73 protein-coding genes, 1 tRNA gene, 2 other RNA genes, 1 pseudogene and 1 riboswitch (1 of these 78 only partly in view) are annotated in these 50,715 nt (G+C 56.4%); of the genes and pseudogenes, 21 read left to right on the top strand and 56 right to left on the bottom strand.

Features of this window, described 5'->3' with window-relative positions; all coding sequences use genetic code 11:
• The 3 genes from GKG34_RS10835 to GKG34_RS10825 form a co-directional block, all read left to right on the top strand.
• Positions 1-132, top strand: the 3' end of a protein-coding gene (locus tag GKG34_RS10835; protein WP_044953663.1) for a tyrosine-type recombinase/integrase. 885 nt of this gene lie to the left of the window's left edge; only the last 132 of its 1,017 coding nucleotides appear in the window; its start codon lies beyond the left edge, outside the window; its stop codon occupies positions 130-132.
• 155 nt (positions 133-287) lie between these two features.
• Positions 288-776, top strand: coding sequence for a CYTH domain-containing protein (locus GKG34_RS10830; protein ID WP_044953662.1), 489 nt, complete (start codon positions 288-290; stop codon positions 774-776).
• A complete protein-coding gene (locus GKG34_RS10825; protein ID WP_005941761.1) occupies positions 773-1,405 on the top strand; it encodes a rhomboid family intramembrane serine protease in 633 nt (210 codons plus the stop codon). Before GKG34_RS10830 ends, GKG34_RS10825 begins: the two co-directional genes overlap by 4 nt.
• 591 nt (positions 1,406-1,996) lie before the next feature.
• On the opposite strand, the gene GKG34_RS10820 is transcribed toward GKG34_RS10825, so the two are convergent.
• Together GKG34_RS10820 and thiD are read right to left on the bottom strand one after the other, a co-directional pair.
• Entirely contained in the window at positions 1,997-2,674 is a 678-nt protein-coding gene (locus GKG34_RS10820; RefSeq protein ID WP_347563456.1) for a TENA/THI-4 family protein, read from the bottom strand.
• Entirely contained in the window at positions 2,667-3,467 is an 801-nt protein-coding gene (gene thiD, locus GKG34_RS10815; protein WP_154256204.1) for a bifunctional hydroxymethylpyrimidine kinase/phosphomethylpyrimidine kinase, read from the bottom strand. Before thiD ends, GKG34_RS10820 begins: the two co-directional genes overlap by 8 nt.
• A 56-nt stretch (positions 3,468-3,523) precedes the next feature.
• A riboswitch (TPP riboswitch) is annotated at positions 3,524-3,631 on the bottom strand.
• Between the two features lie 95 nt (positions 3,632-3,726).
• On the opposite strand from thiD, the gene GKG34_RS10810 reads away from it, so the two are divergent.
• Complete coding sequence (locus tag GKG34_RS10810) at positions 3,727-4,263, top strand: TIGR00730 family Rossman fold protein (protein ID WP_005941754.1); 537 nt, start codon at positions 3,727-3,729, stop codon at positions 4,261-4,263.
• Positions 4,264-4,304: 41 nt separating this feature from the next.
• On the opposite strand, the gene GKG34_RS10805 is transcribed toward GKG34_RS10810, so the two are convergent.
• Positions 4,305-5,201 (bottom strand): D-isomer specific 2-hydroxyacid dehydrogenase family protein, encoded by an 897-nt coding sequence (locus GKG34_RS10805; protein WP_154256203.1) that lies wholly within the window; start codon positions 5,199-5,201, stop codon positions 4,305-4,307.
• A 15-nt stretch (positions 5,202-5,216) separates the two neighbouring features.
• A complete protein-coding gene (locus GKG34_RS10800; RefSeq protein ID WP_154256202.1) occupies positions 5,217-6,017 on the bottom strand; it encodes an aspartate dehydrogenase domain-containing protein in 801 nt (266 codons plus the stop codon).
• Positions 6,018-6,151: 134 nt separating this feature from the next.
• On the opposite strand from GKG34_RS10800, the gene GKG34_RS10795 reads away from it, so the two are divergent.
• On the top strand, positions 6,152-6,724 hold the full coding sequence (locus GKG34_RS10795; protein ID WP_005941745.1) for a chromate transporter: 573 nt from the start codon (positions 6,152-6,154) through the stop codon (positions 6,722-6,724).
• Positions 6,721-7,293, top strand: coding sequence for a chromate transporter (locus GKG34_RS10790; RefSeq protein WP_294647462.1), 573 nt, complete (start codon positions 6,721-6,723; stop codon positions 7,291-7,293). The genes GKG34_RS10795 and GKG34_RS10790 overlap by 4 nt, the downstream gene beginning before the upstream one ends.
• A gap of 180 nt (positions 7,294-7,473) precedes the next feature.
• On the opposite strand, the gene GKG34_RS10785 is transcribed toward GKG34_RS10790, so the two are convergent.
• Positions 7,474-7,749 carry a hypothetical protein gene (locus GKG34_RS10785; RefSeq protein WP_044953661.1) on the bottom strand — a complete coding sequence of 92 codons (276 nt, stop codon included), beginning with the start codon at positions 7,747-7,749 and terminating at the stop codon, positions 7,474-7,476.
• A 558-nt stretch (positions 7,750-8,307) separates the two neighbouring features.
• On the opposite strand from GKG34_RS10785, the gene GKG34_RS10780 reads away from it, so the two are divergent.
• From GKG34_RS10780 to ssrA, 8 genes are all read left to right on the top strand, one after another.
• Entirely contained in the window at positions 8,308-8,682 is a 375-nt protein-coding gene (locus GKG34_RS10780; protein WP_154256201.1) for an HIRAN domain-containing protein, read from the top strand.
• 92 nt (positions 8,683-8,774) lie between these two features.
• Positions 8,775-9,527 (top strand): ZIP family metal transporter, encoded by a 753-nt coding sequence (locus GKG34_RS10775; protein ID WP_044953660.1) that lies wholly within the window; start codon positions 8,775-8,777, stop codon positions 9,525-9,527.
• Between the two features lie 273 nt (positions 9,528-9,800).
• Positions 9,801-9,899: signal recognition particle sRNA small type (ffs, locus tag GKG34_RS10770), an RNA gene on the top strand.
• 77 nt (positions 9,900-9,976) lie between these two features.
• Positions 9,977-11,839 (top strand): DNA polymerase III subunit gamma/tau, encoded by a 1,863-nt coding sequence (dnaX, locus tag GKG34_RS10765; RefSeq protein WP_005941732.1) that lies wholly within the window; start codon positions 9,977-9,979, stop codon positions 11,837-11,839.
• A gap of 31 nt (positions 11,840-11,870) precedes the next feature.
• Complete coding sequence (locus GKG34_RS10760) at positions 11,871-12,209, top strand: YbaB/EbfC family nucleoid-associated protein (RefSeq protein ID WP_005941731.1); 339 nt, start codon at positions 11,871-11,873, stop codon at positions 12,207-12,209.
• Between the two features lie 19 nt (positions 12,210-12,228).
• Positions 12,229-12,828 (top strand): recombination mediator RecR, encoded by a 600-nt coding sequence (gene recR / locus GKG34_RS10755; RefSeq protein ID WP_005941730.1) that lies wholly within the window; start codon positions 12,229-12,231, stop codon positions 12,826-12,828.
• Between the two features lie 102 nt (positions 12,829-12,930).
• The gene (gene smpB, locus GKG34_RS10750) at positions 12,931-13,413 is read left to right on the top strand and encodes an SsrA-binding protein SmpB (RefSeq protein WP_005941729.1); all 483 of its coding nucleotides are present in this window, start codon (positions 12,931-12,933) and stop codon (positions 13,411-13,413) included.
• A gap of 70 nt (positions 13,414-13,483) precedes the next feature.
• Positions 13,484-13,834: a transfer-messenger RNA gene (gene ssrA / locus GKG34_RS10745) on the top strand.
• A gap of 80 nt (positions 13,835-13,914) precedes the next feature.
• On the opposite strand, the gene GKG34_RS10740 is transcribed toward ssrA, so the two are convergent.
• The 46 genes from GKG34_RS10740 to GKG34_RS10515 all read right to left on the bottom strand — a co-directional run bounded on the left by GKG34_RS10740 (position 13,915) and on the right by GKG34_RS10515 (position 42,606).
• Positions 13,915-14,256: a sporulation initiation factor Spo0A C-terminal domain-containing protein gene (locus tag GKG34_RS10740; RefSeq protein ID WP_120120044.1), complete on the bottom strand. Its 342-nt coding sequence runs from the start codon at positions 14,254-14,256 to the stop codon at positions 13,915-13,917.
• Between the two features lie 170 nt (positions 14,257-14,426).
• Complete coding sequence (locus GKG34_RS10735) at positions 14,427-14,693, bottom strand: phage holin (protein WP_097781834.1); 267 nt, start codon at positions 14,691-14,693, stop codon at positions 14,427-14,429.
• Between the two features lie 2 nt (positions 14,694-14,695).
• Positions 14,696-14,929, bottom strand: coding sequence for a hypothetical protein (locus tag GKG34_RS10730; RefSeq protein WP_347563455.1), 234 nt, complete (start codon positions 14,927-14,929; stop codon positions 14,696-14,698).
• Between the two features lie 13 nt (positions 14,930-14,942).
• Complete coding sequence (locus tag GKG34_RS10725; RefSeq protein ID WP_154256200.1) at positions 14,943-15,356, bottom strand: D-Ala-D-Ala carboxypeptidase family metallohydrolase; 414 nt, start codon at positions 15,354-15,356, stop codon at positions 14,943-14,945.
• Between the two features lie 80 nt (positions 15,357-15,436).
• Positions 15,437-15,583: a hypothetical protein gene (locus tag GKG34_RS10720; RefSeq protein ID WP_243139245.1), complete on the bottom strand. Its 147-nt coding sequence runs from the start codon at positions 15,581-15,583 to the stop codon at positions 15,437-15,439.
• Between the two features lie 31 nt (positions 15,584-15,614).
• A complete protein-coding gene (locus tag GKG34_RS10715) occupies positions 15,615-16,007 on the bottom strand; it encodes a hypothetical protein (RefSeq protein WP_154256198.1) in 393 nt (130 codons plus the stop codon).
• A gap of 18 nt (positions 16,008-16,025) precedes the next feature.
• Positions 16,026-17,015 carry a hypothetical protein gene (locus GKG34_RS10710; RefSeq protein WP_154256197.1) on the bottom strand — a complete coding sequence of 330 codons (990 nt, stop codon included), beginning with the start codon at positions 17,013-17,015 and terminating at the stop codon, positions 16,026-16,028.
• A 9-nt stretch (positions 17,016-17,024) separates the two neighbouring features.
• Positions 17,025-18,017, bottom strand: coding sequence for a siphovirus ReqiPepy6 Gp37-like family protein (locus GKG34_RS10705; RefSeq protein ID WP_243139244.1), 993 nt, complete (start codon positions 18,015-18,017; stop codon positions 17,025-17,027).
• Between the two features lie 11 nt (positions 18,018-18,028).
• Positions 18,029-18,892, bottom strand: a complete 864-nt coding sequence (locus tag GKG34_RS10700) for a hypothetical protein (RefSeq protein WP_154256195.1) — start codon at positions 18,890-18,892, stop codon at positions 18,029-18,031.
• 12 nt (positions 18,893-18,904) lie between these two features.
• Positions 18,905-21,949 carry a tape measure protein gene (locus GKG34_RS10695; RefSeq protein WP_154256194.1) on the bottom strand — a complete coding sequence of 1,015 codons (3,045 nt, stop codon included), beginning with the start codon at positions 21,947-21,949 and terminating at the stop codon, positions 18,905-18,907.
• Positions 21,950-22,134: 185 nt separating this feature from the next.
• On the bottom strand, positions 22,135-22,746 hold the full coding sequence (locus tag GKG34_RS10690) for a Gp15 family bacteriophage protein (RefSeq protein ID WP_173015249.1): 612 nt from the start codon (positions 22,744-22,746) through the stop codon (positions 22,135-22,137).
• Complete coding sequence (locus GKG34_RS10685) at positions 22,739-23,341, bottom strand: hypothetical protein (protein ID WP_154256192.1); 603 nt, start codon at positions 23,339-23,341, stop codon at positions 22,739-22,741. The genes GKG34_RS10690 and GKG34_RS10685 overlap by 8 nt, the downstream gene beginning before the upstream one ends.
• Positions 23,342-23,458: 117 nt before the next feature.
• Entirely contained in the window at positions 23,459-23,995 is a 537-nt protein-coding gene (locus GKG34_RS10680; RefSeq protein WP_154256191.1) for a hypothetical protein, read from the bottom strand.
• Between the two features lie 13 nt (positions 23,996-24,008).
• On the bottom strand, positions 24,009-24,467 hold the full coding sequence (locus tag GKG34_RS10675) for a hypothetical protein (protein ID WP_154256190.1): 459 nt from the start codon (positions 24,465-24,467) through the stop codon (positions 24,009-24,011).
• Positions 24,464-24,850, bottom strand: coding sequence for a minor capsid protein (locus GKG34_RS10670; RefSeq protein ID WP_173015248.1), 387 nt, complete (start codon positions 24,848-24,850; stop codon positions 24,464-24,466). Before GKG34_RS10670 ends, GKG34_RS10675 begins: the two co-directional genes overlap by 4 nt.
• Before the next feature lie 4 nt (positions 24,851-24,854).
• On the bottom strand, positions 24,855-25,256 hold the full coding sequence (locus GKG34_RS10665; protein ID WP_154256188.1) for a hypothetical protein: 402 nt from the start codon (positions 25,254-25,256) through the stop codon (positions 24,855-24,857).
• The gene (locus tag GKG34_RS10660; RefSeq protein ID WP_154256187.1) at positions 25,256-25,630 is read right to left on the bottom strand and encodes a hypothetical protein; all 375 of its coding nucleotides are present in this window, start codon (positions 25,628-25,630) and stop codon (positions 25,256-25,258) included. The genes GKG34_RS10665 and GKG34_RS10660 overlap by 1 nt, the downstream gene beginning before the upstream one ends.
• 4 nt (positions 25,631-25,634) lie before the next feature.
• The gene (locus tag GKG34_RS10655) at positions 25,635-26,495 is read right to left on the bottom strand and encodes a hypothetical protein (protein ID WP_154256186.1); all 861 of its coding nucleotides are present in this window, start codon (positions 26,493-26,495) and stop codon (positions 25,635-25,637) included.
• Between the two features lie 18 nt (positions 26,496-26,513).
• Positions 26,514-27,062 (bottom strand): phage scaffolding protein, encoded by a 549-nt coding sequence (locus tag GKG34_RS10650; RefSeq protein ID WP_154256185.1) that lies wholly within the window; start codon positions 27,060-27,062, stop codon positions 26,514-26,516.
• Between the two features lie 92 nt (positions 27,063-27,154).
• Positions 27,155-27,231 (bottom strand) — tRNA-Trp (locus GKG34_RS10645).
• 95 nt (positions 27,232-27,326) lie between these two features.
• A complete protein-coding gene (locus GKG34_RS10640; RefSeq protein ID WP_154256184.1) occupies positions 27,327-27,536 on the bottom strand; it encodes a hypothetical protein in 210 nt (69 codons plus the stop codon).
• Positions 27,533-29,206 (bottom strand): phage minor capsid protein, encoded by a 1,674-nt coding sequence (locus tag GKG34_RS10635; RefSeq protein ID WP_154256183.1) that lies wholly within the window; start codon positions 29,204-29,206, stop codon positions 27,533-27,535. Before GKG34_RS10635 ends, GKG34_RS10640 begins: the two co-directional genes overlap by 4 nt.
• A complete protein-coding gene (locus GKG34_RS10630) occupies positions 29,206-30,711 on the bottom strand; it encodes a hypothetical protein (protein WP_154256182.1) in 1,506 nt (501 codons plus the stop codon). The genes GKG34_RS10635 and GKG34_RS10630 overlap by 1 nt, the downstream gene beginning before the upstream one ends.
• Positions 30,708-31,964 carry a phage terminase large subunit gene (locus GKG34_RS10625; RefSeq protein ID WP_347563454.1) on the bottom strand — a complete coding sequence of 419 codons (1,257 nt, stop codon included), beginning with the start codon at positions 31,962-31,964 and terminating at the stop codon, positions 30,708-30,710. The genes GKG34_RS10630 and GKG34_RS10625 overlap by 4 nt, the downstream gene beginning before the upstream one ends.
• On the bottom strand, positions 31,951-32,337 hold the full coding sequence (locus GKG34_RS10620; RefSeq protein WP_154256180.1) for a hypothetical protein: 387 nt from the start codon (positions 32,335-32,337) through the stop codon (positions 31,951-31,953). Before GKG34_RS10620 ends, GKG34_RS10625 begins: the two co-directional genes overlap by 14 nt.
• Positions 32,338-33,109: 772 nt before the next feature.
• Complete coding sequence (locus GKG34_RS10615; protein WP_154256179.1) at positions 33,110-33,625, bottom strand: hypothetical protein; 516 nt, start codon at positions 33,623-33,625, stop codon at positions 33,110-33,112.
• On the bottom strand, positions 33,622-34,164 hold the full coding sequence (locus GKG34_RS10610) for a Holliday junction resolvase RecU (protein WP_154256178.1): 543 nt from the start codon (positions 34,162-34,164) through the stop codon (positions 33,622-33,624). Before GKG34_RS10610 ends, GKG34_RS10615 begins: the two co-directional genes overlap by 4 nt.
• Positions 34,157-34,435 (bottom strand): hypothetical protein, encoded by a 279-nt coding sequence (locus tag GKG34_RS10605; RefSeq protein WP_154256177.1) that lies wholly within the window; start codon positions 34,433-34,435, stop codon positions 34,157-34,159. The genes GKG34_RS10610 and GKG34_RS10605 overlap by 8 nt, the downstream gene beginning before the upstream one ends.
• A 149-nt stretch (positions 34,436-34,584) precedes the next feature.
• Positions 34,585-35,058: a hypothetical protein gene (locus tag GKG34_RS10600; RefSeq protein ID WP_154256176.1), complete on the bottom strand. Its 474-nt coding sequence runs from the start codon at positions 35,056-35,058 to the stop codon at positions 34,585-34,587.
• Position 35,059: 1 nt separating this feature from the next.
• Complete coding sequence (locus tag GKG34_RS10595) at positions 35,060-35,284, bottom strand: hypothetical protein (RefSeq protein WP_154256175.1); 225 nt, start codon at positions 35,282-35,284, stop codon at positions 35,060-35,062.
• Positions 35,281-35,574, bottom strand: coding sequence for a hypothetical protein (locus GKG34_RS10590; RefSeq protein WP_154256174.1), 294 nt, complete (start codon positions 35,572-35,574; stop codon positions 35,281-35,283). The genes GKG34_RS10595 and GKG34_RS10590 overlap by 4 nt, the downstream gene beginning before the upstream one ends.
• Positions 35,571-35,756 (bottom strand): hypothetical protein, encoded by a 186-nt coding sequence (locus tag GKG34_RS10585; protein ID WP_154256173.1) that lies wholly within the window; start codon positions 35,754-35,756, stop codon positions 35,571-35,573. Before GKG34_RS10585 ends, GKG34_RS10590 begins: the two co-directional genes overlap by 4 nt.
• Entirely contained in the window at positions 35,753-36,100 is a 348-nt protein-coding gene (locus tag GKG34_RS10580) for a hypothetical protein (protein WP_154256172.1), read from the bottom strand. Before GKG34_RS10580 ends, GKG34_RS10585 begins: the two co-directional genes overlap by 4 nt.
• A complete protein-coding gene (locus tag GKG34_RS10575) occupies positions 36,097-36,567 on the bottom strand; it encodes a hypothetical protein (RefSeq protein ID WP_154256171.1) in 471 nt (156 codons plus the stop codon). The genes GKG34_RS10580 and GKG34_RS10575 overlap by 4 nt, the downstream gene beginning before the upstream one ends.
• Positions 36,568-36,581: 14 nt before the next feature.
• The gene (locus GKG34_RS10570) at positions 36,582-37,046 is read right to left on the bottom strand and encodes a siphovirus Gp157 family protein (RefSeq protein ID WP_173015247.1); all 465 of its coding nucleotides are present in this window, start codon (positions 37,044-37,046) and stop codon (positions 36,582-36,584) included.
• A gap of 139 nt (positions 37,047-37,185) precedes the next feature.
• Positions 37,186-37,506, bottom strand: coding sequence for a hypothetical protein (locus tag GKG34_RS10565; protein ID WP_154256169.1), 321 nt, complete (start codon positions 37,504-37,506; stop codon positions 37,186-37,188).
• Positions 37,507-38,205: a DUF6291 domain-containing protein gene (locus GKG34_RS10560; protein ID WP_154256168.1), complete on the bottom strand. Its 699-nt coding sequence runs from the start codon at positions 38,203-38,205 to the stop codon at positions 37,507-37,509.
• Between the two features lie 66 nt (positions 38,206-38,271).
• A complete protein-coding gene (locus GKG34_RS10555) occupies positions 38,272-38,925 on the bottom strand; it encodes a hypothetical protein (protein WP_154256167.1) in 654 nt (217 codons plus the stop codon).
• Positions 38,926-38,949: 24 nt separating this feature from the next.
• The gene (locus GKG34_RS10550) at positions 38,950-39,414 is read right to left on the bottom strand and encodes a single-stranded DNA-binding protein (RefSeq protein WP_154256166.1); all 465 of its coding nucleotides are present in this window, start codon (positions 39,412-39,414) and stop codon (positions 38,950-38,952) included.
• A gap of 3 nt (positions 39,415-39,417) precedes the next feature.
• Positions 39,418-40,092, bottom strand: a complete 675-nt coding sequence (locus tag GKG34_RS10545; RefSeq protein ID WP_154256165.1) for an ERF family protein — start codon at positions 40,090-40,092, stop codon at positions 39,418-39,420.
• Between the two features lie 115 nt (positions 40,093-40,207).
• A complete protein-coding gene (locus GKG34_RS10540) occupies positions 40,208-40,519 on the bottom strand; it encodes a hypothetical protein (protein ID WP_154256164.1) in 312 nt (103 codons plus the stop codon).
• A gap of 56 nt (positions 40,520-40,575) precedes the next feature.
• Entirely contained in the window at positions 40,576-40,998 is a 423-nt protein-coding gene (locus tag GKG34_RS10535; protein ID WP_154256163.1) for a hypothetical protein, read from the bottom strand.
• 8 nt (positions 40,999-41,006) lie between these two features.
• Positions 41,007-41,267, bottom strand: coding sequence for a hypothetical protein (locus GKG34_RS10530; RefSeq protein WP_154256162.1), 261 nt, complete (start codon positions 41,265-41,267; stop codon positions 41,007-41,009).
• Positions 41,264-41,521 carry a hypothetical protein gene (locus GKG34_RS10525; protein ID WP_097775530.1) on the bottom strand — a complete coding sequence of 86 codons (258 nt, stop codon included), beginning with the start codon at positions 41,519-41,521 and terminating at the stop codon, positions 41,264-41,266. Before GKG34_RS10525 ends, GKG34_RS10530 begins: the two co-directional genes overlap by 4 nt.
• Positions 41,522-41,614: 93 nt before the next feature.
• The gene (locus GKG34_RS10520; RefSeq protein WP_143405602.1) at positions 41,615-41,833 is read right to left on the bottom strand and encodes a helix-turn-helix transcriptional regulator; all 219 of its coding nucleotides are present in this window, start codon (positions 41,831-41,833) and stop codon (positions 41,615-41,617) included.
• Positions 41,834-41,859: 26 nt separating this feature from the next.
• A complete protein-coding gene (locus GKG34_RS10515; protein WP_154256161.1) occupies positions 41,860-42,606 on the bottom strand; it encodes a phage regulatory protein/antirepressor Ant in 747 nt (248 codons plus the stop codon).
• Between the two features lie 74 nt (positions 42,607-42,680).
• Here GKG34_RS10515 and GKG34_RS10510 point away from each other — a divergent pair, with 74 nt between their 5' ends.
• Positions 42,681-43,274 (top strand): hypothetical protein, encoded by a 594-nt coding sequence (locus GKG34_RS10510; RefSeq protein ID WP_097781798.1) that lies wholly within the window; start codon positions 42,681-42,683, stop codon positions 43,272-43,274.
• Here the strand turns inward: GKG34_RS10510 and GKG34_RS10505 are convergent.
• Together GKG34_RS10505 and GKG34_RS10500 are read right to left on the bottom strand one after the other, a co-directional pair.
• Positions 43,219-43,458 carry a hypothetical protein gene (locus tag GKG34_RS10505; RefSeq protein WP_143405601.1) on the bottom strand — a complete coding sequence of 80 codons (240 nt, stop codon included), beginning with the start codon at positions 43,456-43,458 and terminating at the stop codon, positions 43,219-43,221. The two genes, GKG34_RS10510 and GKG34_RS10505, sit on opposite strands and share 56 nt — an antisense overlap.
• 38 nt (positions 43,459-43,496) lie before the next feature.
• Positions 43,497-43,715 carry a toxin-antitoxin system, antitoxin component, Xre family protein gene (locus tag GKG34_RS10500; RefSeq protein ID WP_097775526.1) on the bottom strand — a complete coding sequence of 73 codons (219 nt, stop codon included), beginning with the start codon at positions 43,713-43,715 and terminating at the stop codon, positions 43,497-43,499.
• A gap of 152 nt (positions 43,716-43,867) precedes the next feature.
• Between GKG34_RS10500 and GKG34_RS10495 the strand changes: the two genes are divergently transcribed.
• The 3 genes from GKG34_RS10495 (at position 43,868) to GKG34_RS10485 (ending at position 45,722) form a co-directional block, all read left to right on the top strand.
• A complete protein-coding gene (locus tag GKG34_RS10495; protein ID WP_154256160.1) occupies positions 43,868-44,506 on the top strand; it encodes a LexA family transcriptional regulator in 639 nt (212 codons plus the stop codon).
• A 50-nt stretch (positions 44,507-44,556) separates the two neighbouring features.
• Positions 44,557-45,360, top strand: a complete 804-nt coding sequence (locus GKG34_RS10490; protein ID WP_154256159.1) for a hypothetical protein — start codon at positions 44,557-44,559, stop codon at positions 45,358-45,360.
• A gap of 65 nt (positions 45,361-45,425) precedes the next feature.
• Positions 45,426-45,722: a hypothetical protein gene (locus GKG34_RS10485; protein WP_097775523.1), complete on the top strand. Its 297-nt coding sequence runs from the start codon at positions 45,426-45,428 to the stop codon at positions 45,720-45,722.
• Here GKG34_RS10485 and GKG34_RS10480 read toward each other — a convergent pair.
• Positions 45,719-45,892, bottom strand: a complete 174-nt coding sequence (locus GKG34_RS10480; RefSeq protein ID WP_154256158.1) for a hypothetical protein — start codon at positions 45,890-45,892, stop codon at positions 45,719-45,721. The genes GKG34_RS10485 and GKG34_RS10480 overlap by 4 nt on opposite strands.
• Positions 45,893-46,162: 270 nt before the next feature.
• Here GKG34_RS10480 and GKG34_RS10475 point away from each other — a divergent pair, with 270 nt between their 5' ends.
• On the top strand, positions 46,163-47,299 hold the full coding sequence (locus tag GKG34_RS10475; RefSeq protein WP_173015246.1) for a tyrosine-type recombinase/integrase: 1,137 nt from the start codon (positions 46,163-46,165) through the stop codon (positions 47,297-47,299).
• A gap of 315 nt (positions 47,300-47,614) precedes the next feature.
• Positions 47,615-47,866: a DUF6061 family protein gene (locus GKG34_RS10470; RefSeq protein WP_044954353.1), complete on the top strand. Its 252-nt coding sequence runs from the start codon at positions 47,615-47,617 to the stop codon at positions 47,864-47,866.
• A gap of 98 nt (positions 47,867-47,964) precedes the next feature.
• On the opposite strand, the gene GKG34_RS10465 is transcribed toward GKG34_RS10470, so the two are convergent.
• Together GKG34_RS10465 and GKG34_RS10460 are read right to left on the bottom strand one after the other, a co-directional pair.
• Complete coding sequence (locus GKG34_RS10465; RefSeq protein ID WP_223387700.1) at positions 47,965-48,141, bottom strand: hypothetical protein; 177 nt, start codon at positions 48,139-48,141, stop codon at positions 47,965-47,967.
• 17 nt (positions 48,142-48,158) lie between these two features.
• Positions 48,159-49,423, bottom strand: a pseudogene (locus tag GKG34_RS10460) (plasmid recombination protein).
• Between the two features lie 776 nt (positions 49,424-50,199).
• On the opposite strand from GKG34_RS10460, the gene GKG34_RS10455 reads away from it, so the two are divergent.
• A partial coding sequence (locus GKG34_RS10455; RefSeq protein WP_154256157.1) for a helix-turn-helix transcriptional regulator occupies positions 50,200-50,715 on the top strand: 516 nt, incomplete at its 3' end.

The raw sequence follows: 50,715 nt of genomic DNA, 5'->3' as shown, positions 1-50,715 counted from the left end.
CTGGACAACGCTAAGGCTAACCGTAAATGCATTGATCTTCTGATGGGGCACAAGTCGAAAGATGTAGGTAATCGTGTGTACAATCATAAAACATTGGAACAGCTGCGGGAGACGATTTTGCTGTTGGAATGATAAATTTTAGGATGAATCAGTAACAAATTAGAAACAAAACACAAGAAAACAATCGAAAAATCGAAAGTTTTTCTTGTGGGTGATTTTGCAATAGCACAAAATCATGTTATTATAAATAAGAAATGCCAAAAAACCGCATGAAAGAGGGATGCATTATGGAAATTGAACGCAAATGGATGGTGAAGGGCTGGCCGGAGGGGCTGCCCCTCAGGGAGGAATTTGCCATGCGGCAGGGCTATATCAGCGTGCGGCCCACTGTGCGCATCCGGGAAGAAGCCCTCACCGGCGGCAGAACGGACTACATCCTCTGCTTCAAATCCGGGGGCGGCCTTGCCCGTGAGGAGATCGAGCGCAGCATCGACAAAGAACTGTTTGATGATCTGGAATACAAGATTATCGCTAAACCTCTCATCCCGAAGCTGCGCCGCAGTTACACCCTGCCGGACGGTTCTGTGCTGGAAGTGAACCATGTGGACGAAGGCCAGCCCACCGAGTTCTGGTATGCCGAGGTGGAGTACCCCACGGTGGAAGCAGCCCTTGCATGGCAGCCGGAAAGCTGCGGCCTTGGCGATTACCTCAAGGATGAAGTGACGAACCAGCCCGGCCAGAGCATGGGCGAATACTGGGTGGAGACAAGAGGATGAAAAAAGTAAAACTCAAACTGGAACTGCAGTACAACTCCCCGGTGATCCTCACATTTTTCCTGCTGTCACTTCTGGTGCTGTTCCTCGACCAGTGGACGGATGGGTGGACGACGATGCATCTGTTCTGTGTCTACCGCTCCTCGCTGAAGGACCCGCTGTTCTACATCCGGCTGTTCGGCCATGTGCTGGGCCATGCCAGCTGGGACCACTTTCTGAATAACATGCTGCTGCTGCTCGTTGTTGGCCCGCCAATGGAGGAAAAGTACGGCAGCAAGCCGCTTTTGTGCGGCATGGTGTTCACCGCTCTGGTCACCGGCGTGCTGCAATGCGTGCTGTTCCCGCGTTCAGGGCTGCTGGGCGCGTCCGGCATCGTGTTCATGCTTATCATGCTTTCGTCGCTGGCGGGCTTCTCCGGCGGCATCCCGGTCACCATGCTGCTGGTTGCAGCGCTGTACTTTGGTCAGCAGGTGTACGATATCATTTTTGTGCACGACAATGTAGCAAACTTCATGCACATTGTGGGCGGCTTATGCGGCACTGCCTTTGGCTACTACAGTGCGCTGCACAGCCGCCGCAGGCCGGCAAAAGCGGTGAAGTTTTCCAGCACGAACAGCCGCCGGAAGCGCTGAACCCACTGTGGACATAGGCTGATTTTGAAAAATTTGCAAACAGGTATTGACAAACGAAAAATCCGTGGTTTAATATAGCCAAATTCAATACACTAAACCGTTGAAGCGGAGATAACGGCGAACCATGCCTGTACAGAGAGCCTGCGCAGCTGAGAAGCAGACCGGAAACAGTTCGTCAAGGAAAGTGTGACTTTGCGTTATATTTTCCCGAAATGGACCGCTGAGGGTGCAGGGAACTGCGGAGAACTTTCGCCGCACAGTATTCTGCAACGTAGGGCATACGTCAGTTGCCGGGGATGTGTTGGCATCCCGCCAAGTGCATGGGGTCATGCCCATGAAGTCAGGGTGGCACCGCGGATAAAAGGCCATATTTTATTCGTCCTTGACAGAAGAGAATTCTTCTGTTAGGGGCGTTTTTCTTTTCCACTCCCTCGGCAGAAGAGCCGGGGGAGTTTTTGTTTTAGGGTTCCCTTGTTTCCGGCACTAAGGCTCATGCCTGTGGTTGCGGCCACGAAACCCTGAACAAAACAAATGCACCCGGTTGCTGCGGTTCTACCCACAGGCCGGGTGCATTTTATATTTTAGGAAAAATTACAGGTCACTGCGCGGGAAAGCTGCCATGGCCCAGAAGTTCAGCTCGTGCGCCGAGCAGGCATGGAAGATCTCGCGGCAGCGGGCAAGGCGCTCGTCGCTCAGGCCTTCGCAGACTTTTTCTGCAAACACGGCCCAGTCGCGGCAGGCCGCCTCATAGCCCTTGTCAGCATAGTCCACCACCAGTGTACCATAAAGGGTATCCTGCACGGAAGGCTTTTCTTCCAGCAGTTTCTGGAAGATCCAGCCATAGCTCAGCATACAGGGCAGGCAGGCCATCATGCACTCGGCTGCGCCCTCGCCGTTTTTGGCGGCTTCGATCATAGAGTCCACATAGGCACGGTTCTCCGGCCGCAGCGGCAGGCTCTGGATGCCTTCATCGGTCAGTCCAAAGTGCTTGAGATAGTGCAGGCGGGCTGCATCCTCGCTCTCATTCACGAAGGAAAGCAGGGAATAGTAGGTGCGGATGGTCTGCATATCCTTTGCCTTGGTCATGCCCCAGGCAAACACCTTGGCATATTCCCGCAGGTAAAGACTGTCCTCCACGATGTAGCCCTTGAAGCAGGCTTCATCCAGTGTGCCATCCGCAAGTCTTTCCAGAAATTCCGAATGCAGGCACTGCTCCCACACGGGCAGACTTTCCTGCACCAGCTGCTGCACAAAGGTCTGCTCACTCACCCACAAACTCTCCCTTCAGTGCAAACATATGGTCCATCGGGCCGGAGCCGTGGCCCAGATCCAGCATGGCAGAAAGACAGCCGGAAATGTAGGCCTTTGCGCGCTCCACAGATGCATCCAGATCATAGCCCTTTGCCAGATTGGACGCAATAGCGCTGGACAGGGTGCAGCCGGTGCCGTGGGTATTGGGGTTTGCAATGCGCTTGCCGCGGAACCATTTGCCGCAGCCGTCCCGCCACAGAAGCTCGTCGGCATCGTTGATCTGGTGGCCGCCCTTGCACAGCACGGCACAGTGGTATTTCTCGCTGATCAGCTTTGCAGCGGCCTCCATTCCGGCCGCATCGGTGATCTTCATGCCGGAAAGGATCTCAGCCTCCGGAATGTTGGGGGTGACCACCTCTGCCATGGGCAGCAGCTTTTCGGTCAGTGCCTGCACGGCATCGTCCCGCAGCAGCTTGGAGCCGGAGGTGGCAACCATCACCGGGTCCACCACGATATGCTTTGCGCCATAGGTGTGCAGCTTTTCGGCGATCACACCGATCAGCTCTGCCGAGGATACCATGCCGATCTTGACGGCATCCGGGTAGATGTCGGTAAAAATGGCATCGATCTCCTGTGCCAGAAATTCGGGCGTGGCTTCAAAAATGCCGGTCACACCTGTGGTGTTCTGGGCAGTCAGTGCGGTAATGGCGCTCATGGCGTACACGCCGTTTGCAGTCATGGTTTTGATATCGGCCTGGATGCCAGCACCGCCGCTGGAATCGCTGCCGGCAATCGTCAATGCAGTTTTCATGGTTACAACTTCCTTTGCAAAAAATGCGGAAATGCCCGCAAAGAGGCACCTCCGCACTTTGAAGCAGCAGTATCTCCCTACGTTGGCATTGTCCAAATCAGGTCACAGGTCTGGGCAAACAGCCCACTCTCAGCCTGCTTTTGCAGGCTCCCTTTTTCTGCGTTCAAGAATACCACAGTGCCGCTGCATTTGCAAGGGGATGGCCCTTTTCAATCGGCCCGCTGCGTGGTAAAATGGAAAAAACAAAGGGGGAAATACCATGAACATCACGGTCTATCTTGGAGCAAATGCGGGCAATGATCCTGCGCTGGCGGAAGCTGTCCGGGAACTGGGCAGCTGGATCGGTGCAAACGGGCACCGCCTTGTGTACGGCGGCTCCCGCAGCGGCCTGATGGGCCAGCTTGCCCAGAGCGCGCTGGATGCAGGCGGCACGGTGACCGGTGTGGAACCGCAGTTCTTTGTGCAGCAGGAGCTGCAGCACGATGGCCTGACCAAGCTGATTGTCACCAAGGATATGACCGAGCGCAAGACGAAGATGATCGAGCTGGGCGATGCCTTCATCGCATTCCCCGGCGGCACCGGCACGCTGGAAGAGATCGCAGAGGTAATGTCCAAGGTCTCGCTGGGCCAGTTGGACGCGCCCTGCATCCTGTATGATCTGAACGGCTACTACGACAGCCTGAAAGCACTGCTTGCCAAAATGATCGAGAAAGGCCTTTCCACGCCGCAGCGCCAGCAGGGCATCCGATTTGCGGCGAATCTGGAAGAGATCACAACAATTTTGAATAAAGCCTAAAAGGAAACGCTTCCCCGGCCGGGAAGCGTTTCCTTTTTATATCATTCTCCCAGTGCAGTGCGGATATTTGCAAGCACCTTCTGGCTCAGCAGCACAAAAGCCTGCTTGGTGCGTCCGGCAGAAACATTCGCGCAATGCACATTCTCACGGGCAAAGAAGTCTTCGCCCACCGGGCCGGCAGCGGCACGGGTGTCACAGAAGAAGTGGGTGCCCGGCAGAGCAAGCCACTGTTCCAGAGCAGCAGAGTCAAAGCCCGGGCCGATGGAGGTGTTGAACAGCACCTTGCCTGCGCCCAGCTGTGCAAATTCGTCCTTGCCCAACAGCAGTACGTTCTTGTTCAGGCAGGTGAGCACCACCTCGCTCTCGGTCAGCAGCTGTGCCAGCGGCTTATAGGCCATGCCCACAGCTTCGGCATCCGGCTTGCGGGTGCGGCTGTAATAGGCAATGTCGGCACCCATGAACTGCAGTGCATCGGCGATCATTTTGCCGGACACACCCAGCCCGATGACGCCGACCTTCAGCCCGGTGATCTCCACCGGCTCGTCCCGCAGCATGGGCATCCCAAAACCGTGCAGGATGCCGGTGAGCTCATGCAGGACGTACTCCACAACGCCGCGGTCGCCGTAGTCCCGGATGCCCAGCACTTTGATGCCGCGGGTGCGGGCGTAGGCGATATCCACATTGGCGCTTTCCTCAGAATACAGGCTGCAGCACATGCCGATGTAACGGATATTCGGGCAGCGCTCGATCACATTTTTGCCCATGCGGGAGGTGTAGCTCAGAAGTACAGCATCGGCATCTCCGATACGCCGCACGATCTGGTCATCGCTGGCCGGGATATCGCGGTACAGGGTCACCTCTTCTGCATACTGATGCAGTTCCTGCTCAGCGGAGGGGATCAGACTGACCGGCTCAATGGCCACCAGTTTGTTGAACATCTGCAAAGCCCTCCTTTAATAGAAGCATACGGGGGAGGAGAGGTTGCGCAGCAGGGCAACTACGCTCCAACCGGCAATGGCGCTGGTGGAAGAGCAGATATCCACCACGGCCTTCACGCCCTCGATCTCGGCGGTGATGCAGTGGTCGTCGCCCACCCAGCCGGGGACGGAATGCATGGTCACGCCGGTGATCTCCGGGCCGGTGGTGGCCAGCGAGGTGGCAACAGCCACATTCACGCGGCGGGGGAAGGTGGCAATGGCCTGCTTGGCATTGCCGGTGAACACAGTGGTCTTTTCGGTATCGGTCAGCAGGTGGTCGGCCCATACCGGCGTGTTGCGGAAGCCCTTGGCTCCGGTGTGGGTCTCAATGCCTGCCGTCTCGGCCAGCTTCTGCGCCTCGGCCATCAGGGTGACGGTCTGCAGCACATCAAAGCCGCCAATGGCACCGCTTGCCAGATGCACCTTGGCACCGCCCTCCACGGCAGCGGCCTTGACCTGCTCGTAAAAATCAAGGTCCGCAAAGGCACCAATGGAAATAATGACCAGATTCACGCCTTTTTTCAGTACAGGCACAGCCATGGCGCGCACAGCCTCCACCGAAGCGGTCTCCACGATGTACTCCGGCTCCAGCGCCAGCAGGGCATCCACATCGTCACACACGGCACAGCCCACCGTTTCGGCAGTCTTTTCCGCCGAAGCACGGGTGCGGCTGGTCACGCCCACCAGCTCATAGTCCGGCAGCAGACCGTTCTTCCATGCGTTGGCCACAATGCCGCCCAGAAATCCGCAGCCTACAATGCCAAATTTTGTTTTCATATCCTAAACTCCTTTTTCTGCTTTTTCCAAAGAAAACAGCTTTCTGCTTTTTCCAAAGAAAACAGCATATTCCATTAAAGTATATCATATCAAAACAAAAAATGATATAATAAGGCGCAAGAAAGGAGAAGGCTATGTCGAAAACAAAGGAGCTTTTCTGGACGTTTTTCAAAATTGGTGCGTTCACGTTTGGCGGCGGCTATGCCATGGTGGCTTTGCTGCAGAATGAATTTGTGGAAGAGAAAAAGTGGGTGACAAAAGAAGAATTTCTGGACATGGTGGCAATTGCGGAGTCTACGCCCGGCCCGGTGGCGGTGAACAGTGCCACCTACATCGGCTACAAGATCGAGGGTACGGCAGGTGCGGCAGCGTCCACGGTGGCGGTATGTCTTCCGTCCTTCGCGGTCATTTATCTGATCTCGCTGTTCTTTGACCAGTTCCTCCGCCTTTCGGTGGTGGCAAGTGCGTTCCACGGCATTCAGGTGTGTGTGATCTATCTGATCCTTTCCGCCGGACTGAAAATGCTGAAGCAGCTGGAACACAGCGTCTTCAATATTGTCATCCTGACCACGGTTGCGGCAGCGATGGTGGGCTGTTCCATTGCAGCAGTGTCATTCTCTTCCATTTTTTACATCCTGTTCAGCGGTGCGGCCGGGCTGCTGGTGTATGCAGTACAGCAGCTGCGGAAGGGGGAGAAGAAGCCGTGATCTATGTAGAACTTTTCTGGAATTTCCTCATGATCGGTGCGTTGTCCTTCGGCGGCGGCTACGGCATGATCTCGCTGGTGCGGGAAACGGTCTTAGGACACGGCTGGCTGACGGAAGGCGAATTTCTCAGCTTCATTGCCGTGTCGGAATCCACACCCGGCCCGCTGGCCATCAATATGGCCACCTTCATCGGTGCTTCACAGGGCGGCTTCTGGGGCGCGCTGTGTGCCACGCTGGGTGTGGTGCTGCCGTCTTTTGTGATCATTCTGCTCATTGCATCGGTGCTGCAGAATTTGATGAAATATGCCGGTGTCAATGCAGTTCTTGGCGGCGTTCGTCCCTGTGTGGTGGCGATGATCCTGGCAACTGCTGTCAACATGGCGCTTTCTACGCTGGCCGGGTTTGCAGCGGACAAGGCAGGCATTGCACCGGATCTCCGTTCCATTGTGGTGTTCCTGCTGCTGTGGGGGCTGCATGCCCTTTGCCGCCGGAAAAAGGGCAAAGCACCATCGCCCATTGGGATGATCCTGTTCTCTGCAGGACTGGGGATCCTGTTCTGGGAAATATAAGAATAAGCATTGCACGCTGCCTGAGGGGCATCCTGCTTCTGATGACAGCTTCTGAAAAATGCGCCGGGAGGTTCCCAATAAACCTTTCCGGCGCATTTTGCTACAAAAAGCCGGGCACAGGAAAACTCATGGCTCCCTGTGCCCGGCTTCAGCTTTTATTGGAATTTAGGCGCTGTGCGATCAAGCTGCAACGGAAGAAGCAGCTTCGCTGGAAGCAGCCTCACTGGAAGCGGCCTCAGAAGAAGCAGCCTCGCTGGAAGCGGCCTCAGAAGAAGAACCGTTCTCCTCTGCAACAGCGGAAGAAGCGCTCTCCTCGGCCTCAGCAGCAACAGAAGTGCTGGTAGAAGCAGCCTCGGAAGAGGATGCAGCAGTGGAGGAAGCAGAACCGCCGCAAGCGGTCATGCCAACAGCCAGAGCCAGAGCAACAACAGCAACACAAACATTCTTGAGTTTCATATCTAAAATCTCCTTGCCATACGCAAATGTATTTTGCAGAAGGCCCTACAGGAAGTGCCTTTCTGCAAGTGGATATTCTAGTCTTTTTTGCGAAAAAATCAAGAGCTTTTTTGGCTAAGAAGTGAGATTTCAATGATAATCTACGATTTTGTTATAATTTATCGCTAAAAGTCAAAGAGTTTTTGTTAAACTGATCGAAGCACAGGGAGACTCAGGAAAGAATTTTTTACCGCGTTGTAATCACTTTGTAATTTCTTTCATTGTTTGTTCACTTGAATCAAGACGGGAATGCATGTTCCCTAAAGAGAAATAAAGAAATGCAAAAGTGAGGATGATGCGGCTCCGGAAACGGAAAAGAGCCATTTGTCACCTGACAGTTGACCTGCGGAGAAAGAAAAGAGGGTAAACTTTGTGCAGCGAACCTGAACAAAAATATCAAAAAATGACAAGTGTTATTTGAAAGTGATTTTTATTGGACATAAAAAGTGGATAATACAGACACAGCAGGGGATGAACGGGCTCCCTGAAAATAAAACATGTGTTTTGGAGGAAATAAAGATGAAGTACTATGTTACATTGACCGGACTCAACTACCGCTTCGGCACTCAGCCGTTTACAGTAGGCCAGAAGGTAAAGCTGGTCAAGGAGCCGGAGAATGACTTTGACCGCGAAGCCATCCGCGCAGAACTGCCGGGTCTGGGCAAGGTGGGTTATGTGGCCAACAGCACTCACACCGTGCTGGGCGACTGTTACAGCGCAGGCCGCATCTATGATAAGATCGGCGCTGCTGCCACCGCAAAGGTGAAGTATGTGCTTGCCAATGCGGTGGTATGCAGCGTAAAGGCGGCGGATATGGGGCAGACTGGCCTGCCGCCGGTCGATCCGGCTACGGGTCTGCCCTTTGGCAACGAAGAAGATGCCATCGCATTCTGACAGAAAAGCCCGTCACACTGTATTTTGTGTGACGGGCTTTTCTGCACCTTTTTGCTTCGGCGCACATACACCGGGCAAAGGGGGAATGTATCGTGAACCAGATCGTTTTCACTGCGTGGGTACTGCTGTTTCCGGCGGCGTGCACTACACTGGGGGCAGCAGGCGTGTTTTTGCTGCGGCGGCGGTCGCGGCCCTGCACGCAGCGCATCCTGTGCGGCATGGCAGCGGGCATCATGCTGGCGGCCAGTGTGTGGAGCCTGCTGCTGCCTGCTATCCAGCGCGGACAGACTTTGCCGCTTCCGGCATGGATCCCATCGGCAGTGGGGCTTGTGCTTGGCGCAGTGGGCCTTTTGCAGGTGGAACAGTTTGCCGGGCAGCTGCTGGCAGGCGGGGCCGGGCACGGCGGACGTATGGTGCTGGCTGTAACATTGCACAACCTGCCCGAGGGTATGGTGGCGGGCCTTGCCGCTGCACTGGCATTGACCGGGGAGCCGGATGCCATCAGCGGTGCACTGGCGCTGAGCCTTGGCATCGGCCTGCAGAATATCCCGGAAGGTGCAGCAGTCAGCCTGCCGCTGGCCCATAACGGCCGCACCCGCAGTCAGGCGTTTTTTGCGGGAGCGGCTTCCGGGCTGGTAGAGCCGTTGGGGGCATTGCTTGCCTTTGCTCTGGCCGAATGGGTCAGTACTGCGCTGCCGTGGCTGCTCAGCGCAGCGGCGGGCTGTATGGTGTGCGTGACCGCACAGGAGATGATCCCGCAGGCCGTGGAGGGCGACGAGCCTGTCGGTGTTGTAAGCATCGTGCTGGGATTTGCGCTGATGATGGCACTGGATGTGGCATTGTAAGAAAAAAGGGCTGCTGCAAAATCAATGCCGTTAAAATAACAGGATAAAAGCAAAGCGCAGTACAAAACGCGAAAGCGCAGAGAATGTACTGCGCTTTTTGGATTTTAGAGAACATCACATTTTCTGACGTTGGGCTATCCTATTTGATCGTTTCATGCGTGGGCTGTGAAATGATACCTCCCACCCCTTGCAATCTGCCTGCGTTTATGGTACAATATTCTGGCATTCAGAAGGATGTGTCGGACAGCGCCTGCTGCGTGGTTCGGCATACGGATGCGGGTCCTGTACGATGGATTCGCTGTGAACCAGGTCAGGTGGGGAACCAAGCAGCCTTAAGCAGTGCGTTCGTGCGTTTCAGTAAGCCTGCATCCGTATGCCGAGTTACGCAAGGCGGGGACAAAACCCCGTCAGCGCTGTCCTTTTTATTTTGCAGGAAAGGGGAGAGAACCATGTACCGTGCCTTGTACCGCAAATGGAGACCGCAGCGTTTTGAGGATGTGGTAGGCCAGCGGGCCATTGTTACTGCGCTGAAAAACCAGATCACGGCAAACCGTGTGGGCCATGCCTACCTGTTTACCGGCGTGCGCGGCACCGGCAAAACCACCTGCGCCAAGATCTTTGCAAAGGCAGTCAACTGCCTGCATCCGGTCAATGGAGACCCCTGCGGCGAGTGTGAGATCTGCAAGGGCATCGATAACGGCAGCATTCTGGACGTGGTGGAGATGGATGCGGCGTCCAACAACGGTGTGGACGATATCCGCGACCTGCGCGACGAGACAGCTTACACTCCCAGCGCCTGTAAATATAAGGTATACATCATCGATGAGGTGCACATGCTGTCCACAGCGGCATTCAATGCGCTGCTCAAAACGCTGGAAGAACCGCCTGCCCACGTCATCTTTATTCTGGCAACCACTGAGATCCAGAAGGTGCCCGCCACCATTCTTTCCCGCTGCCAGCGGTACGATTTTACCCGCATCGGGCCGGAGGATATCGCCCGCCGGGTGGAATACATTGCAGGTGAGGAAAAGCTGGAGCTTTCGCCGGACGGTGCGGAACTGATCGCCCGTCTGGCCGACGGTGCACTGCGTGATGCGTTGTCCATTCTGGATACCTGCGCAGGCGTTACGGCGAAAATCGATGCCGATGTGGTGCGCCGCATGGCAGGTGTGACCGACCGCAGTTATCTGTTCCGCATTTCGGACGCACTGGAAGCGCAGGACGGTGCCACAGCACTGGCCCAGCTGGCACAGCTTCGCCAGCAGTCTGTGGATGTCAAGCGTCTGACAGAGGAATTGATCGCGCATTATCGTGCTTTGATGCTGGCAGCATTGCCGGGCGGGCAGAGCCTTCTGTCCGGCGTTTCGCCGGAGGAGGAGGCTTTGTATCTGGAAAAAGGCCCGCAGCTGGGCCAGCGGGAGGCCATTCGTGCCATCCGTGCGCTGGGCAGTGCGCTGGAACATATGACCCGCGGCAGCGACCAGCGGATCGAGCTGGAACTTGCACTGTTTGGCTTATCCGAACCGCCCCAGCAGCCGCAGGCAGTTCCTGTGCAGGCCGCGCCCCGTGCTGCAGCTCAACCCGCAGCGCCGCAGCCGTTTGCCTCGGCAACTGCTGTGCAGCCCTTTGCAAGCGCTCCGACTCCCCAGCCGCCAATACCGTCCGTCCCTGTGGTGCAGCCTGCAGCGGAACCGAAACCTGTAAAGGCAGAACCTTCCGTGCCGTCGGAAATATCTGTAGAGCAGACTTCACCCGTCCAGACCGAAGAGCTGCCGCCGCTGCCGGAGGAACCGCCCGTGCAGCAGGCCGGAATGCTGCCTTGGGACGAGCCTGCCGCGCAGGCCGCACAGCCAGCTGCACCCATGCCGGCAGAGTTGGAACCTGTTCCGCAGCCAGAACCGCCCAAACCTGCACCCACGCCCGCTGCAAAGCCTGTGCCGGAAAAGCCGCAGGATGCCGGGCAGGAAGGGACTGCGCTGTATCCGTACTGGCCGCAGGTGGTACAGCAGCTGCAGGAAAAAGATCCCATGCTCTACACCTATCTGCGCAAGTCCAAGGCTTACTTTGATGGCACCCGCGTGCTGATCGACGGCGGCAAGACCTTCCGCGATTTTATCCGCGCCAACAAGGACAGCCAGCGCCTGATCAAAAAGCTGATCAAGGATGTGTCCGGTACGGCGGTGCCCATTGGTCCCTATGAACCAAAGAGCGCTGGCAAAACGGTCTCCAACGCAGAGCAGTCGCTTCGTGCACTGGAAAAGCTGGGGTTGGATGTGTCCATTGAGGATTCCGCAAGGAAAACGAGATCATAAAAATACATTGCATCAATAAGGAGAAACGATTATGAAAGCAAGAATGCCCGCAGGCTTTGGCCGCCCCGATATGAACGCCCTCATGCGTCAGGCACAGAAGATGCAGGAAGATATGAAAGCCAAACAGGCCGAGCTGGAAGCTGCCGAGTACACCGGCAGCGCTGCCGGTGAGATGGTCACTGTTAAGATGAACGGCAAGCACGAAGTGCTGTCCATCAACATCAAGCCCGAGGCTGTGGACCCGGATGATGTTGAAATGCTGGAAGATATGGTGGCTGCTGCCATCAACGCAACCGTCAAGCAGGTGGACGAAACTGCCGAAGCTGAAATGGGCAAGCTGACCGGCGGCATGAACATCCCCGGTCTCTGATCCGGCAGGAGGGAAGAACATGGGCTATACTGCTGCCCCGCTGGAAAAGCTGATCGAAGAATTCAGCAAGTTTCCGGGGATCGGGCGCAAGGGCGCTACCCGCATGGCGTATCAGGTGCTGAGCATGTCGGACGAAGATGCCGCCGCACTGGCTGGAGCCATTCAGGGTGCCCACACCAAGCTCCATCGCTGCCGTATCTGCCAGAATTATACAGAAGCGGATATCTGCCCCATCTGTGCCAGTGCAAAACGCGATCCTTCTGTGATCTGCGTGGTGGAAACGCCCCGCGATGTGCAGGCGTTTGAACGCACAAGGGAGTATCACGGCTTGTACCATGTGCTGCACGGCCTGCTCAGCCCGATGGACGGCATTACTGCCGAACAGCTGTGCGTCAAGGAACTTCTGGCCCGCCTGGGCGACGGCAAGGTGAAAGAGGTCATCATGGCCATGAACCCCACGGTGGAGGGTGAAGCCACCGCCATGTATCTGGCAAAGCTTATCAAGCCTCTGGGCATCAAGACCACACGTCTGGCCTACGGTCTGCCGGTGGGTGCAAGTCTGGAGTACACAGACGAGACCACCTTGTATCGTGCACTTTCTGGCCGTGGTGAGCTGTGAATTGGGAAAAATTTACAATTTCTTCAAAAACAGCCCTTGCAAAACCATAAAAAAATGGTATACTGATACAACAAACCACAATGGAGAAAGGAGGCGCGCGGAATGGCACCCACTAAGGAGCGTCCGGCAACAAAAACCATTGCCACAAACCGTGAAGCGCGCCATGAATACTTCGTTCTGGAAGCGCTGGAAACCGGCGTTGAGCTGAAAGGTACGGAGGTCAAGAGCCTGCGTGCCGGAGGGGTCAACCTGAAAGACAGCTGGGTCGATATTGAGGATGGTGAACTGCTGGTAAAGGGAATGCATATCAGTCCCTACGACCACGGAAACATGTTCAATCAGGATCCGATGCGCGTCCGGCGCCTGCTGGCACACAAAAGTGAGATCCGGCGGCTGCATCAGCAGTGCAAGCTGCAGGGATATACCCTTGTGCCGCTTTCGCTCTATTTCAAACATGGCCGCGTGAAAATGGAAGTGGGCCTTTGCAAAGGCAAAAAGCTCTACGATAAGCGTGCCGATGCCGCCCAGCGCGATGCAAAGCGTTCCATTGACCGTGCTATGAAGTCCAACGGCAAATACTATTGATCTTTTCAGACCGCTTCCTGAAGCGGAACTTTTTCAAAGCTTTCTGCACACCGCAAGGTGTGCTTTATAAGGGGGCGTAAAGGTTTCGACGGGGAGAGCGAGGTCTGGGCAGCGGGTAGCAGTGGGGGAACTGCTCTATAACTCCTCCAAAAAAATTAACTGACAATAACAATTCTCAGTTGCTCGCAGCCTGAGTGCTGCGCGTTCCGCCCACTCTTGTGTCGTGTGGGGTCGGGGCGTCCTTTAGACACAGCACCTGAACGGACTTAAGCTTTGCGGACCGGCAGGAACTCATGAAGCTACCAATGCGCTAGCCTGACGATCGGCGTGGCGCGGCGGGAATGTTGTAGATCGCCTGCACCCGGAGATACCTACACTGAACTCTTTTCGGACATGGGTTCGACTCCCATCGCCTCCACCATGAAAAAAGAACGCCATTTCGTTAGGAATTGGCGTTCTTTTCTTTGTCATGGTAACGTTTTTGGTAACACTATTAAGTTTTCAGACTGCTCTCACCAGTGCATTATACAACATCTCAATGAACTGCACCGCGCTGGGCGCACCGGTCAGCGGATAGCCTGCCAGCTGCTGCACATACTCCGGGTTTGTGAGCCATGCACCTTTAGCTGCCCGGCGGACAGCGCTTTGAATCGCTTTTGGCTCACATCTTCTGCGGTCGGCGATAGGGGTATAGATATCTTTCTCCACGGCCTGCAGGCGGTCTTCCTGCTCACAGACCAGCTCAAGACACTGGCACAGGATACTGTAGGCGCTCAGATTGCGTGTGATGCCCATCGGGCGCAGCAAATCATTGACCTGAGTGGACAATTCGGAAACGATCATAGTTGACACATCCTTTCTATGCGTCAACTCTAACCGAAAAATACTTAAAATTTACCAATTACGTCGATATACGTCGTAAAGCGTCGAAACACGCCAAACAAAAACAGCCCCGAGGAACCGTCAGGCTCCCCGGGGCTGCTGCTATGTATGGCTATTTTGGGCAGGGCGGCTTACTTTCCCTGTGCCTTCAGCTTGTCGTATGTCTGGTCTGCCTGAAGGGCTGCGGGGGTGAAGCTGTTGTTCTTCCACCACGCGACCAGCGCGGCAACGGTGGTGATGCCAGCGGTGACCAGCTGCTCCACGGTCTGGCTCTCGATGGGCAGCACGGGTTTGCCCAGTGCGGACAGCACCTGATTGGTCAGGGCCAGCAGCAGGCAGGCGGTGCGGGCAATGGTGCCTGCGGAGATGGTGGGGGCGTTGTAGGTGTGTGCGTTCATAGTCAGTTCCTTTCTCTTTCGTGTTCGTCTGCTTCTAAATCAGCGATGCGGTGGTTGACCACCTTCATCTGCTCTTCCAAAATGGGGACGCGGCGGGCAAAATTGTTATGCTCCCGCACCTCGCGGGTCAGCTCTTCCAGCTTGGTGGCGGTCACAGCCTGACTGCGGCTGTTGGCAATCAATACACCGATCAGGGTCACCGCACCGGCAAGGATGGCTGAGATGATGCTTTCCACTGGTCTCACCCCCTCACAGCGTCCACCGGCTCTTGTTCGGGCGGGTGTCTACATGCACCCAGCCCTTTGCCCGGCCTGCCTTGACCGGGTAGCGGCCAATGCCGCCCCAGCCGGGCATCAGGCTTTCGGCGTAGGCGGCCACAGCCAGTGGGTCGGTGTCCTGCACCTGAATGTCAGCGGCCCGACCCAGCAGGTGCTGGCTGGATCTGGAGCCGCCCACCCTCGTGTTGTGGCTGGCGGTGCGGTAGCCGCTGGTGATGGTCACCGGCTTGCCGAAGTGCTCCCGGATGCACTGCAGCAGCACCACAAGGCCCTCGTCAATGAGGATGGTGTCGGTGCCGTCGCGGCAGCGGAACTCCCGCACACGGAACGCGGGGGAGAGCTGCTTTGCGCCGTCCGTTTTCAGGCTGTACTGTTTGATCGCCATATGTATCACGTCCTTTCACGGGGTCAGGCCCCGATTTTCACGTTCTCTTTCAGCTCCTGATCTGCCTTGTCCTCCGCTCCTTACTGTACGATTTCCTCAAAGCCGCTCTTGATAAGAATTGCCTTCACCTTCTCCTTCAGCAGGCGGGGGCAGCGCTCATACAGAGCCTTTGCCTCCTCCATAGTCTCAACAGACATAATTTCCTGTGCCCACAGCATCGCCATCATACGTACCAACCTTTCTAATTTTTGTGTGATTTTATGCATAAACAATCTCGCTCATTTCAAGCAAGCATTGCTTGAGCATCTCGTTTTCTTTTTGCAGTGCCGCCACCGTGTCCGGCAGCTTCTCCAGGGCTTCGGCCTTTTTGCGCGCTTCTTCCTGCGCGGCCAGCTCTTCGGCGGTGTAGCGGATGTACTTCTGGATGGGCACCTGTTCCACCCATTCCTCCTGCGCCTGAACGCCGGGACGGTCAACGATCTTCTGCACGTCCTTGCCACCGTTTGGATACTCGGTCACGGTCTCCCAGTGCCACTGTTCCTCCACGCCCTCTACGGCGGGGTGGGTGATCTCTTCGGTGCTGGCGGTCAGGTAGCCAAGGGTCAGGTCGGGGTTTTCCACGACCGCGCCGGTCTCGTCAATGATCTTCATCGCTCAAAACCTCCTTTCTCATGCCACGCGCTTCCAGATGTGCACATAGTAGGCGGCGGGCTGCACGGTATAGCTGCGGCCGTAGATGGCATTAGACTTGGAAGCATCCAGACTGAACTTATATACTTGAGAATAGTTACTGTATTCGCCCGTAACTCCAATCACGTCGCCGGCAGTGAATGCGCCGGATACCTTATGTTCACCCATTTTTACATCCGCGACAAAAGAGCCTGTGATGTTCGGCAGTCCGGCCTCCACGGTGGTGCCCGCTGCGTGGCCGCTGCCAGCACCCATCAGTACCCGGTTCTGCGCAATCTCCTGCCATGTACCGCCGAACAGTGCGGCAGGGCTTGTACGTGCGGTGCTCTGGTAGATGCTGCCCACGGGAAAAGGATCCACGCTTTTCAAGCTTTTCAACAGCGCATCCACCTCGGCACGGGTATAAAAGCTGCCACCCCTCATGGATTCGATCACGGCCTTCCACTGCTGCACCAGCGTGCCGGTGGGGATGCCATGCACACCATCCCGCATCACGCCGCAGACGGTCTCATCTGCGCGCGTATCGTAGATGTCGGCGGTGGTAACGGCGGTGGAGCCTGCAGGGCGCTTGATCTCGGCAAGGCAGAGGTCGTAGATCAGCTCGGTGCGGGTGATGGCCGGGGCAGCAGGCCCGGCAGAATTCGGGACACCTTCCAGCACCTGCAGGCGGGTCTTTTTGGCGGCGGCATCGTAGCGCAGAACCACACGGTCAATGCGGCTGCGTACAGGGTCCGCTTCGGTGAGCACCACGGTGGTGGGCTGCTCCATGATGATGCTGCGGCCCTTGAACCGTGCCGGGCGCACCCATGCCTGACCGGCGCTCACCTGCACGCTCAGGCCGCCCTGTGCTGTGACAGCAAAATCCTCCTCAGCGCTGTATACGCCGCTCAGGCGGGTGGCGAGGTAACCCGAAGCGTCGTCGGCATCGTAGGTAATGCCGTTTTCGGGGTAAGTAATGATATCAGCCATAAAGTCCTCCTAAGTCTTGTGCCAGCTGGGCGTACCCAGCCGGATGGTGCGGGTAGTGCCGCTGTCCTCGCTCTGGGTGATGATGTCGGCCACGCGCACCATGGCAGTGTAGCCCAGCTGGGGCAGGCTGGCGCTCAACACGTCGCCCACCTGCAGGGTATCATCGTCCACGTCAAACTCGATGCTGCCGGTGCGCAGCTGGGCCAGCAGCTTTTCGCCGCCCCGGTCAGCCAGCTTTGCCAGATAGCTCTGGCTGGTGCTGGTCTCGCCGTCCTCCGGCTGCACGTCACGGGCATCGACGTACATTTCCCGCCGGTCGGAGCCGGTGGCGTTCACATCGCCCACCCAGACGGTGGCGCGCTCGTCGCCTTCGCCAGCGCCCTGCACAAGGGCCACGTTGGCGTAGTCGGTGTCGGCAAAGCTCCACCCGGCATTCAGCAGATTGCCCCACTGGGGGCTGTATCTGTGGTTCGGGTCGAAGGTGGGCCGGAAACACTCGAAGAGTAGCTTTTTCTTGCTGCCCTTGCCGTCCAGCACGATGCGGAACCCCAGATCACAGGCCTGCCCGATGGTCTGGCAGTAGTCGAACACCGTGCCGCCGGAGGTCTGCTTTTCAAAGGTGGTGTCAAAGCCGTACTCGGTGCCCAGCCCAAGGCGGGGCCACGGCTTAGCGGCGCTCACAAGGCTGCGCATGGCGGCTTCCGCTGGCTGGTTCTTGATGCTCACCGCAGACACCCGCTTGGTCAGCAGCCACGTGGCCGGGTAGCCGGACACCACAAGGTTCGAGTCCTCGTTCTGGTTGGTGCGGGAGCAGATGCGCATGGGGATGCGGGGGTTCTCGTCGCTGCGCACCAGCCAGCGCCCTTCCTGCAAAAGCTGCAGATTCTCGGCGGTGGGCCGCACCTCAAGGGTAAAACTGCCCTCGGAGTAATAGGGGCTGTCCCAGTAGAGGGAGTGCCATACTTTTACCCAGCCCACGCGGGCAAGGGTCTCTGCGTCCAAAACGTCTATTCTCATAGCGGTTCGGGCAGGATGCCCGCCTCCATCGGGTAAAAGCTGACGGATGCCTGCAGGTAGCCGGAGCCGTTCTCGGCCTGCATACTCAGCATGTTATCGCCGGGCTGCAGCTCGGTGAGGGTGCTGTCCTCGTCCAGCTTTGCAAAGATGTTCTCGGTCACGCCTGCCCGGGTCAGGGTGCAGGCCAGCCGGTCAGAGGTGCTGCGGTAGATCTCCAGTGTCTCGTCCGGCTGCAGGGTCAGGTCAAAGCCGATGAAGGCCCCGGTCTGCAGATCCACCACCTTGGGATGCGTCACCGGCATGTCGCACCGCAGGGTGGCCGTGAAGGGCACCGGCAAGCTGCCCTCGTTGCGCAGCACTGCCGCCGTGCCGTCCCGCTTGATGCCGTAGATGTGGCTGTCGTAGCAGACAGGAAAGCGGAAGGCGGGCTCGTACCCGCCCAGCACGCTGCTGACGGCGTTCAGATCGTACCAATAGGGTTTCTCGCTGTAGAGCATCAGCTCACAGCGCGGGTCCGGCGTGTAGCTGGAAAAATAGGGCAATTTTTGCAGCACGAAGCGGGTGAAATAGTGGTCGCCAAAATAGAGGGTGCCTTTGGTGAAGTAGGGCAGCTTTTTGGTAAAAGCTCTTGCACGGGTCAACGCATCCCTGGCCCAGAACACGACCGACAGGGTGCGGGACACGCCGGAGACGCTCTGACCCTCCACGGTGTCGCCAATCTGATTGACACCCTGCGCGGTCTGCAGGTCCACATCCACCCCGTTCAGCGGGTCGAGAAAGTAGGGGGCATCGTAGTCCCAGCCCAGATGCAGGACGGCACCGGCATCAGTCACGATTTTGAGATGGTCCTTAAATAGCACAGTGTCCTCCTTTCATCGTTTGCGGGCCTTGGCCTTGTCGGCTTCCCAGCGGGCTTCCCGCTGCTGTGCGGCTGCGGTGTCGTGGCCGTTGTAAAAGTTCTGGGTGATGTTAGTGTCGCCCTCGCGGTGGTAGCTGTTGGCAGCGGACACCACCTGTGCGGTGCCGGACGCAGCCACGGTGCTGCCGAGGCGCATGTTGTCGGAAAGCACCAGCGCCCCCGCCTGCCGGATCATGTCGGCAAGGGCAGAGTTGGTCTTTTCTAGCGCCTTGGTGTTGGCGTTGATGGCATCTTCCAGACTGCCGGTGCCGGTGGTGATATCCACGCTGCCCATGCCGCCGGAGCCGGAGGACCCGCCGGAAGAGCTGCCGCGCCCGGACGAACCTTTCTTACTGAAAGAGCCGCCGATCGAGGCAACGATGCCCGCGATGACGGCAGCAAGGGCTACGCCCGCTGCGATCATCAGCAGAGCCTGCGGAGTGCCAAAGCCAGTAGGGAACAGCGCCGCAGCGATGGCATCCAGCATTGCTACGAACGCGCCGCCGATAGACCCGATCAGACTGCCCAAAGACGCAAGAATCTCCGGGAATGCAGAGATCAGGCCGCCTTTCATGCCCTGACTGATGGCAAGGGCCGCATCGCTCAGCGGTGCTTTCAGCCCGCCGAAGATCTCCATCAGGGTGGAGCCAAGGCCCTGCGCCTGCTGCCAGACCTCAGAGAAGCCGCCGGTCAGGCCGTTCACGATCTGCCCGCCAAGGTCGATAGCTCCCTGCACCAGCTGATCGCGGGCACCGCCCAGCGCTTTGTTGAGCTTAGTCACGATGCCAAGGGCAAAATCATCGACCTGCTTCTTCTGGTTGGCAGTCAGACCGCCGTAGATGGTGTTTGCCACCCACTTGCCGACGGAGAGCCAGTCCTGATTCTTGACGGCGGTGTACAGGTCATCGAAGGTGCCAAGTATGCCGCTGTCTGCTTCGGTCTGGATCTCCTTCCACAGGCCGTCGAAGGTGTCCGCGCTGGACTTTTTGATCTGCTCAGCCACCTGCACGGTGCCGTCGGCCGCGACGGTCTTGACCCGCTCGATGGTCACGAGGGCACCGTCCACGATGTCGTCGTAGACCTCGGTGATGACCTGCTTCTGGGTCTCGGTGCCGTCGGTCAGGGTCTCGGTGACGGTCTGGGTGGTGGTCTTGACCCCGTCTGCCAGCGTCTCAAAGGTTGAAGTGACTGTCTTGGCGGTCTCCCGCACCGTCTCCATGGTCTGCTTGACGGTCTTGGTGCCGTCGGCGGCAATGCTGGTGACGGTCTTGATGTCCTTCAGCACACCGCCCACCATCTGGCGGGAAGTCTCGGTGATGGTCTGTTTCTGCTGCTGTTTGCCGTTGGAAAGGGTCTCGTTGACCGTCTCCACCGTGCGGGTGATGCCGTCTTTCACGGTAGTGGTCGTGTCGGAGATGGACTTGACTACGGACGCAGTGACGGCTTTGGTGCTGGCGCTGGCCTTTTTGCCGGAGGTGCTGACAGCAGATGCGGCTTTGCCTGCGGACTGGGAGATGGTGGAGGCGGCTTTCTGGCTTTCGGCCGCTGCGGCCTTTGCTTCGTTCTGGCGCTCAGTCCAGCTCTTGTTGCTGATGCCCTTGCCTGCCAGTGCGTCCTGATGCCGCTGGTCACGGTTCATTTCTTTGCCGTTGTAGGCTGATGCCACCGCAGAAGCAGCGCCGGACGCGATGCCGGTGGTGGCGGCATTGCTGGCCGTTCCAACGAGGTTGGCAATCAGGCCGGACACCCACGAGGTGAGCTTGCCCCACACGCCTGCAATGCCGTTGATGATGCCCTGAACGATGTTCTCACCAATATGGCCGAACTCGTCCATGTTTCCGTCCCAGACACCCACCAGCTTTGCGATGCAGGCGAGGGCTGCTTCGGCCAGATTTTCGATGCTGCGGATGATACCGTCCACCAGCGTGGTCAGCATAGCTGCACCGCACTTGAGGATGTCCGGCAGATGTGAGATGAGCGCGGCAGCAAACCGTGCAATGAGGTTGGCCGCTGATGTAATGAGGTTGGGCAGACTGTCCGTGATACCGATGATGAGATTTTCCAGCAGCTGGACACCGGTGTCAAAAATATCATCCTGATGATCTGCCAGATAATTAAGCAGCTCAGTCAGAAGGTCAGAAACAGCAGATACAGCATCGGGTATCTTCTGTATCAGTCCGTCGGCAAAATTGTCCAACAGCTCGGCAGCGGTGTCCAACATGGCAGGGACACCGCCCTCTGTGAATGCATCCGTCAGTTCCAGAACAACATCGTTTGCGACCGGAAGCAGGTCGGACAGCGACGAATAGAGCGAATCGGACAGTGCCCCCAGCAGAGCCTTCGTGTTATCGGTCAGGGTGGACAGCCTGCCGTTGAAGGTCTGGCTGGCTTCCAGCATACCGTTGTAGAACTGCCCGCCCTGACTGGTGGCGGCTTCCACCGCTGCTTCCAGCTCGCTGAAGCTGACCTTGCCGTCCGAAATGCGCTTGTACAGGTCGGACATGCTCTCGCCGGTGGCATCACAGATCTGGTTCAGCGGGTTGAAACCCGCATCGATCATCATGTTGACGTTTTCCAGCGTGACCTTCTGCGCCGAGGACATCTTGCCGTAGGCGCGGGTCAGGGTCTGCAGCTTTTCGGCGTTGCCCAGCGAGATATCACCCAGCCGCTGCAGCACGCCGGTGGTGTCATCTGCCGCAATGCCGAACTGCAGCAGGGTCTGGGTGCCGCTGGTCAGGTCATCCAGCGAGAAGGGCGTGGATGCCGCCATTTTGCGAATTTCGGAAAGCTTTGTGGCGGCGGCTTCCTCGCTGCCCAGCATGACCTTAAAGTTGGTCAGGTAGCTTTCCATGGTGGCGTTGTAATCCACACCGCTTTTGACCACCTCGGCCAGCTTGGACGAAGCCTGTTTTGCAAAGTCCGCGATCATCTGCCCGGCGGCTACCGTCCACTTGCTGGTGCTTTTTTCCGCCGGGTCGCTGTTCAGCCTTACTTCGCCGGTGATGCTGAAATCTGCCACTGTGTCCACCTCTCTCCATTCCAAAAGAGCGCGGGCACAAGGGCACAGGCTGTTATAACTTGATCTCTACCTCCCGCTTACAGGCGGGATTTTTGCATTTGACCCACACACCGGCAGCTGTGGCGTGCGGCTCTGCCCACACCGGCAGCGCCCGGCCGCAGTATGGGCAGGGCACCGGGGCGCGGCTAGTGCCGGAACCGCGCAAGGAACGCAGCGTCATGCTCTTCGACGGACACGACACGGGCTGCACCCCCTCTCAGCTCAGCAGGCAGGGCAAAGCGCTCCTGCAGGTCGGCATAGTGGGCACGCATACTGCCATCGTACTCGGACAGGTCCATGGTGCGCCAGCTCATGATCTTTGCCATGAGGGTATCTTCCGGCAGGGCCGCGAACAGCGCACGAAACCGGAACCAGTGCACCTTTTCGCGGGTCAGGTCGATGCCGTAGGCCTGCTGGAACGCCGCCACGATGTAACCGGCATCACACTGGTAGTCGAAGGCAAGACCGGAAGAGGGCGCGGTACTGCTTTCAGCCGCGGCGCTTTCGGCTGCTTTTTCGCCCGCCTTATAAAACTCGATCATGTACCCGTAGGCGTCGATGATCTTCTGAGGGTCGTTCAGAAAACAGTGTGGGTCTTTGTAAAAACGCCAGAGGGCGCTGACCGCAAAACCGATGGGATCATCTCCTGTCTGGCCGCGCACATAGGTGTTGACCAGCCAGACCATGGGCCGAAAATCCGGGATGATCTCGTGTCCGTGCCACCGAGTGGGCAGCGCGTCCAGCAGCAGGTCAGACATGGCGCTCGGATGCCAGCTGCAGAGCGTACTCTGCCAGCTGCTGCATGGCATCGGGGTCGTCCCGCAGGGCATTCACAGCCTGCCGGGCATCGATCAGCTGGTCGGTCTTGCGGCGGGTCCCGATTTCCGTGTCCGGCCAGAAAGTGTTGGTCTGGGTGATAGGCTGCTGCGCCGGGCGGCTTGCCACCTGCGGGTGGAAACCCTCGCTGCGGGACACGGGTTTCTGCTTGCGCTGCTGCTTTGCCGCTGCGCGCCGCTGCTCCCGGTTCATGGGCTGGGAAGGCTTTGCGGCATAGCGCTGCTTCTCAGCGGAAAAGGCATTGCCCAGTTCCTCGATCACGTCATAGATGGGTGCCATGTAGTTTTCGTTAAGCCCCAGACGGTCGGACGAGCCTGCACCGAGGATCTCGTCGATGCAGTCCATGGCAATGCGTGCCTGTGCACGTGCATGGTCGCCCAGACGGACGCCGCCGCGCTGGAACTGCTCTGCTTCCTCGGCGCTCCTGCGCTGCATCCGCTCGTTGGCGTCCTCAAAGCGGTCAAGGTCGTTGGCGTTCATCAGGGAAAATTCAAATTCCTGTCCACAAATAACCATGTTCTGGCTCCTTTCAGTTGAGCCGTGCCCCGGTTCTGCCCCGGAGGAATAAGCTTTGTTCACGGCATAAAAAATCCCCGTTCCGGTGTGGAGCGGGGACTGTGTTTGAAAAAAAAATCAGCCCTTGACGGCCTTGGCAGGCTCAGCGGACTGGGTGGCGGGGGTGTAGTCAAACTCGTCCGGCGTGCCGATGGCCTTCACGTCGCAGGCAAAGGTGGCCTTGGAACCGGCTGCACCGCCCACGTCGCTGGTGACGATGATGGCAGCGCTGCCTTTCTCGCCCTTGCCGGTGCGCAGGCTGAAGTAGATGTATGGCACAATGATATCGCTGCCGGTACCGTACACAATCTTGTGGCTCAGCACAAAATCCTGAAAAGCATCGCCCACGCAGCGGTCACCGTTGACGGCAAGGGTGCGCTGGGTGCCGGTCTTTTCGGTGACGTTGCCGGTGCGGATGTACTGGGCATCCTCGGTGGTGGCGTTCAGAGAGCCGGAATGCTCCTTCACATGGTCGGCGCAGACGATCCACTGGCTTTCCTTGGTCTGGGTGCTCTCGATCTGGAACGCCAGCACAAAATCGTTCGCCGTCTCAATGCCGGTATACGACGCGCTGGGCGTGATGCCGGACTTGGTAATGGCTTCGGATACAGTCATATCAAAACTCCTTTCATTTTGGCATGTAGTAGGTCAGGCGCATCTGCAGCTGCATCTTACAGCTGCCCGCGCTGTTTGTGACGATGTAGCCGCTGTTCGTCACGGCAATGCCGGTGGGGGTTTTATTCCCGCCGCAGGCCGAGAGGTCGGGCAGGTTGTGCCGGGCATCCTGCCGCATGACCCACTCGGTGAGCTGCTCGAAAAAGCCGCTGTTCTGAATGTTAACGGAATCCATCTCGCTGTACTCACCGCGAGACAGAAAGAGGTAATTCTTCGCCATTTCCCAGCCGGAGATGTACTCGGTGATGATGGGATCACCGGGGCTGTCCTCGATGGAAAAGGCGGTGGATTCTTCTTCCAGTCCGGCAATGCGGAAAGCCGCGCCGGTGGCTTCCTGCTCGTCGGCGATCAGCGGGCAGGTCTTGAGCCATGCCCGCAGGGCGGCAATGGTGGGCTTTACGGTTTCGCTCATTTGTTCCCTCCCAGAAACTGCTTTGCGGCATCATGGGCGAACTTTTCAAGCTCGTCCTTGTGGTCGGCAATGGCGTTTTGTCCCCAGTAGGAACCGCGGTGACGTTCCGTTTCGCCCTTCGCGCCGTGCAGGTCGGTGCCCCGTTCATGCAGATAATACTGCCTGCGGGCATAGGGCGTATTGTACACCAGCAGACCTTCCTTAAAGTTGGATGCCTGATTCACGCTGTTCTTCAGCGCGCCGGTTTCCAGCGGCACATATTTGTCCACAACATCGACCACTTTCTGTGAAAAGGCAAACTGCAGCCTTGCGAACCGTGCGTCCATGTCGGCCTGAAAGCCGGGACGGAATGTGATCTTGAAATCAAAAACCGGTGCGCTCATACGATCAGCTCCCTTCCACGTGCCAGTGGGGCAGCAGCGGCTCCCGGTTATCGGAGACAGCCGCTGCCGTGCAGCATAGGTGCGTTTTTTCGAGTTTGGCATACTCGGCTTCGGTCAAGGCAGGCACCGCGCCCTGCACCAGCTTCCAGCCGCGTTTCAGGGTCCAGTGCTTGGTCTTTTCCGCTGCAGACAGCGCCGCCCACTGGGCATAGGGCAGGTAGCCCATGGTGCACACGCTGGCCGGGATGCGGATGTGGGTGGTGCGCTCCGGGTTCTTGGCGGTGCCGGAGCCGGAGGTGGAGCGGCATTCCCGCCAGCTGCAAAACGGGAACACCCAGCACACCGGCCTGTCCGTCTCGGTGGCGGTGTCGTGTATGAGGTTCACCACAGTAACAGCTGTCTGCATCACAGAATCCCCCTGTACAGCAGGCCGTGCGGGTCACTGCCCAGCGCGGTGCGGATGATCTCATAGGCTTCCTGCCGGGTGGCTGCGGTCACACTGGCATTGCTGCCAAAGGTGACGCTGTAGCCGTCGTTTGAGACGCTGGCAGCACCAGGCACAGCGCCCGCCGCAGATGCAGCGGCCAGCAGGCCGACGATCTGCCCGCAGGCATCCGCCAGCGCTTCCCGGCAGGCCTCGCACCCGGCGGCGTGGCTCTCCGCCCGGCCAAAGGTGGCGGCATCGATCATGCGGGAAGCCCGGCTGCACAGCACCCCGAAGGCGGCTTCCGGCACTGTACCGCCCGCCGCCGCATACTGGTCATAGGTGCAGTAGAGCATGGCCTTACGCCTCGATGCGCTTGATGTACAGGGTCTTGGGCTTGGACACCTTGATGCCGTACACCTTGCGCCCCTGCACAGCGGATGCGCCGATGTACTTGCCGGAGCCGCCCAGATCCTGCAGGTGCACCGGGGTCTGCCACTCCATGACGCGGTGGCACCAGTTGGGATGGCCGCAGATGAACTCGGTGGTGGTCTTTTTGGTGGCCACGCGGGTGGCGTTCTCAAAATCCATGTTGTTGGACTCGTACACCGCAAAGCCTGCGATCTGGCCCACCGCGCCGGCCTGCACCAGCTGCTGGGACAAATCGCCCTGCTTGATGAAGCGGTCGTCCTGCATGAGGATCTCCAGATACTCGGGGCTGACGATCATCCAGCGGCCGGCCTGCGGCACGCCGTTGCGGCTCAGGGTGCGCTTTGCAGCCAGAGCCTCCTTGTAGGCGGTGGAAACGGTGCAGGCGGTCTTGGTGGCGCTGATGTTGGCACCCGCTGCGCCCTGCAGCGCCTCGATGGACTTTTTGTCGATGGACAGAGCCATGGAGTAGCCTGCGCTGTCCAGACGCTCGGCGGTGATGTCGTCGGGCACGGAAGCGGCGTCGAAGCCGTCGATGATCTCGTTCACGGCCTCGTCGTTGTCGATGTCCAGATCCAGATAGGTGGTGGTGCCGGCATCGGCATCCACGCCGTTTGCCTTGTCGTAGGCCTTGACGGCAACCTCAGTGTCGCGGACAGGGATCTTGACCTTACCGGCCTTGGGGCTGCCCTCGTAGCGGTTGTTGAAGATGGTATTGTCGCGGGTGACCAGAGTCGCACGCAGCTTTGCATCCACCAGAGCGGAGTAACGCTCCTGACTTGCATGTGCCATAGAAATCTCCTTTCGTTGTTACAGGTTCAGTTCAGGGTTCAGGGATTTGAAAGCGGCTTCCACACCATCGCTCTCGTTGGCGGGCGGTGCACCGTGCTCGGCTCCGGTGGAGACCACGGCCACACCGGCTGCACCGTCCTCGCCGAACGCCCATGGGTTGGCCTTTGCGGCATCGTCCAGTGCCTTTGCAATGTCGGTACCGCGGTCGGCAGAGCCCTTCAGGGCGTCCAGATCCAGCAAAGCACGCACTGCCTTGACGCTGCGGCCCTTTTTGCCCAGGATGGCGGCGTCCAGCGCGTTATCAAAGGCAAAGCCCTCGGCCTGCGTCTTCATGTCGGCCTTCAGCTTGGTGACCTGCTCCTGCAGGCCTGCCACGTCCACGCCGTCAAAGGCTTTCAGGCCGTCCTGTGCGGTCTTGAGCTGGGCGTTTGCGTTGTCAAGCTGGGTCTGCAGGGCGGTGGCTGCAGACTTCTCCCGGTTGATGTCTGCGCCGTTCTCCTGCATGATCCAGTTCAGCTGTTCATCGGTGATGCCGGGGATCTTGTTCTTCACATCTTCACGCTTCATGGTGGAAACTCCTTTCGTGTGTGAGACCTCAGTTTTTTACACTGTTCTCTGTCAGTATTCGGTCGTGGGCGGGGTACGCGCCGCCCGCCGCATGGCACCGTTTGCAGGACTCGAACCTGCCGCTTCCGGTTTTGGAGACCGGCGCTCTTCCGACATGAGCTAAAACGGCATGAAAAAAGCACTGGGCAAATTTTGCACAGTGCTTAAAAATGGGCAAAAGAAAACCACGGTGCGTGTGCATCGTGGTTTAGTTGATATTATGAATTACGGCGTGCAACAGTAGATTCTGTCGTACACTGCTTCGCCCTCACGAGAAAGAGCTGTCGGCTCGTCATTCTCGTCAAAGGTCGATGTGATGAAATCATCAAGCTCCAAAAGAAGTTCATCCAGACTTTTGCAGTTTACCGCGCTGGGAACATGCTTCTTCAAAAACTCCTTGGAATCAGGATCTAAATCTTCAAAACAAAAGGTCATTTCTGCTCACTCCTTGGATTCAGCTGAATCAGCTGTCCCGTGTCTGGGTTTATCGTGACGATCGCTTTGCCAATAAGGCGCACGCTTCGCTTTCCTCTTGAATCCGTTTTTACAGGGTTGATGCGCTCAGGATTCAAAACGGTATCACGCATGGCTTCATAGCCAACACCGCTTCGCCGGATGATTTTAAGGTCATATTTTAACTTATCGGGGTCGACCAATGTGCCGAACATACGCTCCATGAAATGGGCGGTATGTCCGGTAATAACAGTACCATCCGCAGTAGTCTTGCCAACAAGCTCGGTCTGGATGCGCTCGTGCGTACTCTTGTACAGGTCAAAACCTGCAAGCGGCGAAAGCCAGCCACTTTTTACGCTGTTGGCATATTGCATCAGCAACCGATATTCTTCGGTATTATTATACCGTGCATCATAATATTTTGCAACGGTATTCAGGCTGGTACTCTGCGCATTGATAGACTTGAGCCAGTCGGTGTGATGCGCCTGAGATTTTGCACTTGCCCTACTGGCTTCACTCCTGCCGAACTTCGGCACGCTGACACGGGCGCTGTCCACTCTGCCGCCGGTGGCCTTGGTGAAATCACTCAGGCTCTGGCGGGCGGCTTTCAGGCGCACAGCGCTGTCAGTGGTGTCCAGCCCGGCGGCGTCCTCGGCCAGATACCGCTTTTTCCAGCGGCGGACGTTCCGCTCCCGGGCGCGCTGCATCTGGGATATCTCGTAAGCGGTGTACTTTTTGCCGTTCCACTCGATGTCCCGGGCGTTCAGCTCCCGCAGCTGCTCCTGCGTCCATTGGGGCGGGTCGCCCAGCTCCGGGAACACCGCGAAAAAGGTGTGGCGGCAGTTCCAGCCGCAAAGGCCTGCGCCGGTGCCGTAGCCGGTGGCAGCTTCAAAATCCGGGTAGTGCTTGCCCTTGTAGTCCACCGCGCCGCCCCGGTGAAAGCGCCTGCCCTGCCACTCTGCATGAGAAGGACGGGCACCGCCGTGGGCGGTCGTCTCCACAAATTCGCAGCCCATTTCGTCCATGCGGGCCACCTGCAGCTTGCCAGTCGTCTGGTTTACACCGGTGAGCACGGCACGGCGGGCGGCCACCTCGATGCTGTCCTTGTGGCCGCTGGGATATGTGACCATGGGCATGTCGTCTGCAAGGCTGTCCACAGCCTGTTTGACGGCGGTTTTGTAGTCGAAGGCACCGGTGCTCACCTTGAGCCATGCAGCGTCCAGTGTGCGTTCAAAGGCCCCTGTGACGGTGTTTGCCGTGGTGGCGGTGAGGTTCTGCCATGTGCCGCAGGTCTGGCGGGCACCGGCGTCTAACAAATTGTTCAGGGCGGCGCTCTCTTCAAAAGGGGGCGGCTCCATGTCGTAGTGGTAATAGATCGCATCTTCACGCTCTAAGGCTTCGGTCGCGGTCTGCAAAAGCAGCTTGCGGATGGCCGTTTCGCTCTTGCCGGTGTACTTCGCCAGCAGCTTCACCACGTCGTTGCGCACCGCTTCGGTCTGCTGGTAGCGCCACAGCTGCCAGTTAGCGGTGGGGGTCACGGCGTCCATCTTGCCGATGCGCCGGGCAACGTCCTGTAAGATCGCGTCCTCGACCTGCTGCCAGAGCTGCACAAAGGCATCCGGCATCTGGTCGAGATAAGACGGCGGCAGCATCAGGCACCCCCGAAGGTGAGGGCTTCGTCAGTGTGGCTGTCTGCCTTGGCTTCTTCTGTCCACTGGTGGGCTTCCTCCTCGCTCAGGCTGTACCGGGCGGCGAGGTAGCGGCAGCGGGGCACAAGGCCCGCAATGGCGTCCTCCCGCAGCTGGTTTGTGCGTTCCTGCTCACTGACGATGTAACTGTCGTCCCAGTTGACGGAAATGCTGGTCTCCGGGTCCACCGGTGCGCCCAGCAGGTTCTTTGCCGCCCACAGCATGGCACGCAGAATGCCGATCAGTGCCGTCTCGATGGGGATCTGGTTCTTGTTGGCGTTCTGCACCAGATCCTGACGGCTGCCGGTGTACTCGGTGGCGGTGGTCACGGTGCCCTGATCGAACTTATAGCGGTGGCAGCCCAGTTTGCACTTGAAGCTCATCATGTCCAGCGCGTCCTGCACCGCCTGATGGTTGGAAGCGGTGCGCAGGTCGGGGTTATACTCACGCCATGCAGCGGGCTGGTCGATGCCGCCTTCCGGCGTGGGCAGCTCGTAGAAGATCTGCCGGTGGACGGCATCCGGAGGCACGGCGTGCTCGGTGCCTTCCTTGTCCACCCACTTGCGGCACAGGGAGCGGTCATAGAAGATCTTCTTGCCGCCGAGGCGGATGTCCTGCCGGTAGTTGTCGAAGGCGTAGTCCACCATCTGTGCCGCGTCCAGCGCCTCGGAGAAGATGCTCATGCCCAGCCCCATGCCGCCGTCAAGGTTCTTGACAGCAGCCGGGCTGAACAGGCTGAACCATGCCGGTGCGCCGGTGACCGTGATGCTCTTTACCGTGCCCGGCGGGGTCTTGTCCTCGGGGATCTTCGCGAATTTCGGAGTGCCGGAGATATCGTCCGTCACCTCAAACCATTCGTTGGTGATGGCGCGGCTGCCGTTCCTGACCGTGTGGGTCTGCAGGTAGACGGCAGGCTTGCCGCCCATCATGCACTCGGACACAAAGGCCGCTTCGGTCACAACGCCGCGCTCCACGCTGATGGGCAGGATGCAGCAGGCGGGGTCGTAGTCCAGCCGGATGCTCCCCTGCGGCGAAGGCAGAGCGTTGCCGGAGGCATCCACCGTCAGGTTCTCCACGCTCATCACAAAAGCGCCGGTGCCCGACCAGTAGGCCTGCTCAACAAGCCGGTTTGCGTTCTCCCAGAAATGCAGCTGCCGCAAAAGGCCGCCGGTCTGCTGTTCATCGCTGCCCAGCAGATAGGCAGAGGTGGATGCATCGCCGATCTGGAGAGTGGTCTTGTCGTTGAGCAGCAGGTTTGCCCAGTCCTCGCAGACGTGCTTCGGCATCCGCAGGGAAGCCAGACGCCGCGAAATGACGCTGCCGTCCGGTGCGTCCTCTTTCTGGTCGTGGATGTCGGGCACGTCGCCCTTCCACCACTGCCGCCAGACTTCGATGTTGCCGTAGTAGTCCGCATCGAGGTGAAGATGCTTTGTTTTGTTCAGGTAATCGATAAAAGCGGCAACATTCATCTTGCAGTCAGTCTCCTGTAATCGCGCTCGATGGTATACTCGAACGCATCCAATGTATCAATGTCGGTGGTACCGTCGTCCAGACGTTCATCCACACCGGGGTGCTTTTGGCTCCAAAGAGCCGCAGCAAGCGCATTCCGCAGGGTGGCGGCCTCCGGCATATACCAAAAGCGCCCGCCACCCATGAGAATGGATGTCAGGCGGATGCGGTCGATGATCTGGATCTTGGCACTGTTCTGCACCCGGTCGGCCAGCCAGGAAAGCGGGCAGGCCCGCAGCCGGGTGCGGATGTGGTTGATCAGCGTCTGTTCGGCGCTGTCGCAGAAAATATAGTGGATCTCGCCGTACCGCGCGAACACGGCGGTGCAGAACTCAATGAGCTGCGCGGCGAGGTAGTCAGCGTCCTGATCCTTCGGGTCGATGCGGGCGGATGCCAGACCCACGACCCCCGCGTAGTAGGGCAGGATGCCGGTGGCCACGAATGCGTGCCGGGAGCCGTTGCCGCCGAAGTCCACCCCGATGTGGATGTGCCACGGGCGGCAGGGCTTGTCCGCAGGCCAGAGGAAACGCCCATCCCCGGCGGCAATGCTGTCTGCAAAAGGGCGGTAGATGATGCCGCCCGCTGCAGCCCACTGGCCGAGGATGAAGCGGTTATAGTAGACCGTGCCTGCGTACTCCTTTTTCAGCTGTGCCACGAACTCCGGCGGCAGAGTGGGGTTGTCGTCGATGGTGTAGGCCTGACAGTAGATGTCCGCGTCGCTGTCCAGAAACTGCTTGAACCAGTGCTGTGGGTTATCCGGGTTGCAGGTGCCGTCAAAATGGCTGTGCGGACAGGACAGACGGCTTTTCAGCATCTGAAATACACCTTCGTCCCATGTGGTGATCTCGTCCCCATAGGCGTACTCGAAGGCCGCGCCCTGAATGCGGGCAATGTGCTTTTTGTTGTCGGCACCCAGCACGTACACCTTGCGGCCGAACAGCTGCACGATGTTGCCGGACGCCGAGGTGCGCACCACGCCCACAAGCTCCGGACCCCAGAGGGCCCGCATGGGCTCCAGCACGTTGCGCTCCAGCGTGCCGAGGGTGTTGCCCAGCATGACGCAAAGGCCCTCGTCCCGGGCCGCGCAGATGCGCTTGGGGATGGTAACAGCGCAGTCCAGATAGGTCTTGCCGGAGCGGGTGGCCCCAGTCTTGACGTTCCAGCGGTGGGAGCAATTGCGAAGGAACTCCTGCTGAAACTCAGTCAATGGCACTGTCCACACCTCCCAGCAGCTTGCGGGCAGCTTCCAGTGCATCCGCCGCCGGGTCCTCCTGCACGGTCTCCTCGCCCAGCATCTTCAGCAGCACCCCGGCGGCACGGGCATCACCGCGCTTGGCGGCTTCAGTAATGCCCATGACCACCGACATCTGATTGTCGATGTCCTCATTGTCCACCTCATCCCGCAGCAGGGCCTTCACCCGGCGGCGGTCGGTCTCCGGCAGGCTGAGATAGTAGTCGGCGGCTTCTTTCATGCTGCGCTTGCGGCGGCGGGCCGCACCGGAAGCAATGCCGCCCTTCTGGGCGATCTGTCTCTGTTCGCTCTCCGTTCGTTCATTGAACGGGATGAGATTTTCTTCGTTGGCCACGTCACCACCTCTCTTGCCGTAAAATCAAAAAGCCGCCCGGAAAACCGAACGGCAAAGATATCAAAAAAAATAAGCAGCACCCATGCATTCAGTTTGACGGACAGGCGTAAAACGGGCGGGTGCCGCTGCATCTGGAACTTTCGCGGCCAGATGCCCCGCTATGCTTTGCACAGCCGTCCCCCGACTGTACATTGCATGGCGCTCTGGGCAGGCCTTGAACCTGCAACCTACGGTTTTGGAGACCATCGCTCTGCCAATTGAGCTACCAGAGTAAAAAGCCGCCCTTGGAATCGAACCAGCCGTGTCTACACACACGCGCCGCGCTCCAAACTGCGCTCAGGCGGCCATATAAAAACAGCTCCGGTTCGCCGCCGGGGCTGTTGGTTGGCGCACATCCTGTCAGGAAAGCTACACCTTGGCAAGGATTCTAAGGCCTTTTCTTGGCACGGGAGGTTACACGTGCGGCCTTTCGGGTTGTCTGGTCCATGCGCCATACGGTGCGATACGGCGGAATCGAACCGCCTCCTGTCTCTCATGAGCGGCAGGCTGCCTTTGTTTCAGTGTATCGCATAGATGCGCAGTCCGCGAAACGTGAAGAGAGAAAAATGCCTGCAAAGCCAAAAGGAGGAAAATTATCATGGAGGTTCGTTTCGGAGACTGCGTGTATCGGTTTGCCTTTCCGGCATTGCCGATGGTACTATTCAATCACTTTCGCACGGTTTCTGTACATACCGCGTACATACCCGAAGCTGTACAAAAAATCACGCGTTTTTTATGCACTTTCGTCAAAATCGCAAAAAGGTGTTGCTTCCCAGATCTCTGCAAGGGCCTCAAACCCTACTGTGATGGCTCTGGATGCCGTGTGTGCCTGTGCAAAGCCCACCTCAGCGGCGGCCTGCTCACGGGTCTTACCCTCAACATAACACAGGATGATGCACTTGCTGCGGCGGATGGATGCCGTGTCAGCATTCAGCAGATATGCCGTATCAATGGCCGCCTTCTGCATCTCCACATACTCGCACTTGAGGGCAGCCAGCTTTTCCTCTGCTTCCACAATGGCCGCGCCACCGTTCCCCACCTTGTCACTGGTTCCAGAACGACCAGGTGCAGCTGAAACGCTGGATGTGGTGGCGGTAGCGATGCACTGTAGATCTACAATGCGCTCTTCCTGCTGCTGAATCTGTGCCCGCATTCTTGGCAGTCGTTCAAACCATGCCCGCACCAGCTGGGCCTTTTCATTCTTAGGTGGCTTTTCGTTCTCGCTTTCAGGTGTCCATGTGCGGATCATTGTTCCTCCTTTACTCCTTCCAAAAACAGCAGCACTCCGGGTGCTGCAAACGGGACGCGGTAAATTTCAATGTCTGATTGGGTGATGTACTTACGGCCAAACAGCCGTTTCATGTCCTTCCATACGGCCCACGGGACGCGGTAGAAAGCCCTGCCGCTAAATGAGCATAGTACAAAGGCGACACCTCCGAGAGCTTCTGTGCGGCTCAAACGAAGCGCTTGCGCGGTCAACACACGATCAAAGGTCAGCCGGTCACTGTCAGTGTGCTTTGCTTCAAAATTGATGGCTCTTCCGCCTTTGAGAACGCCTTTGTAGTCCGGCTGGGCCTGTTTCGTGTAGCAAGCAAGGAACCGGCCAGCACGGTCCGGGCTTCCAATCGGACGCATCGGTTCTGGGGTCTTTTCGATGTCTGCAAGGCCGATGGATCTGTAATAGGCGCAGGCATTGTCAATGATGCTTTCAAAGCCTTCGCCCTCTGCACGGCTTCTTGCACCTGTATAGCTGCGGCGAATGCTGGCCGCCGTTCTGGGTCTATTCATCGTCGTCCTCCCACTTGATAGCCTGTCCACACTGGCCGCAGAACACGTTCCGGGCCGTGTCGATGTTGTGCAGGTATTCACCGCTGCCGCAGTTGGGGCAAGCCAGAATACTCTTGTCGCCGTCCGGGAAGGGGCTGCGAGGAATCTTCAGCAGGAGAGCATCCCGGCCCATCCTGCAAGCCTCGTTCACTGGCTCCATACTCTCGTAACTCTCGCGGTGCGCCGGGTTGAGGATCTCCGCCGCACGTTCAGTGCTCATTTTCTCGCTCATCGTCGCCCCTCCAATACTCCACGAAATAGATCTGGGCAGACTTACCGCCCCGTTTCTCTTTTCCCATGCGGACAACATATCCGTTATAAGCCAGAATAGCGGCAATAGCACGTCGGTCATCCACGAGGTTACAATCAATTTTGAAATGCTCAGACATCTCCATCACCTTCCTCGCCCTTGACCAGCTCCTTGAGGTGGGCCAGCTTCTTTTCGGCCCACTGAGGACTACGGCCATAGATGCAGTCGAGCTGGGCCAGCATGATTCTGACATCTTCCATCTCTTCACGGATGTTGTCGCCGCTCTTTACAGTAGTCGCGCAATCCGATGCCCGGCGGTACTTGAGCAGTGCTTTGGTAAGCTCGGACATTTCCTCGATAGCCATATCGACCTGCTTGTTCATGCCAAATTTCTGGACAGCAGCTCTCGCATAGGTGTACAGCTCATCCTCCGGCTTTTCTTCCTTCTCACCAGCCGGGTGAATGGCAAGGATCAGCTTTACCTCCGTGCCATCGTGCCGCGTCCAGCAATGTTCGATGCTCTGAGCGCCCATCTTCTCGCAGGAGGTGAGCAGCATATCGCGAACGGTGCGAATGAGGTTTTCCTGAATCTCTCTCTGCGTCATTTTACCGATACTCCTTTCCAGTTGCCTTGTCCCTCAGCGGGATGCGGCCTATGATTTCGAACCCTGCGATACCGGCCATCTGGCGCAGCAGGGGAACGATATCTCCGATTCTGTCAAGCCGGGCGGCTTCCTTCTGGTACTCGTCCCGGCAGATGTTGCGCATGGCCGCGGTCGGTGTCGGGTCTGCATAGTGCTCGGCATTCCGGCCTATATTTTCCTTGCTCATGTTCTCACCCTCTCTCTTCCCACAAACACGCCCGAGAACAGGCGTTCTCCGATGGTGTAGTGATAATACCGGTGTCCTGCCGGAACGTCGTCTGCCGTGCCATCTGCCGGTCTGAGCACCATTGGATGACTAGCGACCTGAACGACATACTCACCGCCCTGCACAAGCCGCTGCATCCAGCTTTCTGCAGGTGTAGCATCAACCCGGCTTCCATCCATGCAGCAGACCGCTACGGCAGGCGGAACAGGGGACAGCATCGTGAAAAGTGAAAGCTGTTCGACTTCAATCACGGCGCACCTCCTACTTTGTAGATCAGAGCCACAGCAAGCATCCAAATCATAAAAGCGGTAGTTGCTGCAAGAGCTATGGGGTGATCGCGCAGCAGCCAGACAAGCGCATAGCAGACTGCAATAATAGCTGCAACAACAGCAACAATAAACGTTGCGGCGAACATCGCAAATCCTAATGTCATGAGCGTTTTTCCTCCGGCAGTTCAGGCATCGGCATCCAAAGAGGAAAAGTATCCGGTGCACCTGCCACAAAATCCCACTTTGCGGCCTGTGCTGCCTTTGCCCAACGATAAAATGCGATGACCTTTCCGTATGCAGCATCATTTTCTGTCGGCGGACATTCTGCCGTTTTGCGCCAGCGCTGGACATCCGTATCTGCTGCCGTCGGAGTGCTTTCAACAATGCAAACAAGCTGTTCCAACTCGTTCTCCATGTATGGGTTATACCAGCCGCCCAGGATTTCCGGGGCCAGGTCGCGGATTCTCTGGATCACGTCCTCCGCGTAGACCATACGTTTTTCGCTCATTTTGTAATCTCCTCCGGCGGCAGCGGCATCCAGCCTACCACGGGGCGGTCTATCTTGTTGTTGTAAACGTCGTCCGGGTTGAAATGGCGGTATTCCCACCAGCCTTTCGGGATTTTGTAGTCGTCCCGTTCCTCGTCGTATGTCCCCCAATCGGGAAGATCTTCCCAATACCATACGCTATCTTGTAAAAAAACGCTCCCGTCTTCATAGTGCGCTGTCGTAATACTGTATCCGTCAATATCGTTGCGGTACAAAATCAGCACTTCGGTTTCGACCTTGGGCGGGTCCGTTTCAGGGTTGCGCCATGTCGGCTGCAGTGTTTCCGGGTCAATGGTGGGAGCGTCGTCCACGCTGTTCAGGGCATCCTTATAGCAGCATTCTTCAATAGTGAACGGATTGCTGGCACGAAGGTTCATTTCGATGCGCTTGTGCAAAGCGTTCGCGTCAATCAGTCTAACTTCATCCATCGTCCCATCCTCCCTCACTTCACAGACGGGTTTACACGTTCCACCAGCTCACAGCCGGGCACTGCCGTGCCGGTCTTGAGCAGGGCCGCAATGGCCGTCTTGTTGGGTGCGCGGGTGGTCATCTCGGTCATGTACTCAGCAGGAACAGCGGCTTCATCCAGCACGCTGACCGCCTTGCTGCGGCGAAAGCTCACCGCGCACCGGTCGCTGCTGAAGTTCTGCCCACCCAGAGCATCGGTCAGATAGTGCTTGAGACTGTCGATCTTGCGCTTTGCGGCTGCCTTGCGGTCAGCAAAAGCCTTTTCCTGCGCTTCAAAGGCCGCAACATCGGCTTCGAGATTCTTTACCCAGCAGGCGATGTTGTCCACCTTCTCGGCCTTTGCCATGTTCAGCTCTTCAAGCCGGTCGATGTCCATAACCTCGCCGGTCTCCTGATCGATGCAGTCCAAAATCTGCGAGTTGATCTCATACAGGTTCATAGTGCTTTTTACCTCCATGCGTTCAGAGCACGAGAAACGGCCCTGAACGGCGTTTTGCGTTTTGCAGTATAACTTTTCCGGTTTGCCCTAAAACCGCGTTCAGGGAGCCGTGCAGGACGCTCTGAACGCCATATGCGGGCTATTCTTTCAAAAGCTTCCGCTCTGCGCGGGCTTTCAGCATCTTCTGCAACTTACGGTGTGAATGCATGCAACGCTCTGTCATGAGCCGCTCTCCCTGAATCTTCTGAATCCGCTCCAGCCAGTCAGGAAGCAGCTTGTCCTGCCACTTGCAGTGCTGTATGACATCGTAAAACGCCTGTTCTGCGATATCATCCGGGGCCGTCCGAAGGTCTGACTTTGCCCAGACCGTGGAAATCGCCTTCCGGCTCTCGTCTGTTTGGGGCTTGCCGAAATAGGCATCTGCCACGGCCAGCAGTTCGATGATCTTCTCCATCGTCAATCAAATCACCCCCTTGAAGATGTCTGCATAGACATCCGCTGCAGATCTGGATGTATTGCCCGGTGCAGGCTTGTTCGGTTGCTGCTCCCGGTCACGGGATATCCACCCGGATGCTGCTGCCTTCCAGTTCTTCATGGGATTCCGGCCCACCTTCCAGCCGTTGGATTCGTAATAGGCATGGAACCGAATAGCCTGCGCTTCTGTGCCACCCTTCTCCGCAAAGTAACTTTTCACCGTTTCAACATCCGGCGGTGAAAACCTGCTTTTAGGGGTAGGGGGCAGCGCTTCAGCGCTACTACTATCAGATACTTTAGTATCTGTTGTACTTTGTACTTTGTACTTTAACCCCCCATCGGTTTTAGTGGGTTTCTCGGAAAACCCATGGGTTTCTGTGGGTTCTTCTGCAATCCCGTCGGTTTCAGTGGCTTTTCTGGGCCTGCCGCCTTTTCGTCCGTTTTTCCTGTTTGCCAAAATAGAACGTCTGTACGTTTCAATGTTTGTATCCATTGAACTTCTCAAAGACTCGAATGCCATCTTCTCAAGGTCTTCAAGCCCTTCCGGCTCTTTGCCGTGCTCCACATACTGCCGCATTTTTGTGAGCACATTTTTGTATTGCTCAGGTGGCAGGATGTCCAAGATTACGAACTTGTCAAAGGGTATCAACAAGCCTTTTGGGCGAGCCATTTCGATATCGTCCACCACTAACCACCTCCTTCCCGTTTTTGAAAACCAAACGCTTTTCGTAAAAACCATTTTCTTTGGTTTTTACAGGTCGATGATCTTAACCTCTACGCCGTAGCCGATGACGTTCCGGCACTGCTGTTTGATGCGGGGGATTGCAACAGCGCTGCTTTTGAGGAACTTCTTCGTGCTGGGGGTGCAGGCCAGATACAGCGTAACGCCGTCCAGACTGGCCTTGGTTCCGCGCAGGTTGTCCGCAATGAACTTGTCACCGTAGACCTCAACACGGCGAATAACCTCTCCCCAGTTCGCAAAATTCTTGCCCGGATACTTCGTAGGGGTGGTTTCCTGTTCAGCCTGCTGGCTGTTCTTGCTCTTGAGTTCGTTCAGGGCATCCAGCATTGCCGTCATGCAGGAAGAGCACACCTTGATCTCGTTCTGAAGCTCAACAAGGGCACTGTTCAGGACCACCAGCTGGTCAATGGCCTTCTTCATGTCTTCGTTCTGCTGGTACAGGCGGCTGTCGATAGATTTCAGCAGGATACACACCCGGCTATCATCCGGGGTATCATTCGGTACATCCGCAAGCATGAAGTCGTATGCACCGTTGCGGATATTGATAACTGCCGACACGGAACGACCGATAATGGCTGCGACCTCTGCATCTGACAGGCCCTTACTAAGAAGAAGCTTTGCATTGCGCACCTCTTCCGGCATAATATTTCTTTTTGCTGGCATTTTTCTCTCCCTCATTTCTGCCGCTCAGAACGGCAAATCTTCATCGTCGTTGATAACGGCAAAATCGTCCGTGCCGGTCTCAGCCGTCTGCTGGGCGCTCTGAGCGTTTCTAGCTTCGCGGGCATAACTTTCCGTCTGTTCATCAAAACCCCGTGTAGACGTGTTGTCAGGGGCTTTCGAGCCGCAAAAGCTGACCTCACGCACCTGAATCTCATAGGCAGTGCGGTTGTTGCCCTGCTTGTCCTGATATTTCCGGGTCTGCAAGCTGCCATTGACGGCGATCATGCTGCCCTTGTCGAAATACTGGGAGATGAACTGCGCCGTCTTGCCCCATGCAACGCAGGGCAAGAAATCCGTCTCGCGCTGGCCATTTGCAGAATAGCTGCGTTCGCAGGCGACATCAAAAGAGCAGATCTCCTTGCCGCTTGTGGTGGTGCGGAGTTCCGGGGTATGGGTCAGACGTCCAATAGCTGCGATCATGTTCAGCATAGATCAGCCCTCCTTCGGCTGTTTCTGGGCACACGTCCAGCACAGGACGCGCCCAAACTTCTTCTTGGTGCTTGCGGCGGTCTCTGCCGGTTCAACGGTGCGGTTCTTATAAGACACCGGCTGAAGTGGTTTGCCGCAGCAGGCGCAGATAAAGGGCTGTTCCTGTACAGGCTGCGATTTCGGGGCAGGAGCATTACGCTTCGGAGCAGGAGCTTCACGCTTCTGAGCAGGCTGCTTCTGCGGCTTGTTCACACCTGCGGGGTTTCGACCTTCTGCCGCATGATACTCGTCCGTGTCGGCATCCTTGGTATCGTCGATGCAGAACAGGCCGTTCAGGGCATACTTGCGGGCGTAGCTGCTGGATGTTCCCGTCACCTGTGCAGCGTCCATCTTGGTTTTTTGCTCCGGCTCTCTTGCGTATGCCTTCACGGAAATGCAGCCACCATCCAGAGATTCCAATTTTGCAGTGGCTTCGATGTAGTGCCACCCCTCAAGAACCTTCGGTTCATCGGAGAGCGTAAGCAGCAGGTCATGAGCCTTGAGAATAGGCTTCACTGCTTCCAAAATGTCCTCACAGGAACGATATCTGTACCCGCCGAAGGTGTTCATCTGCCCTTTAGGGGCCTTGAGTTCGCTCTGCACAGCGGCCAGAGCGGCGTAAATGCTTGTGCTTTCCATTACTCTTCATCCTCCTGATCTTCGGTCTGTTCTGTCCCTCGCGGCAGGAAATAGTAATCATCCGGCGGCTCAAGTGCCGGGCCGTAGCCGTCAAGGGAAAGGTCGTACATCGGATTCATACTGCCACCTCAGGTGCCGGGTCAATGGCGGCAGGGGAGATGTCCGGTGCAGGAATCAGCTTTCCAGCGGTCAAACGCTGCAGAGCAGGGGAGTGCTGCGTTTCGCTTGCAGGCTTCCCGAACTTGACCTCGGCACCCAGATCTTCGACCTCGACCGTGACGCGCAGGCGGTACAGGCTTCCTGCTTGACCGAGGGTAGAATAGACATCGTTCATCAGCTTGTCGATGACTTCCGGGACATAGTTCCCGCCCACAAACCTGCCGTCGCTCGAAAAGCGGCCCTGAATCTCAACATAATTTTTTTCCATCTGTAAAAACCTCCGATTTTGTGGTATCATCGGGGTGATGAAGTCGTTCAAACTCATCATCCCTTGCAGCTCGTCGGTGTTGGCGCACCGGCGGGCTTTTTTCGTATAGTGCGTACCGGCGGCAGGCTGTCCACCTCGCTGCGGTCGATACGTTCCCGCGCAAATGTGTACTTGTAAGTTCGATGGCTGCCGCTGAGCCCATGGCTGACGGCAGACGCAAAGCTGTTCGCGCTCTTGTAGCCCAGCCGCCGGGCACACATCTCAGACGTGCCGGATGCCAGCAGATCGCCGGTTTTGGCATCCCAGACGGTGTACCACATGACGCTGGTAGCGTTTTCATTACGCGCCCTATAATCCCTGCAATATTGGTTGTGGCGCTCTCTGCGGCAGGAAGCGCAAAAGCGCAGGTTGCCAGCAACATTTTCCATCACCTTGCCGCAGTCCAAACAAACGCGGGTAAAGTGCTTTCCTTTATTCATGGGTGGTGTCAGCCCGCCTTCCTGCCGCTCTTCACGGTATTGGCCTGCGGCTTGTGAATCTTGCGGGGCCGCTTCTCACGCGCTTCGGCTGCAAAGCCCAGCCGCATGAAGAACACCGCCAGCAGAATCAGCACCATAGCCGTAATGAACGCACCGTCCGAAATGGTGCCGCCGGTCTGACAGGTGCCCTCGAGGCCCATGCTGTACAGCAGGCCCGTCGCAAAGCTCCCCATTGCAAGCCAGTACCAAACGCCAGATTTGATTCTCATGCGGATTCTCCTTTCTCAACAGTAGGGAAGAACAGCTCCCCGATTTCGTCCTGCCGGATGTCCAACAGTTCACAAATTGCTACGATCTCTTTACTTGTCCACGGCTGGTGCCCGTTCATCCGGGCGCTCATAGTGTACCGGCCAATGCCGCTATGTTCAGCGACTTCCTGATCGCGGTAGCCGCAGCTGTGGAACCGCCCCCGCAGCTTCCAGTACGGAATCTGCCGGAAGGTGCCCTGTACGACCTTCATCATGCTTTTTCGACCTCTTTTCTTTGATGTGTGCCAGCCGTGCAGGCTGGTTCTTGTCCCAGCGGGCTTCCCGCCAGTATTTGTTCCGCCCGTTCATCAGGCGGTCTCCTTGCCAAGACGCTGCTCCTTCTCCTGCTCGCTCAAAAGCTCGCGGGGGTCAACGTTCAGCGTGTCGGCAATGGCCTTGAGCGTCCGGGGGCTGGTGCCGCCCTTCTTTTTGATGTAGTAGTAGGTGGCCCGCTCAAGGCCAGCAGCCTGCATCAGCTCGGTAACATTTACTCCCCGTAAAATCATCAGGGATTCAATTTTTTTCATGCTTACCTTCAAATTATCACCTTCTTTCACGCTTCCAGCCGCTTTGCCCGGACATTCAGAAACTGGTTCACAAAGTAAATCTGTCCCTTCCCCGTGACTTTCGGGGTCTTGTTGATGCTGGTGTGGCCGTCCGAGTGCACCACGGTGGTCTTCTTGATCTCAAACAGGCACATTTCCACGGCCCGCTGGGTGGGCATATTATAGTCGCTGCGCTTGGGGTCGCGGATCAGATAGCCGTGCTCCCGCATCCAGCTGAACAGCCGGTTCTGCCCGATCTGCACACCGTTCTGGCACAGCAGTTTTGCCAGCTCACCTACAAGGATGCTCTTCTTGCTGGCGCTTACAGCATCCGCAAAGATGCCCTTCGGGGTCAGCTCTGCAATCTGAGCGTCCTTGTGTTCCAGCTCGTCGTGGGCGGCAATAAGGGCCTGCGCCATCAGCTCCGCGCGGGAAAGCTGCGGGCGCTGTGCCAGCTGCTTCTCCATCTGGTTGAAGGCCTCGATGTACTTGAGCTTCCACTGCACGGCTTCCTTGCCGGTAAAGCCCATGGCCAGCAGGGAAAAGCCGTCACGGTTCATCAAGTATTCCGGGAATTTCTGGCCGCGATACTCGAACTCGGTCTCGTGGAAGAATTTAGTAGCCGAATTTTCGGCCACTAAAAGTTGACGAATAGCCGCCAGAACGTGCTTATGCTCCTTGCCAAAGCGCTTGGCAACGTCCCGGCTGGATGCCACTGGTTCGCCGTTCTGGGTGGATAAGATAATGTCGTCCATGTGGATTTGTACCTCCTTGTATTCACTTCACTTTCGCTGTAAAATAAAAAGACGGAAAGGGGGTGAATGGAAAAATGATTTTTGAAAATTTTTTAAGAATGCATGGTCTGAATATGCAAATTGAGCGAGATGGTGAAATTATTGCAACCGTTCCAGGTTTGCCAAACCGAGAAACGGCAACGAACCGTCAGTACGTTGGATTTCGCCCAAAAACCGATATTAAAATAGACGATGTTATTATCACTCCGGCCAATGAACGGCTTTATGTAACGGAAACGCAGGCATCGTTCTTCCAAAAGCAGCAGGAAGAAATAAAAGCGTTCTATATGACCGAAGTCGAGAAAAAGCGAAAAGAAACCGAACAGCGTCAGAGTAATATTTATAATATCGGTACAGCTTACGGTTCTGTAATTGGAACAGCCAATACAGCGACCATCAACTACCAGACGAATTTTCAGGAACTGCGGGAAAGGGCAGAAGCTGAAGATGCACCGGACAAAGAGCAAGTCCAGAAGTTAGTTGATCTTGTTGAGATGATCGTAAATGACCAGATTCCTCCGCAGAAGGGATTGTTGTCCAAGTTTTCCGAAACGATGGAACGTCACTCGTGGATTACAAGTGCTGTTGCATCTGCGCTTGTATCGTGGTTGACACAACTTCCGCACTGATCTCGATGGTCAAGTTTAACAATGCTTTTCCATTGCTGGACTGAACCAACGAATAATCCTTCACGTTCTGGATAACCGTTCCGTCTATCTGGCAGCTAAAACGATTGTCCAAGTGCGACAGCTGAATCTCTTGCGCCCCGCGCTTCTCTTCCTTAGGAGCGTGGGGCCTTTTGCTGTTGCTCATCTTCTTCACCTCCTTTGGATGAACTTGCAAAAGTGTAATTAAATTCCACTTTTCTTGCAAAAAAATATGGAATCACGCTGCTGCATGTCCATGCCGAGAGTATTGGCCAGAGTGTCAATTTCACTGGCCTTAAACTCGGTCTCGTTATCAATTTTCATCTGCAAAGCATACGGTGTCAGGCCCATAATTTCGGCAATGGCCTTATATTTAAGCCCGGAATCTGCAATGATGGAACGCAGCGCATTGGTGTCGGTCATGGTTGTCACCTCCTTTCAAAGTGGAATTGAATTCCACTAACCACATAATAGCACCGAGTGGAAATAAAGTCAACCTTTTTTGAGGAAAAAATAAAAAATACTTGAATATTATTCCACTCTATGATAAGATAAGAGCGAAGGTTGGTGATTTTATGGCAACTCTATACGACAGAATCAAAAGCCGCCGCACGGAGCTTGGCTTAACAGTCGAAGAACTGGCTCACAAGATGGGCTATAAAGATAAATCTTCTATAAGTAAGATTGAAAATGGTAAAGCCGATATCCCACAATCAAAAATTGCAGCATTTGCTGATGCGCTGCAGACCACCCCCGCCTACCTGATGGGCTGGGAAGAACAGCCGGAGCCCAAGAAGCCCACCATCCCCCCGGGCTTTGAGCCGATGCCAAAGATGAAGAAGATCCCGCTGATCGGAGCCATTGCCTGCGGGGAACCCATCACGGCAGAGCAGAACATTGAAAAAATGGTGGACGTGCCGGAGAACATCCGGTGCGATTTTTCCCTGACCTGCCACGGTGACAGCATGGTGGATGCCGGCATTCACGATAAAGACGTGGTGTATATCCGCATCCAGCCGGAGGTGGAGAACGGCGAGATCGCAGCGGTGCGCATTGATGGTGAAGCCACCCTCAAGCGGGTATATTACAACCCCGGCACGCTGACCCTGATGCCCGCAAACCCGGCTTATGCGCCCATGATCTACACCGGCCCCCAGCTGGAGGAGGTGCACATTGAGGGCAAGGCCGTAGGCTGGACACACTGGGTGGGGTAATTTTGGATTATCGGAGTCATTCCAGTCTATATAGCGAAGGAGTGTTATGTATGAAGAAAACTATGAAAAAGACCGCTGCAGCACTGTGCATTGCCGCAACGCTTGTATCTGTGGCAGCGCCGGCAATGGCTGTCAGCCCAGCAGAATATATGAGCACAGCCGCTCTTGAAGAATGCAATACTGCGACGGTAGCGCAGGTGGAAAGCCTGATCAACCAAATCGGAACCGTCACGACTGCCCGCCGCCCGGCAATTGTGGCTGCCGTGAATGCCTATAATGAATTGGACGATGCAAGCAAGGCGCAGGTCAGTAACTTTGCGGTGTTGGCAGAAGCCCAGCAGGTGCTGGGACTGAAAGACGCTCTTGCAAAGCTGAAAATCAGTTACGATAAGGTCGAGGACGCAAGAAGCTATGTGTCACCCACGGAAGACCGACTGAGCAATCAAGGCAAAAGCTATATACTGCCCTTCTTTGTAAATGGCAGCACCAATGATCCGTCAATGTTTTTCATGGTTCTGTGTAGCGGCAACAAATATGTGTACTTGGACACGATCACGATTCGCGCAGGCGAGTATAAATACACCTACACGATCGATTGGACGGATGTGGATCGTGGCTATGATGGAAAGCAGTATTGGGAACTGACCTCCTTTGTAGGCGATGATGAAGATATCCAGTGGTTTAAGAATATTTTGAGCGCTGATGAAATCATTATCCGATACAGCGGCGATGGTGGCAGCATCGACCACACAGTCTCCCCCGAAGAGCGTCAGGCGATTACGGATGTTTTGAACGCATATGATCTGTTCAAGGCAGCAAGCCCGACTGTGCGCGCAAAGGCTTTGAATAACTGATGTGAACTAAACAAAAACGCCCCCGGTGCTGCGAACACCGAGGGCGCAGAAGGAGAAAATACGGGATGACAAAAGATACCGAAAAGGTCTTGCTGAAACTTTATCGTGCATACACGGAGCGCCGCAAAACCTTGCCGAAGTCTCAGGCAAAATATTTTGCATCAGAAGATGTGTCGGCTGCATTGCCGGGGATCCCGTGGGATGACGTGAGAGAGGCGCTTGCGGAACTGCGTGATGATGGCTATATCGACCTTTACATGATGGGTGCCTGCGATCTGTTTCCGAAGGCTATCGAGTACGGCGAAACGGCTGTCGAACGCGGCATTGACAAGGCGCTGGATGTGTGGAGTAAACTCCATTAACCGAGTTTCAGTTTGTCCACCGAAATGTTCAGCGTCATATCTGCGAGGGGATGGCCCGCATCGCACTGGATGGAGAAGCCTTTGACGCGATGGACTTCAACACCGTTCAACTTCATTTTGAAGTCTTTTTCGTCAAGATAAAGTTCGACGGCATTCTGACGCTCTGACATGATAGCACCTTTCTTTCTGTGTATGAATGAAAAGATTCGTTCACGTTCATTATACATCAAAATTATGCTAAAGTATAGCATAATTTTGATTTGCACAAACAAATAAAAAAACCTCCCCCGGTGTTACCAGCACCGAAGGAGGTTTCCGAACCGCTTGCCCGAAGGCGTCACGGCTCTGTACAGTAGATTTTGGCGAACCTCTGCACAGACTATGATACCACCTCCGGGCAGGCTTGTCAAAGTGTACCCTTGTGTATGGAGGTGGATTTTATGAAAAAACGGGTCAACACGGCGTTTTGGGTCGAGAAGGAAAGCCGCTGGTGCATCGCGGTGCAGAAGAACGGCACCCGCAAACGGTTTTACAGCAGCACGCCTGGCCGCACCGGCCAGCGGGAAGCCAACGCAAAGGCCGATGCCTGGCTTGACGATAGCATCAGAGACGGAAAAAAGAAGGTAGCTGCCCTCTATGCCCAGTGGGTAGAAGAACTGAAGCTGACTTGCGGGACATCCTATGTGACACAATGCCAGCGTTACGGGGACTGCTATATCCTGCCGACCTGTGGGAATATCCGCATTGACGAGTTAACCGAGGGCGATCTTCAAAAGGCCATTGACGTTTCGTTCCGGAAGCGCTCACAGAAAAAGAACCAGCGCAAGCCCATCTCAAACCAGCCGTTGAGCCGAAAGACGCTTATGACGATCCGGGCTGCGGAAACCGCCTTTGTCAAGTGGTGCCGAAGGAACAAGTACACGACACTCTACCCCGACCTGTCTATCCCGAAGAATGCCAGGATGGGGAAACGCACAATTCTTCAGCCCACCGCCCTGAAGGTTCTGTTTAGCGTAGACACCCGCACCTACTATGGAAAGCTGGTATTTGATGAATATATCTACGCCTACCGTTTTGCAGTTGCGACCGGCCTGCGCCCCGGAGAGCTGATTGGCTTATGGTATGGAGACATCAAAGGGAACACGGTCAACCTTCGGCGCAGCATCAACGTGCACCGGGAACAGACGACCGGAAAAAACGAAAACGCAATCCGCTCTTTTGACATGGGCAAGGAAGCTCGCGAGGCATACGAGGCACAGGTGCAGCTTCTGAAGGCTCAAGGTATGCTTCTGAACTACAATACCCCGCTGTTTCAGATCCCGTCAGAACACGCGCTCTATCGCCGCTGGGAATCCTACCAGGAAGCAAATGGGCTTGAGCCGAAAGTTTCACTTTACGAGCTGCGGCACACCTTTGTCAGTGTTGAATCCAGCGTCCTGACTGACAGCCAGCTGAAGATGCTCGTGGGCCATAGCAAGAACATGGACACTGCCGGAGTGTATCGGCACGAGCTTGACGGTCAGAGGGAAGATCTTGCTGCCGCTACCACCGCGGCATTCAAAAAGGCACAGGCCTGACTCTGGTAACAGTTTTGGTAACACTCTTTTTTGTAAACGTAGCAAAATACATGGGTTACAAACCAACCCCACTACATTTTTAGCAAGTGTTTAGGCGCGTTGCAGATATGTTTTTGACGTCACTCAATCATTTTTTATTGTTCGACTCCCATCGCCTCCACCAAACAAGAAAAATCCGAACCTGTTTCCGATTGGAGAAGGGTTCGGATTTTTCGTTTTCTTCGGGTACAACAATGAAGGCTCCCGTGGACGGCGCAAACCTCCGATGCCTTGTCGTAGAGCGTAAGCCAATAACAAGATTTGGAGGGTATGATTATGAAGTACGATGAAAGAGCCTGCAAGTTCAACATGGATACTGACTGCGTGGAGCTGCTGCTCCGGGATGGAAGAAAAATTTCCATCGACTGCACCGGGGTCGAGGATGAATTGGACGTGACCATGGCGCAGAGGACGGAATTGGACTACCTTATCTACAATGACCCGCTGAGCTATGCCGATTTGATTCTGAACGGTGACCCGGAGGAATATTTGAAAAATGCAGCCGGGAGCCATGGGCTAGAAGATTAAGGGCAAAAAAATAAGAGGTGTGCCCAAGCGGACACACCCCGGTAAGAAACATCTATGTAAAGCAGGGCGTTCCCTTTTCTGGGAGCGTCCTGCTGTTTTTATGCGGCAACAGGCAAGGCTTGTAGTGCTTCCTGCTCTTTCAGCCATTCCTCATATTCACGCTGGCCTTCCTCACTGTTGAAAAACTCAACCATGGAGGGATAAAAGCAACGCGCAAGGGTCTTGATTGCTTCATCCGGGTAGCCGGATTTGTTTGACTTCTTCTTTTTGTTCAAATGGTATCCTCCGAAAATCAAAGTTCCATATCCTGCCCACGCTTGCGGTTTTTCTGCTGCACATTCATGGTGCGCTCCTGCTTGGGGGCAAGAATCTTTTCCAGAAAGCCGCGCACCAGTTCGGGCGCACGGTGGAGAGCGTCCAGATAGGGCTTCACTTCATACCAGAGTTCATGATACTTTTGACCCCAATGAGCAGCTTCCTTCTTGGCGGTGGAAAGTTCTTCTTTCAAGCGGCGGTTCTCCACATCCATCATATAGCCGTGGTCGGCCTGTTTTTCAGCTTGGAGAATTCTTCTTCGGTCAGTGAGTAGTTACCGAGAAAGGTGCGCTTGCCGATATAATCCAGATCGCGCGCATGAATGAGGGCTTCTTTTGTGAGCGTGGCCTTTTTCTGCACAGCGGCAAGTTCCTTTTCGGTCTTGGAGAGGGTTTTGTTGGTTTGGGTGAGGTGCTGCTCTTTCTGGTCAATCTGGGCGGTCAGGCTGTCCAGCCGTTCCTGCTCCCGTTGAACTTTGAACTGGGTGACGGTCAGGTGTTCTTCGGTGCTGCCACGTTCGCCGCGCTCTATATCGGTGTACCCGGCAGCGCGCATAAAATTGAAGAAGTTGTCCTGCAAGACGCTGTACGACTTCTTCAGGATAGGCTTGCCGTTTTTTTGCAAAACAGGCTTTCCCGATTCGTCCAGCAGAGGTTTGGATGCCCACTTCTTGCTCCGGCTGACCTGCATGACAGTCTCCTTGACGGTGCCGACCAGTGCCTTGTCCTTGCAGCGTTTCGACCAGAGGATCTGCTTTTCCACCACAGGCACATAGACCACATGAAGATGGTAGTGGTAGACCTCCCGGCCTAATGCTTCGGTCATGGCGCGGTTGATCTCATCGGCGTGCATGACTGCCGAGAGGATATACTGCTCACCACCCACGATCTGAACGGCTGCTTTGTAGGCATCCTCATAGAACTGCTTGGCGAACTCATAGCCGCCGTGGTTGTCAAAGTAGGCCGAGTTGACATCAAAGACAAGCTCACAGTAGTGGGTGGCATCCGGTTTCAGGCCGCGCGTGGAGATGGTTCCGGCGGCTTCCAGTTGGGCGAACAGGTCGGTGTAGCTGGCGGTAGGCTTTTTGAAATGGACGTTCCATGCGGTGCGCTGGGGGATAATATCGGGGTTCCGATAGCTGTCCTTTTCACGTTCATTGTGCTGCTGGGTGTTGCCAACGGCCTTGTCCGAAACGGCGAGATTTCGGACACTTGTGCGGTCAATACCATCATTTCTTGCCAAAGGGCATCCCTCCTTTTGGGGTTCAGAGGAAGGTGACGGGAACGAAGATGCACTTCTTCGGAAGTGTAATAACCCACTATAACACTTTCATCCCTATGGGCTGCAAAGTGTAGTGGGCTCTTCGAGGACTCTCCGAGGGGGAACGTCTCCTGCGGGAGAGTTAATCGAGTTCACGTTTGCGAAGCAATGAAAGCCCCAGTGGGGCTTTTAAGTGACCGAACGGTCTTGCGCCAGCAAGATGGAGGGGCCTCGCCCCGACAAGTTCGCACAATGCGAACTTGATTGCTCCGTACGCATCTGAAAAAATTGCGTACGGACTTCAAATAACCTGTACGGTCTGTACGACGTACAGGAATCCGAAATATAAACGATACCACGTTTTAATTTGCTTCAATTCGCCGTACGGGTGCGTACAAGTACAGACCGTACAGGTTGTACGAACTTCTTCCATGAAAAAATGCACTTTTTACGGGCAGGGGTGGACAAGCGGCTCGATGCATGCAAAACCGCGCACCCTGCGGCCACCGGGCAGGGCGGTGTTATGTGTTGCACCAGAGTATCCCCGTGTGGGAACTCTGGTGTTTTTTGCCTTGTGCCTGAATATACGGGGAATTTTGCGGAAAGAGCAAAAAAGCGGCAGAACTGCAACGGAAAAAGAAAAAAGCCCTTACTGGTTGCAGGGCTGCAACAGCAAGGGTGGAGAGGTGACCGTATATTGAACAAAACGGCAGAGCGTATTATAATGAGGAAAAAGCTCAAAAAGGAGGGCCGACCACATGGCACAGGAATATCTGCCCGCACCATCCAACGTCCGTCTTGCGGACTTGATGAAAGAGCACAACATCAGCCAACCGGAGCTTGCCAAGGAAATCGGCTGCTCCAAAAGCACCATCAGCCGCTTCATCAGCGGTGCAAAAGGAACCCTGACCCATGAGCAGGTGCTGAAGATCGCAAGGCTGTTCAACGTGTCCACGGATTTCCTGCTGGGAGAAACCAACATCCCTGACCGCAAGAACTACGACATTGCCGAGCTGGGCTTGTCCGTAGAAGCTGCAAAGAACCTCTACACAGGGCGTGTCAATGCAGAGGTGGTCAATCTGCTGCTGGAAAACACCCGCTTTGCAGAGCTTACTTATCGCATAGCGCAGTATTTTGATGATACCTTTGCATCCGGCATCGCAGCACAGAACGCCATGCTCACGACATTGAGCACCTTGCTGCGCACAAAGGTCAAGACCCCGGAAGCAGCCAAGGCTGCAAAAGACATCAACCTTCGGAGAAAGCCTGTGTAC

It is taken from the genome of Faecalibacterium sp. BIOML-A4, assembly GCF_009679665.1.
Lineage (GTDB): Bacteria > Bacillota > Clostridia > Oscillospirales > Ruminococcaceae > Faecalibacterium > Faecalibacterium taiwanense.
The sequence above is the reverse complement of the archived record's forward strand: the minus strand, read 5'-3'. Positions and strand labels throughout refer to the sequence as shown.

What these genes read in the sequence shown, in the direction of transcription:
- GKG34_RS10530 (WP_154256162.1), bottom strand. Translation starts at nt 41,267, where the DNA reads ATGAGAATCAAATCTGGCGTTTGGTACTGGCTTGCAATGGGGAGCTTT.
- GKG34_RS10500 (WP_097775526.1), bottom strand. Translation starts at nt 43,715, where the DNA reads ATGACCGACACCAATGCGCTGCGTTCCATCATTGCAGATTCCGGGCTT.
- GKG34_RS10660 (WP_154256187.1), bottom strand. Translation starts at nt 25,630, where the DNA reads ATGCTCTACTGCACCTATGACCAGTATGCGGCGGCGGGCGGTACAGTG.
- GKG34_RS10825 (WP_005941761.1), top strand. Translation starts at nt 773, where the DNA reads ATGAAAAAAGTAAAACTCAAACTGGAACTGCAGTACAACTCCCCGGTG.
- GKG34_RS10805 (WP_154256203.1), bottom strand. Translation starts at nt 5,201, where the DNA reads ATGTTCAACAAACTGGTGGCCATTGAGCCGGTCAGTCTGATCCCCTCC.
- GKG34_RS10540 (WP_154256164.1), bottom strand. Translation starts at nt 40,519, where the DNA reads ATGGAAAAAAATTATGTTGAGATTCAGGGCCGCTTTTCGAGCGACGGC.
- GKG34_RS10830 (WP_044953662.1), top strand. Translation starts at nt 288, where the DNA reads ATGGAAATTGAACGCAAATGGATGGTGAAGGGCTGGCCGGAGGGGCTG.
- GKG34_RS10515 (WP_154256161.1), bottom strand. Translation starts at nt 42,606, where the DNA reads ATGGACGACATTATCTTATCCACCCAGAACGGCGAACCAGTGGCATCC.
- GKG34_RS10605 (WP_154256177.1), bottom strand. Translation starts at nt 34,435, where the DNA reads ATGAGCGAGAAAATGAGCACTGAACGTGCGGCGGAGATCCTCAACCCG.
- GKG34_RS10555 (WP_154256167.1), bottom strand. Translation starts at nt 38,925, where the DNA reads ATGCCAGCAAAAAGAAATATTATGCCGGAAGAGGTGCGCAATGCAAAG.
- GKG34_RS10690 (WP_173015249.1), bottom strand. Translation starts at nt 22,746, where the DNA reads ATGTCTGACCTGCTGCTGGACGCGCTGCCCACTCGGTGGCACGGACAC.
- GKG34_RS10670 (WP_173015248.1), bottom strand. Translation starts at nt 24,850, where the DNA reads ATGAGCGCACCGGTTTTTGATTTCAAGATCACATTCCGTCCCGGCTTT.
- GKG34_RS10550 (WP_154256166.1), bottom strand. Translation starts at nt 39,414, where the DNA reads ATGCTGAACATGATCGCAGCTATTGGACGTCTGACCCATACCCCGGAA.
- GKG34_RS10630 (WP_154256182.1), bottom strand. Translation starts at nt 30,711, where the DNA reads ATGAATGTTGCCGCTTTTATCGATTACCTGAACAAAACAAAGCATCTT.
- GKG34_RS10615 (WP_154256179.1), bottom strand. Translation starts at nt 33,625, where the DNA reads ATGATCCGCACATGGACACCTGAAAGCGAGAACGAAAAGCCACCTAAG.
- GKG34_RS10490 (WP_154256159.1), top strand. Translation starts at nt 44,557, where the DNA reads ATGAAGAAAACTATGAAAAAGACCGCTGCAGCACTGTGCATTGCCGCA.
- GKG34_RS10640 (WP_154256184.1), bottom strand. Translation starts at nt 27,536, where the DNA reads ATGACCTTTTGTTTTGAAGATTTAGATCCTGATTCCAAGGAGTTTTTG.
- GKG34_RS10785 (WP_044953661.1), bottom strand. Translation starts at nt 7,749, where the DNA reads ATGAAACTCAAGAATGTTTGTGTTGCTGTTGTTGCTCTGGCTCTGGCT.
- GKG34_RS10735 (WP_097781834.1), bottom strand. Translation starts at nt 14,693, where the DNA reads ATGAACGCACACACCTACAACGCCCCCACCATCTCCGCAGGCACCATT.
- GKG34_RS10535 (WP_154256163.1), bottom strand. Translation starts at nt 40,998, where the DNA reads ATGAATAAAGGAAAGCACTTTACCCGCGTTTGTTTGGACTGCGGCAAG.
- GKG34_RS10665 (WP_154256188.1), bottom strand. Translation starts at nt 25,256, where the DNA reads ATGCAGACAGCTGTTACTGTGGTGAACCTCATACACGACACCGCCACC.
- GKG34_RS10570 (WP_173015247.1), bottom strand. Translation starts at nt 37,046, where the DNA reads ATGAACCTGTATGAGATCAACTCGCAGATTTTGGACTGCATCGATCAG.
- GKG34_RS10635 (WP_154256183.1), bottom strand. Translation starts at nt 29,206, where the DNA reads ATGCTGCCGCCGTCTTATCTCGACCAGATGCCGGATGCCTTTGTGCAG.
- GKG34_RS10545 (WP_154256165.1), bottom strand. Translation starts at nt 40,092, where the DNA reads ATGGAAAGCACAAGCATTTACGCCGCTCTGGCCGCTGTGCAGAGCGAA.
- GKG34_RS10495 (WP_154256160.1), top strand. Translation starts at nt 43,868, where the DNA reads ATGGCAACTCTATACGACAGAATCAAAAGCCGCCGCACGGAGCTTGGC.
- GKG34_RS10720 (WP_243139245.1), bottom strand. Translation starts at nt 15,583, where the DNA reads ATGATGGCGATGCTGTGGGCACAGGAAATTATGTCTGTTGAGACTATG.
- GKG34_RS10675 (WP_154256190.1), bottom strand. Translation starts at nt 24,467, where the DNA reads ATGAGCGAAACCGTAAAGCCCACCATTGCCGCCCTGCGGGCATGGCTC.
- GKG34_RS10725 (WP_154256200.1), bottom strand. Translation starts at nt 15,356, where the DNA reads ATGGCGATCAAACAGTACAGCCTGAAAACGGACGGCGCAAAGCAGCTC.
- GKG34_RS10475 (WP_173015246.1), top strand. Translation starts at nt 46,163, where the DNA reads ATGAAAAAACGGGTCAACACGGCGTTTTGGGTCGAGAAGGAAAGCCGC.
- GKG34_RS10780 (WP_154256201.1), top strand. Translation starts at nt 8,308, where the DNA reads ATGAAGTACTATGTTACATTGACCGGACTCAACTACCGCTTCGGCACT.
- GKG34_RS10740 (WP_120120044.1), bottom strand. Translation starts at nt 14,256, where the DNA reads ATGATCGTTTCCGAATTGTCCACTCAGGTCAATGATTTGCTGCGCCCG.
- GKG34_RS10650 (WP_154256185.1), bottom strand. Translation starts at nt 27,062, where the DNA reads ATGAAGCGTGAAGATGTGAAGAACAAGATCCCCGGCATCACCGATGAA.
- GKG34_RS10800 (WP_154256202.1), bottom strand. Translation starts at nt 6,017, where the DNA reads ATGAAAACAAAATTTGGCATTGTAGGCTGCGGATTTCTGGGCGGCATT.
- smpB (WP_005941729.1), top strand. Translation starts at nt 12,931, where the DNA reads ATGGCACCCACTAAGGAGCGTCCGGCAACAAAAACCATTGCCACAAAC.
- GKG34_RS10525 (WP_097775530.1), bottom strand. Translation starts at nt 41,521, where the DNA reads ATGATGAAGGTCGTACAGGGCACCTTCCGGCAGATTCCGTACTGGAAG.
- GKG34_RS10510 (WP_097781798.1), top strand. Translation starts at nt 42,681, where the DNA reads ATGATTTTTGAAAATTTTTTAAGAATGCATGGTCTGAATATGCAAATT.
- GKG34_RS10715 (WP_154256198.1), bottom strand. Translation starts at nt 16,007, where the DNA reads ATGAAGATCATTGACGAGACCGGCGCGGTCGTGGAAAACCCCGACCTG.
- GKG34_RS10520 (WP_143405602.1), bottom strand. Translation starts at nt 41,833, where the DNA reads ATGAAAAAAATTGAATCCCTGATGATTTTACGGGGAGTAAATGTTACC.
- dnaX (WP_005941732.1), top strand. Translation starts at nt 9,977, where the DNA reads ATGTACCGTGCCTTGTACCGCAAATGGAGACCGCAGCGTTTTGAGGAT.
- GKG34_RS10580 (WP_154256172.1), bottom strand. Translation starts at nt 36,100, where the DNA reads ATGAGCGAAAAACGTATGGTCTACGCGGAGGACGTGATCCAGAGAATC.
- thiD (WP_154256204.1), bottom strand. Translation starts at nt 3,467, where the DNA reads ATGAAAACTGCATTGACGATTGCCGGCAGCGATTCCAGCGGCGGTGCT.
- recR (WP_005941730.1), top strand. Translation starts at nt 12,229, where the DNA reads ATGGGCTATACTGCTGCCCCGCTGGAAAAGCTGATCGAAGAATTCAGC.
- GKG34_RS10810 (WP_005941754.1), top strand. Translation starts at nt 3,727, where the DNA reads ATGAACATCACGGTCTATCTTGGAGCAAATGCGGGCAATGATCCTGCG.
- GKG34_RS10505 (WP_143405601.1), bottom strand. Translation starts at nt 43,458, where the DNA reads ATGAGCAACAGCAAAAGGCCCCACGCTCCTAAGGAAGAGAAGCGCGGG.
- GKG34_RS10575 (WP_154256171.1), bottom strand. Translation starts at nt 36,567, where the DNA reads ATGGATGAAGTTAGACTGATTGACGCGAACGCTTTGCACAAGCGCATC.
- GKG34_RS10760 (WP_005941731.1), top strand. Translation starts at nt 11,871, where the DNA reads ATGAAAGCAAGAATGCCCGCAGGCTTTGGCCGCCCCGATATGAACGCC.
- GKG34_RS10610 (WP_154256178.1), bottom strand. Translation starts at nt 34,164, where the DNA reads ATGAATAGACCCAGAACGGCGGCCAGCATTCGCCGCAGCTATACAGGT.
- GKG34_RS10595 (WP_154256175.1), bottom strand. Translation starts at nt 35,284, where the DNA reads ATGAGCAAGGAAAATATAGGCCGGAATGCCGAGCACTATGCAGACCCG.
- GKG34_RS10655 (WP_154256186.1), bottom strand. Translation starts at nt 26,495, where the DNA reads ATGGCACATGCAAGTCAGGAGCGTTACTCCGCTCTGGTGGATGCAAAG.
- GKG34_RS10470 (WP_044954353.1), top strand. Translation starts at nt 47,615, where the DNA reads ATGAAGTACGATGAAAGAGCCTGCAAGTTCAACATGGATACTGACTGC.
- GKG34_RS10585 (WP_154256173.1), bottom strand. Translation starts at nt 35,756, where the DNA reads ATGACATTAGGATTTGCGATGTTCGCCGCAACGTTTATTGTTGCTGTT.
- GKG34_RS10710 (WP_154256197.1), bottom strand. Translation starts at nt 17,015, where the DNA reads ATGGCTGATATCATTACTTACCCCGAAAACGGCATTACCTACGATGCC.
- GKG34_RS10685 (WP_154256192.1), bottom strand. Translation starts at nt 23,341, where the DNA reads ATGGTTATTTGTGGACAGGAATTTGAATTTTCCCTGATGAACGCCAAC.
- GKG34_RS10480 (WP_154256158.1), bottom strand. Translation starts at nt 45,892, where the DNA reads ATGTCAGAGCGTCAGAATGCCGTCGAACTTTATCTTGACGAAAAAGAC.
- GKG34_RS10795 (WP_005941745.1), top strand. Translation starts at nt 6,152, where the DNA reads ATGTCGAAAACAAAGGAGCTTTTCTGGACGTTTTTCAAAATTGGTGCG.
- GKG34_RS10485 (WP_097775523.1), top strand. Translation starts at nt 45,426, where the DNA reads ATGACAAAAGATACCGAAAAGGTCTTGCTGAAACTTTATCGTGCATAC.
- GKG34_RS10600 (WP_154256176.1), bottom strand. Translation starts at nt 35,058, where the DNA reads ATGACGCAGAGAGAGATTCAGGAAAACCTCATTCGCACCGTTCGCGAT.
- GKG34_RS10680 (WP_154256191.1), bottom strand. Translation starts at nt 23,995, where the DNA reads ATGACTGTATCCGAAGCCATTACCAAGTCCGGCATCACGCCCAGCGCG.